This is a genomic window from Verrucomicrobiia bacterium (assembly GCA_035946615.1).
Lineage (GTDB): Bacteria > Verrucomicrobiota > Verrucomicrobiia > Limisphaerales > UBA8199 > DASYZB01.
This window is the reverse complement of record DASYZB010000042.1, coordinates 1-54,036: the sequence shown is the minus strand read 5'-3', so window position 1 is coordinate 54,036 and position 54,036 is coordinate 1. Positions and strand designations below refer to the sequence as shown.

48 protein-coding genes are annotated in these 54,036 nt (G+C 58.9%); 30 read left to right on the top strand and 18 right to left on the bottom strand.

Translation table 11 applies throughout. The features are described 5' to 3' along the window. Positions 1-14 precede the first annotated feature (14 nt). From VG146_06975 to VG146_06940, 8 genes are all read left to right on the top strand, one after another. The gene (locus VG146_06975) at positions 15-191 is read left to right on the top strand and encodes a hypothetical protein (GenBank protein ID HEV2392091.1); all 177 of its coding nucleotides are present in this window, start codon (positions 15-17) and stop codon (positions 189-191) included. A 206-nt stretch (positions 192-397) separates the two neighbouring features. Beyond that, entirely contained in the window at positions 398-2,041 is a 1,644-nt protein-coding gene (locus VG146_06970) for a methyl-accepting chemotaxis protein (protein HEV2392090.1), read from the top strand. 17 nt (positions 2,042-2,058) lie between these two features. Continuing rightward, the gene (locus VG146_06965; protein HEV2392089.1) at positions 2,059-2,526 is read left to right on the top strand and encodes a chemotaxis protein CheW; all 468 of its coding nucleotides are present in this window, start codon (positions 2,059-2,061) and stop codon (positions 2,524-2,526) included. Further along, positions 2,523-3,239 (top strand): chemotaxis protein CheW, encoded by a 717-nt coding sequence (locus VG146_06960; GenBank protein ID HEV2392088.1) that lies wholly within the window; start codon positions 2,523-2,525, stop codon positions 3,237-3,239. The genes VG146_06965 and VG146_06960 overlap by 4 nt, the downstream gene beginning before the upstream one ends. Further along, positions 3,236-5,275 carry a chemotaxis protein CheA gene (locus VG146_06955; GenBank protein ID HEV2392087.1) on the top strand — a complete coding sequence of 680 codons (2,040 nt, stop codon included), beginning with the start codon at positions 3,236-3,238 and terminating at the stop codon, positions 5,273-5,275. Before VG146_06960 ends, VG146_06955 begins: the two co-directional genes overlap by 4 nt. After that, the gene (locus VG146_06950; protein HEV2392086.1) at positions 5,272-6,324 is read left to right on the top strand and encodes a chemotaxis response regulator protein-glutamate methylesterase; all 1,053 of its coding nucleotides are present in this window, start codon (positions 5,272-5,274) and stop codon (positions 6,322-6,324) included. The genes VG146_06955 and VG146_06950 overlap by 4 nt, the downstream gene beginning before the upstream one ends. Continuing rightward, entirely contained in the window at positions 6,317-8,878 is a 2,562-nt protein-coding gene (locus tag VG146_06945) for a response regulator (GenBank protein HEV2392085.1), read from the top strand. The genes VG146_06950 and VG146_06945 overlap by 8 nt, the downstream gene beginning before the upstream one ends. Before the next feature lie 160 nt (positions 8,879-9,038). After that, positions 9,039-9,506, top strand: a complete 468-nt coding sequence (locus VG146_06940) for a ferritin-like domain-containing protein (GenBank protein HEV2392084.1) — start codon at positions 9,039-9,041, stop codon at positions 9,504-9,506. A 7-nt stretch (positions 9,507-9,513) separates the two neighbouring features. Here the strand turns inward: VG146_06940 and VG146_06935 are convergent, their stop codons facing one another. The 3 genes from VG146_06935 to VG146_06925 form a co-directional block, all read right to left on the bottom strand. Next, on the bottom strand, positions 9,514-10,305 hold the full coding sequence (locus tag VG146_06935; protein ID HEV2392083.1) for a TIGR00282 family metallophosphoesterase: 792 nt from the start codon (positions 10,303-10,305) through the stop codon (positions 9,514-9,516). A 186-nt stretch (positions 10,306-10,491) separates the two neighbouring features. Next, positions 10,492-11,415 (bottom strand): prepilin-type N-terminal cleavage/methylation domain-containing protein, encoded by a 924-nt coding sequence (locus VG146_06930; protein HEV2392082.1) that lies wholly within the window; start codon positions 11,413-11,415, stop codon positions 10,492-10,494. Between the two features lie 227 nt (positions 11,416-11,642). Continuing rightward, positions 11,643-12,821, bottom strand: a complete 1,179-nt coding sequence (locus VG146_06925) for an aminopeptidase (protein ID HEV2392081.1) — start codon at positions 12,819-12,821, stop codon at positions 11,643-11,645. A gap of 222 nt (positions 12,822-13,043) precedes the next feature. On the opposite strand from VG146_06925, the gene VG146_06920 reads away from it, so the two are divergent. Next, positions 13,044-13,763 (top strand): response regulator transcription factor, encoded by a 720-nt coding sequence (locus tag VG146_06920; protein HEV2392080.1) that lies wholly within the window; start codon positions 13,044-13,046, stop codon positions 13,761-13,763. 16 nt (positions 13,764-13,779) lie between these two features. Here VG146_06920 and VG146_06915 read toward each other — a convergent pair whose 3' ends face one another. From VG146_06915 to VG146_06890, 6 genes are all read right to left on the bottom strand, one after another. Continuing rightward, a complete protein-coding gene (locus VG146_06915; protein HEV2392079.1) occupies positions 13,780-14,193 on the bottom strand; it encodes a GNAT family N-acetyltransferase in 414 nt (137 codons plus the stop codon). A 199-nt stretch (positions 14,194-14,392) separates the two neighbouring features. After that, a complete protein-coding gene (locus VG146_06910) occupies positions 14,393-16,927 on the bottom strand; it encodes a sodium-translocating pyrophosphatase (protein ID HEV2392078.1) in 2,535 nt (844 codons plus the stop codon). 245 nt (positions 16,928-17,172) lie between these two features. Beyond that, a complete protein-coding gene (locus VG146_06905) occupies positions 17,173-17,565 on the bottom strand; it encodes a BON domain-containing protein (protein ID HEV2392077.1) in 393 nt (130 codons plus the stop codon). Between the two features lie 23 nt (positions 17,566-17,588). Continuing rightward, the gene (locus VG146_06900) at positions 17,589-19,022 is read right to left on the bottom strand and encodes a hypothetical protein (GenBank protein HEV2392076.1); all 1,434 of its coding nucleotides are present in this window, start codon (positions 19,020-19,022) and stop codon (positions 17,589-17,591) included. Between the two features lie 96 nt (positions 19,023-19,118). Beyond that, positions 19,119-19,853 (bottom strand): ABC-2 family transporter protein, encoded by a 735-nt coding sequence (locus VG146_06895; GenBank protein ID HEV2392075.1) that lies wholly within the window; start codon positions 19,851-19,853, stop codon positions 19,119-19,121. Positions 19,854-19,928: 75 nt separating this feature from the next. Further along, the gene (locus tag VG146_06890; protein HEV2392074.1) at positions 19,929-20,735 is read right to left on the bottom strand and encodes an ABC-2 family transporter protein; all 807 of its coding nucleotides are present in this window, start codon (positions 20,733-20,735) and stop codon (positions 19,929-19,931) included. Positions 20,736-20,895: 160 nt separating this feature from the next. Here VG146_06890 and glgP point away from each other — a divergent pair, with 160 nt between their 5' ends. From glgP to clpX, 3 genes are all read left to right on the top strand, one after another. Beyond that, entirely contained in the window at positions 20,896-23,133 is a 2,238-nt protein-coding gene (gene glgP, locus VG146_06885) for an alpha-glucan family phosphorylase (GenBank protein ID HEV2392073.1), read from the top strand. A 78-nt stretch (positions 23,134-23,211) separates the two neighbouring features. Next, positions 23,212-23,853, top strand: coding sequence for an ATP-dependent Clp protease proteolytic subunit (locus VG146_06880; protein HEV2392072.1), 642 nt, complete (start codon positions 23,212-23,214; stop codon positions 23,851-23,853). Positions 23,854-23,857: 4 nt separating this feature from the next. After that, the gene (gene clpX, locus VG146_06875; protein HEV2392071.1) at positions 23,858-25,147 is read left to right on the top strand and encodes an ATP-dependent Clp protease ATP-binding subunit ClpX; all 1,290 of its coding nucleotides are present in this window, start codon (positions 23,858-23,860) and stop codon (positions 25,145-25,147) included. A 141-nt stretch (positions 25,148-25,288) separates the two neighbouring features. Here clpX and VG146_06870 read toward each other — a convergent pair whose 3' ends face one another. Further along, on the bottom strand, positions 25,289-27,592 hold the full coding sequence (locus tag VG146_06870) for a right-handed parallel beta-helix repeat-containing protein (GenBank protein HEV2392070.1): 2,304 nt from the start codon (positions 27,590-27,592) through the stop codon (positions 25,289-25,291). 263 nt (positions 27,593-27,855) lie between these two features. Here VG146_06870 and VG146_06865 point away from each other — a divergent pair, with 263 nt between their 5' ends. Genes VG146_06865 through VG146_06855 form a run of 3 tightly spaced genes read left to right on the top strand, consistent with a single transcriptional unit; the run spans position 27,856 to position 30,257 of the window. Beyond that, the gene (locus tag VG146_06865; protein HEV2392069.1) at positions 27,856-28,008 is read left to right on the top strand and encodes a DUF5989 family protein; all 153 of its coding nucleotides are present in this window, start codon (positions 27,856-27,858) and stop codon (positions 28,006-28,008) included. Positions 28,009-28,011: 3 nt separating this feature from the next. Continuing rightward, the gene (locus VG146_06860; GenBank protein HEV2392068.1) at positions 28,012-29,859 is read left to right on the top strand and encodes a carbamoyltransferase; all 1,848 of its coding nucleotides are present in this window, start codon (positions 28,012-28,014) and stop codon (positions 29,857-29,859) included. Beyond that, positions 29,856-30,257 (top strand): hypothetical protein, encoded by a 402-nt coding sequence (locus VG146_06855; protein ID HEV2392067.1) that lies wholly within the window; start codon positions 29,856-29,858, stop codon positions 30,255-30,257. Before VG146_06860 ends, VG146_06855 begins: the two co-directional genes overlap by 4 nt. 34 nt (positions 30,258-30,291) lie before the next feature. Here VG146_06855 and VG146_06850 read toward each other — a convergent pair whose 3' ends face one another. After that, the gene (locus VG146_06850) at positions 30,292-31,683 is read right to left on the bottom strand and encodes a twin-arginine translocation signal domain-containing protein (protein HEV2392066.1); all 1,392 of its coding nucleotides are present in this window, start codon (positions 31,681-31,683) and stop codon (positions 30,292-30,294) included. A 130-nt stretch (positions 31,684-31,813) separates the two neighbouring features. Between VG146_06850 and VG146_06845 the strand changes: the two genes are divergently transcribed. Together VG146_06845 and VG146_06840 are read left to right on the top strand one after the other, a co-directional pair. After that, positions 31,814-32,023: a hypothetical protein gene (locus VG146_06845; GenBank protein HEV2392065.1), complete on the top strand. Its 210-nt coding sequence runs from the start codon at positions 31,814-31,816 to the stop codon at positions 32,021-32,023. Between the two features lie 95 nt (positions 32,024-32,118). Next, positions 32,119-32,358 carry a hypothetical protein gene (locus tag VG146_06840; GenBank protein ID HEV2392064.1) on the top strand — a complete coding sequence of 80 codons (240 nt, stop codon included), beginning with the start codon at positions 32,119-32,121 and terminating at the stop codon, positions 32,356-32,358. A 12-nt stretch (positions 32,359-32,370) separates the two neighbouring features. Here VG146_06840 and VG146_06835 read toward each other — a convergent pair whose 3' ends face one another. Further along, positions 32,371-33,051 carry a protocatechuate 3,4-dioxygenase gene (locus tag VG146_06835; GenBank protein HEV2392063.1) on the bottom strand — a complete coding sequence of 227 codons (681 nt, stop codon included), beginning with the start codon at positions 33,049-33,051 and terminating at the stop codon, positions 32,371-32,373. Between the two features lie 166 nt (positions 33,052-33,217). Here VG146_06835 and VG146_06830 point away from each other — a divergent pair, with 166 nt between their 5' ends. Next, positions 33,218-34,642, top strand: a complete 1,425-nt coding sequence (locus VG146_06830; GenBank protein HEV2392062.1) for a Gfo/Idh/MocA family oxidoreductase — start codon at positions 33,218-33,220, stop codon at positions 34,640-34,642. Here VG146_06830 and VG146_06825 read toward each other — a convergent pair whose 3' ends face one another. Together VG146_06825 and VG146_06820 are read right to left on the bottom strand one after the other, a co-directional pair. Next, positions 34,643-35,002: a response regulator gene (locus tag VG146_06825; GenBank protein HEV2392061.1), complete on the bottom strand. Its 360-nt coding sequence runs from the start codon at positions 35,000-35,002 to the stop codon at positions 34,643-34,645. Between the two features lie 81 nt (positions 35,003-35,083). Beyond that, a complete protein-coding gene (locus tag VG146_06820; GenBank protein ID HEV2392060.1) occupies positions 35,084-35,875 on the bottom strand; it encodes a hypothetical protein in 792 nt (263 codons plus the stop codon). A 327-nt stretch (positions 35,876-36,202) separates the two neighbouring features. Between VG146_06820 and VG146_06815 the strand changes: the two genes are divergently transcribed. Further along, positions 36,203-37,024: an MBL fold metallo-hydrolase gene (locus tag VG146_06815; protein HEV2392059.1), complete on the top strand. Its 822-nt coding sequence runs from the start codon at positions 36,203-36,205 to the stop codon at positions 37,022-37,024. Between the two features lie 97 nt (positions 37,025-37,121). Here VG146_06815 and VG146_06810 read toward each other — a convergent pair whose 3' ends face one another. Next, on the bottom strand, positions 37,122-38,555 hold the full coding sequence (locus VG146_06810; GenBank protein HEV2392058.1) for a sigma-54 dependent transcriptional regulator: 1,434 nt from the start codon (positions 38,553-38,555) through the stop codon (positions 37,122-37,124). Next, complete coding sequence (locus VG146_06805) at positions 38,530-39,963, bottom strand: ATP-binding protein (GenBank protein HEV2392057.1); 1,434 nt, start codon at positions 39,961-39,963, stop codon at positions 38,530-38,532. Before VG146_06805 ends, VG146_06810 begins: the two co-directional genes overlap by 26 nt. 372 nt (positions 39,964-40,335) lie before the next feature. On the opposite strand from VG146_06805, the gene VG146_06800 reads away from it, so the two are divergent. The 5 genes from VG146_06800 (at position 40,336) to VG146_06780 (ending at position 44,569) form a co-directional block, all read left to right on the top strand. Further along, on the top strand, positions 40,336-40,851 hold the full coding sequence (locus VG146_06800; GenBank protein HEV2392056.1) for a response regulator: 516 nt from the start codon (positions 40,336-40,338) through the stop codon (positions 40,849-40,851). Between the two features lie 7 nt (positions 40,852-40,858). Beyond that, positions 40,859-41,356, top strand: coding sequence for a hypothetical protein (locus VG146_06795; protein ID HEV2392055.1), 498 nt, complete (start codon positions 40,859-40,861; stop codon positions 41,354-41,356). A gap of 2 nt (positions 41,357-41,358) precedes the next feature. Next, entirely contained in the window at positions 41,359-41,667 is a 309-nt protein-coding gene (locus VG146_06790; GenBank protein HEV2392054.1) for an isoamylase early set domain-containing protein, read from the top strand. A 145-nt stretch (positions 41,668-41,812) separates the two neighbouring features. After that, entirely contained in the window at positions 41,813-44,176 is a 2,364-nt protein-coding gene (locus tag VG146_06785; protein ID HEV2392053.1) for an autotransporter, read from the top strand. Between the two features lie 150 nt (positions 44,177-44,326). Next, positions 44,327-44,569, top strand: coding sequence for a hypothetical protein (locus VG146_06780; protein ID HEV2392052.1), 243 nt, complete (start codon positions 44,327-44,329; stop codon positions 44,567-44,569). On the opposite strand, the gene VG146_06775 is transcribed toward VG146_06780, so the two are convergent. Together VG146_06775 and otsB are read right to left on the bottom strand one after the other, a co-directional pair. After that, complete coding sequence (locus VG146_06775; protein ID HEV2392051.1) at positions 44,559-45,449, bottom strand: sulfotransferase domain-containing protein; 891 nt, start codon at positions 45,447-45,449, stop codon at positions 44,559-44,561. The two genes, VG146_06780 and VG146_06775, sit on opposite strands and share 11 nt — an antisense overlap. Before the next feature lie 312 nt (positions 45,450-45,761). After that, positions 45,762-46,244, bottom strand: coding sequence for a trehalose-phosphatase (gene otsB / locus VG146_06770; GenBank protein ID HEV2392050.1), 483 nt, complete (start codon positions 46,242-46,244; stop codon positions 45,762-45,764). 667 nt (positions 46,245-46,911) lie between these two features. Here otsB and VG146_06765 point away from each other — a divergent pair. The 6 genes from VG146_06765 to VG146_06740 form a co-directional block, all read left to right on the top strand. Next, positions 46,912-48,093 (top strand): amino acid adenylation domain-containing protein, encoded by a 1,182-nt coding sequence (locus VG146_06765; GenBank protein ID HEV2392049.1) that lies wholly within the window; start codon positions 46,912-46,914, stop codon positions 48,091-48,093. Further along, positions 48,065-49,807 carry a condensation domain-containing protein gene (locus tag VG146_06760; GenBank protein ID HEV2392048.1) on the top strand — a complete coding sequence of 581 codons (1,743 nt, stop codon included), beginning with the start codon at positions 48,065-48,067 and terminating at the stop codon, positions 49,805-49,807. Before VG146_06765 ends, VG146_06760 begins: the two co-directional genes overlap by 29 nt. Next, positions 49,710-50,177, top strand: coding sequence for a condensation domain-containing protein (locus tag VG146_06755; GenBank protein HEV2392047.1), 468 nt, complete (start codon positions 49,710-49,712; stop codon positions 50,175-50,177). The genes VG146_06760 and VG146_06755 overlap by 98 nt, the downstream gene beginning before the upstream one ends. Before the next feature lie 270 nt (positions 50,178-50,447). Beyond that, positions 50,448-52,652: a hypothetical protein gene (locus VG146_06750; GenBank protein HEV2392046.1), complete on the top strand. Its 2,205-nt coding sequence runs from the start codon at positions 50,448-50,450 to the stop codon at positions 52,650-52,652. Between the two features lie 239 nt (positions 52,653-52,891). Next, a complete protein-coding gene (locus tag VG146_06745; GenBank protein HEV2392045.1) occupies positions 52,892-53,803 on the top strand; it encodes a DUF6159 family protein in 912 nt (303 codons plus the stop codon). Continuing rightward, the coding region (locus tag VG146_06740) for a transposase (GenBank protein HEV2392044.1) at positions 53,782-54,036 on the top strand (255 nt) is incomplete at its 3' end. The genes VG146_06745 and VG146_06740, both read left to right, overlap by 22 nt.

Genomic DNA, 54,036 nt, shown 5'->3' with positions numbered 1-54,036 from the left:
CATGAGACTCAAAAATGGGAAAAAGCCCTGCGGAAGCCGACATTCCCCACCGAAACTTTATCCCCAAGCAACTCGAACCCGTCCCGCCACCCACCCCCGAACCATTGCCCATGCAGGAGATGCTCAAAATGCAACTCGACTCTCTCCGCCGCCGTTCTGCCCCTCCCGAGCCAGTCAATCCAACCCCCTAAAACCCTGCCAAAACCTGCTTGTTTTTACCCCTGCAAAGCGGTAATGATCCTGTTATCGCAAAAGGAAAGACGCATGGATACGGCATTCTTCTCACGCCCAAAGCTCGCGGGCAGCCTGGCGCCTCCGGGCTTCGGGGGGGATTGCGCCCAACTCACGCGCTCAAATCGGTGCCGTCCAGCGGCTTGGCGGCGCGGCCCCTGCTAGCATGAAAATCTGCAAACGCCTCCAAACGGCCCTGTTCGTGCTGGTTGGCTTGCTCCTGGCGGCATTCGCCGTAGCTGCCTGGATGCAAAATGCCGCTTCCAGCGCCATCCAACGCAACGAGCACCTCGCCGCCATCCAGAAAGGCATCTACTACGACGTGCTTCGTATGAATGATGCCCTCCGCACCCTGGCTTCAGACCCAAAGAGCCTTTCCGAGGAAAGGGCCATCGAGGGCGCCGAAAAGAGCCTCCAGGAACAAATCGTCGAGGTCGAAAGCCAGTATAGCGATTTTCCCGAGTTGCTTGCCTCCGTCAGGAGCCTGGGCGATTTCATCCGGGGCACCACCCCCGGCGCCTTCGGCGCTTTCCAGGCCCGCGTCCTTGAAATGGCCGAAGGGGACCCGGCTAATGCCATGACCTATTACAGCGCCAATTATTCCGCAATCAGCCGCCAGCGCGACCAGGTCTTTCACGATTTTGCCACCCAGATCGACCGCGTCAATATGACTGAATCGGCGCGCGCGCAGACCATTACCCTCGTGGGTCTAGGTTCCTTGGGCCTCATCCTGCTGATCTGCGCGGCTATCGGTCTGTTCCAATCCTCCGCCATGGCCGCTCCTCTCGAGTCCGTCATCGGCACACTCGACCGCATGCGCCAGGGCGATTTCTCCGAACGGCTCCCTCTCGAGCAGAATGATGAGTTCGGTGTGGTGAGCCAGGGCCTGAACCGCCTCGCCGATGACCTCTGTGAACTCGTCGGCCAGGTCCAGCGCTCCGGCATCCAGGTCAACACCACCGCCACCCAAATCGCCGCCACCGCGCGCGAGCAGCAAAGCACCGCCCACGAAATCGCCGCCACCACCGCTCAAATCGGCGTTACCTCCAAGGAAATCTCCGCCACATCCAAGGACCTCGTCAAAACCATGAACGAGGTCAACGTCGTGGCCGAGGAAGCCGCACACCTGGCCGGCAGCGGACGCGAGGCCATCGCCCGCATGGAGACTACCATGCGCCAGATCATGGACGCCTCCGGCTCCATTACCGCCAAGCTTGCCGTGTTGAGCGAAAAAACCACCAACATCAACTCCGTTGTCACCACCATCACCAAAGTCGCCGACCAAACCAACCTGCTCTCCCTCAATGCCGCTATCGAGGCCGAAAAGGCCGGCGAATACGGCCTGGGCTTCGCCGTCGTCGCATTGGAAATCCGCCGCTTGGCCGACCAAACCGCTGTGGCCACTTACGACATCGAGAAAATGGTTAAGGAAATGCACTCGGCTGTCGCTGCCGGCGTCACCAGCATGGACAAGTTTTCCGAGGAAGTCCGGCGCGGCGTCGAGGAGGTCCGCCAGGTCGGCGCGCGCCTCACCCAAATCATCCACCAGGTCCAAAACCTCACCCCGCGTTTCCAGACGGTCAACCTGGGGATGCATGCCCAGGCCACCGGCGCCCAGCAGATTAGCGAGACCCTCAGCCAACTGACCGAAGCCGCCCGGCAAACTGCCGATTCGCTGCGGCAGTCCAACGTGGCTATCGAACAGCTCAACGGCGCCGCGCGCGGCCTCCAAACCAGCGTTGCCCGCTTTAAGCTCGGCCTTCATCCCGGGCGCCTCCACCACAACGGTAATGGCGATGCTGAGGATTGACCCGGCCAATTTCATCCATGCTCTTTCTCCTGTTCCAAGTCGGCAAAGAACGCTACGCCATCGAAGCGGGCGGCGTGGTGGAAGTGGCTCCGCTCCTGCCAATGAAGCGCCTCCCCAAGGCCCCTAAAGGCGTCGCCGGTGTCTTCAATTACCGTGGCCGCCCCGTCCCCGCTGTCGATCTCTCCGAACTCACCCAGGGCCGGCCTGCAGAGGTGCGGCTCAGCACCCGTATCATTATCGTCAACTATCCCCATGGCCATGGCGGCAACCGCCTCCTCGGCCTAGTCGCCGAGCATGCTACCGAGATGCTCCGCGCCAGTCGGCGTGATTTCATCGATCCGGGCGTCCGAATCGGCGACGCACCCTACCTCGGCCCGGTCCTGATGGATGCCCGCGGCTCCATCCAATTGCTCATCGAACGCAATCTCCTGGCGCAACCGGTCCAGGACCTGCTCTTTTCTGAAGCCGCAGTCCCATGTGTATGACCGACGATTCCTCACTCATCAGTCAGCCAGCCGAGCCGCTGTCGCAATCGCCCGACCTCACCCCCGTGTCGGCGTGCTGGCGCGAAACTGGCGTTTATGGGAACAACACATGTCCAAAGCTCCATGAGTTCGTCCATTGCCGCAATTGCACCGTCTATTGGAGCGCCGGTGTCCGGCTGCTGGAGACCCCGATGCCGCCCGATTATCGCGCCCAATGGGCCGAACATTTCGCCACCAAACGAAAAGTGCCCGAGCCCGTCAGCCTCTCCGTTATCCCCTTTCGCGTCCAATCCCAATGGCTGGCACTCCCCACCTATATCTTTCAGGAAGTCTCCGAGCGCCGCCCCATTCACTCCCTGCCCCACCGGCGACAAGGCCCCCTCATCGGTGTGGCCAATGTTCGCGGTGAACTCCTGGTTTGTGTCTCCCTCGGGCACCTCCTGGGCTTGCCGGGGCTTCCCCCGCGCGAGACCCTCCGCCAACGCCACCAACGCCTTCTGGTCCTCAACTCCGAGGATGGCCGGCTCGCCTTGCCTGTGGACGAAGTAAGCGGTCCCGAGCGCCTGGATTCTCAGGAACTCAGGCCACCTCCCAATGGCCCAAGCCGCTCCTTCCACGCCTTTGCCCAACATATCTTCTACTGCAACGAGCACCCGGTCGGCCTTCTCGACGCCGAACGCTTGCTGAAAACCCTCGGCAGGAGCTTTGCTTGAAACCCAATCGCCAAACCGACCTGATCGGCCTTTCGATGCTCGATTTGTTCCGGGCTGAGGCCGAAAACCAAACCGCCGTTCTCGTCAGCGGTCTGCTCGAACTCGAACGCACCCCCGATCAAACCCATTCCTTTGAAGCCCTTATGCGCGCCGCCCACTCCCTTAAGGGCGCCGCGCGCATCGTCGGTCTCCAGGCAGCCGAAACCGTTGCTCACGCCCTCGAAGACAACTTCGTCGCCGCCCAGGCCCACGAAATCCTACTGACCGGCCCGACCATGGACCTGCTCTTGCGCGGCGTAGACCTTCTGGCAAATCTGGCCAAACGCGCCGAAGCTGACATCCCGCGCTGGGACATAGACCATTCTGCTGACATTCATGCCTTCTTGGAGGCATCTTCAGCCTTGCGCCCCAAACCGGCTAACTCCGGCGCATTCGAGGACCAATCCAAACATTCACCCACCACTCCCCAACCCCGGTCTTATCCGCCTGCCAATGCCGCTGTGCCGCAGCCGCTCACCACCGAGCCGCCCCTGCATCCCCCAGCCGACCTCGTTGCTGACCCCGCGCCCGCTTCCCTGGCGCGCATCGGGGCCAGCTACCCGCTCCCGCAGCGCCCTCAATCACCCGCGCCGCGCAAGGCCGAACTGCCCGAACGCGTTGTGCGCCTGACCGCCGAGAACCTGAACCGCCTTCTGGCCCTCGCCGGCGAATCCCTTGTCGAATCACGCTGGCTGCGATCCTTCGCCGATTCCTTGCAGCATCTTAAGAGAGACCAGCGCGGCATCACCCAAACCCTCGAACGCCTCCGGCACTCTCTCGAACATCACACCCTTTCGGAGCACTCTCGAGGCTGCTTTAATGAACTCTTTCGCGAAGTCGCAGACTCCGAGCGCTTCCTGGTTGAACGCATTAAGGAACTCGACGTGTTCGATCGGCGCTCGGCCCATTTGTCCCAGCGCCTTTATCTCGAGGTCCTGCGCACCCGCATGCGTCCCTTCAGCGATGGCACTCGCCGCTTCCCACGCATGGTCCGTGACCTTGCTCGCGCTTTGGGCAAACAGATCAAATTCGAAATGCTCGGCGAGCATACCCCTGTGGACCGCGACATCCTCGAACGGCTTGAAACCCCCATCGCTCACCTCTTGCGCAATGCCGTCGATCACGGCTGCGAACCGCCCTCCGTACGAAAACAGTCCGGCAAACCACCCGAATGCTCTCTCCGCCTCGAAGCCCGCCACAGCGCCGGCGTCCTGCTCGTTACCGTCTCGGATGACGGCTCCGGCGTGAACCTCGAACTCATCCGCCGCGCTATCGTCGCCAGGCGCTTCACCTCCGATAGCGCCGCAGCCAAACTCTCCGAGGCGGACTTGCTTGAATTTCTTTTCATGCCGGGCTTCAGCCTCAAGGAAACCGTTACCGAAATCTCCGGGCGCGGCTTCGGTCTGGATGTGGTGCAGAACATGGTCAAAAGTCTGCGCGGTGCGATTCGCCTAAGCAACTATGCCGGCCAGGGCTTTCGGGTTCAATTGCAGTTGCCCCTCACCCTGTCCGTCCTGCGAGCCCTCCTGGTCGATGTCGGCGGCGAACCTTACGCCATCCCCTTGGGCCAAATCACCCGCACCCTAAAGCTCCCTCGAACCAAGGTTGCCTCAGTCGAAGGTCGTGAACAGTTCCAGTTCGACGGCCAGCAGGTCGGCCTGCTCGCCGCTCATCAACTCCTGGACTGCCCCGCCCCGCTCCCTTCGGGCGCTAACCTGCCGGTCGTCATCCTCAGCGGGCGCAGCGCTCGTCACGGCCTGGTCGTTGATGGGTTCCTCGGCGAGCGCGAATTAGTCGTCCAACCACTCGACCCTCGCCTGGGCCGGGTAAGGGACATCGCAGCCGCCGCCCTGATGGAGGATGGTTCACCTGTACTGATCATCGATACCGAGGAAATGCTGCGCAGCATGGAACGGCTCATCGGCCAACCCGCGCTCAACTCGCTCCAATCCACCCCCTTGGCCACTGCCGGCGCCCCGGCTCGGCTCGCCCCATGAGAATCGCCATTGTCAACGACCTCCCCCTTGCCATCGAAGCCGTTACGCGGGTCGTGCTCAACTCCGCTCACCAGGTCGCTTGGATAGCTCACGATGGCATCGAAGCCGTCCGCCTTTGCACCCAGGACAAACCGGACCTCATCCTGATGGATTTGCTCATGCCCGCTATGGATGGCGTCGAAGCCACACGCCGCATTATGGCTGGAACCCCGTGCCCCATCCTCGTCGTCACGGTCGATGTTGCTCGCCATTCCTCCAAGGTCTTCGAGGCCATGGGCGCCGGCGCCCTCGATGCCATTAACACGCCCGCCCTCGCGCCTCCCGCAGCCTTCAGCGCCGCCAATGCATTGCTGTCCAAGATCGAGGCCATTGGCAAACGCATCTCCCCTGCTGCCCTCGCTGCCTTTGATGCTCCCCGCCAACGCCGCGCCCAGACATCCCGCCCTACCTTTCCTCAAGGGCACCAACCCGATTCCCTCGTGGTTATCGGCGCTTCGGCGGGCGGCCCCATCGCTCTGGCCAGGCTGCTGGCTGAAATCCCCAATGATTTTTCGGCCCCCATCATTATCGTCCAGCATCTCGACGAGCAATTCGCGCCGGACCTGGCCAAGTGGCTCTCCTCCCATACACCCCTCGACGTGCGCCTTGCGCAGCAAGGCGATGCACCGCAGCCAGCGAGCGTCCTGCTCGCAGGCCGCGAGGATCACCTCGTCCTGGATTGCTCGGGGTTGCTCGCTTACCAACGCTATCCCGCAAACCATCCATACCGGCCTTCCATAGACATCCTCTTCAAGAGCGTCGCCCAGCATTGGAAAACCAACATAGTTGGCGTCCTGCTCACGGGCATGGGCCGCGATGGGGCTGAGGGCCTGCGGCTCTTGCGCACCCGGGGCCACTACACCATCGCACAGGACCAGGCCACCAGCGCCGTGTATGGCATGCCTCGCGCCGCTGCCGAACTCAACGCCGCCATCGAAATCCTCCCCCTCAGCGCTATCGGCCCCTGCCTGGGCCGATTGGTTTTGACCAAAGGCAAAGGGCATGCCTGATTCGCAGAACAAACCGGATCTAAACCCTGCCCGCCCGGGGCAGCCTCAGGAATATAATATCCTGGTTCTGTTGGTGGATGATCAGGCCATGGTCTGCGAAGCCGTTCGCCGCGCCCTGGACAATCAGCCGGACATCACTTTTCATTATTGCGCCGATGCCCGCGAAGCCCTCCCTCTGGCCAACCAGATTCAACCCACCGTCATCCTTCAAGACCTCGTCATGCCCAGTATTGATGGCCTCTCCCTTCTCCATCAGTTCCGCTCCAACCCCGCCACCAAGGACATCCCCATTATTGTCCTGTCCACCAATGAAAACCCTCAGGTCAAAGGCCAGGCCTTCGCCCTCGGCGCTAATGATTACATGGTCAAATTGCCCGATAAGATCGAATTGGTCGCCCGCATCCGCTACCATTCCAAAGCCTTCCTGAACATCGCCCAACGTGATGCCGCCTACCGCGCCTTGCGCGAAAGCCAGCAGCAACTCATTGAAAGCAATTCCGCCCTCATCTCGCTCAACCAAAAACTCGAAGAGGCCACCCTCGCCAAATCTCAGTTCCTGGCCAACATGAGCCACGAAATACGCACCCCAATGAATGGGGTGCTGGGAATGACCGCCTTGCTCATGGATACCGAGCTGACCGATGAACAGCGCGATTACGTCGAGGCCACCCGCAGCAGCGCCGACGCCCTCCTGACCATTATCAATGACGTCCTCGATTTCTCCAAAATCGAATCCGGCAAACTCGAGCTGGAGAATCATCCCTTCGAATTGCACACCTGCATCGAAGAAGCCCTCGACCTCCTGACTCCGAAGGCGGCCGAAAAACGACTCGATTTGGCTTATATTGTCGATGACACCATCCCCAAAATCCTCGTTAGCGATGTGACGCGACTGCGCCAAATCCTGGTGAACCTCATCAGCAATGCCGTCAAATTCACGCACCAGGGTGAAGTGGTCATCGAAGTGGCCCCTGTCAGCCGCGCCCTTCGCGCGCTGGCGCCCGGCCAAAAGCCCGATACCGATTTCATCCGGCATCCCGAACAATGGCAGCTCCAGTTTTGCGTGCGCGACACCGGCATCGGCATCGCGCGCGAAAAGCAATCCCGCCTTTTCAAATCCTTTCAGCAAGTCGATGCCTCCACCACCCGTTATTACGGCGGCACCGGCTTGGGCCTGGCCATCTCCAAGCGCCTGGCCGAATTGCTCGGTGGCCGAATCTGGGTCGAGAGCGATGCCGGCAAGGGGGCTGCTTTCCATTTCACGGTGGTGGCCAAAGCCGCCCCGCCCGTCGCGCCCCCGGCCTGGCAAGCGCCCCAGCCGGCTTTGGCAGCCCGGCGCCTCCTGGTCGTCGAGGATAACCCCACCAACCAGCGAATCATTGCCCACCGCGCCGGCCAATGGGGCATGACCGTTCAGTCCGCTTCCAATAGCCTCGATGCCCTGCGCCTCATCCATAATGAAAAACCCTGGGACGCCGCCATTCTCGATTTGCAACTCCCCGACCTGGACGGCTTGGCCTTGGCTGAACAAATCCGCAGAGAGCCCAGCGGACGGCGCCTTCCTTTGCTCCTGCTCTCTTCAGTCCGCTTGCGCAGCGACGACGAGCGCCCGCTCGAAACTGGTATCTCCGTTTACGTCCATAAACCCATTCGCACCGCTCAATTGCTCGATGCCCTCTGCCGCGCCCTCAGCGTTGACCTCCAGCGCGAGAAAAAGGCCCCCGCCGCCCCGTTGCTCGATGTCTTCTTGGCGCGTCGCCTGCCCCTTCGCCTCCTGCTGGCCGATGACAATCCAATCAATCAGAAAGTCGGGCTAAGCGTCCTGCAAAAACTCGGCTACCGCGCCGACCTCGCCAACAACGGCATCGAAGTGCTTCGCGCCCTCGAACAGAAAGTTTATGATGTCCTTTTCCTCGATGTGCAAATGCCCGAGATGGATGGCTTGGAAGCCGCCCGCGAAATCTGCCGGCGCTGGCCCGTAGAAAAACGCCCTGCCATTATCGCCATGACCGGCAACGCCCTCATGGGCGATCGAGAAAAATGTCTCGCTGCTGGGATGGACGATTACATCTCCAAACCAGTTCGCATCTCTGAATTGCAAGCCGCCATTGAACACTGGGGCCCGCCCAAGAGCCGCAGAAGCGATACCACTTTCCTTTCACGGGCCAAAGTCATTCCAGTGGACGAGCTCCTCGACCAGGACCATATCACTGAGTTGCAGGCCATGCCTTCGGACAACGGCGCAACTCTCTTCCAGGAAATGGTGGACCTGTTCCTCGAAGGCGCCCCATCCCGCGTCTCGCAAATCAGTCAGTCCCTCGATGACCCTTCCACCTTGGCCTCCCATGCCCATGCCCTCAAGAGCATGAGCCTCAACCTCGGCGCTAAACGCCTCACCGAGTTGTCCCAAAAACTCGAAGACCTCGCCCGCGCCGGCACCCTCGATGGGGCCAGCTCTCTGCTCCAAGACCTCCGCATCGCCTTTTCCCAAACTAAAACCTACCTCCTGCCCATGAGCCACAACCCTATTAAAAGCGAAACCAGATCGGCATGAACTACACCTTTAATCTGCCGATGCTTCTCACTCTTCCGCTTTCGTTTCTTATGGGGTAAACCACCCCTTCAATCGCGGTTGACCTTGGCCAAAATTTTGCGAGGTTAACATCGTCGCGGGGCTCGAACCGGTCCCCGTTCGGCAGAAGGACGCATCGATTATGAACACCACAGTGTTGACCGAGCACGAAAAGATTAGCCGCGAGGAAATGGTCCAACTTCTCAACCAGGACCTGGCCCGCGAGTACCAGGCCATTATTGCTTACACCGTTTATAGCCAGACCCTCAAAGGCGCTCCCTTCACTGACATCGCGCAGGAGCTCGAAATCCACGCCGCCGAAGAGCTGGCCCATGCCTTGAAAATCGCGCGCCAGATCGATTATTTCGGCGGCATGCCCGAAGTGACGCCCAAGCCCGTCAAGACCTCCGCCGACGCCCGCCAAATGCTCCAGTTCGATCTCGAGAACGAAAAAGTCACACTCCAAAACTACCGCGAGCGCATTCGCCAGGCCGATGCGATGGGGGAATTCGCCCTCAGCGAAGTCCTGCGCGGCATCATTGTCCAGGAACAGGAACACCTGCTCGACCTGTCTGACGCCCTCGGCATCGAAGCGCCAGAGGTGGATTGACCGCCCCTCATTCGCCAGGCGGGCACAACTCAGACACCCGTTGGATGCTCAGCGCACGCCCGGTTTGGTTGTCAATCTCCAGCAACGCCCCTTGAAGCAGCGTGCGGCCTTTAGCCACGTCGAATTTCTGGGGCATGTTCGTTAGAAACCGGCGGATGATGGGCTCGGTCTGCCGCCCAATCACGCTCTCATGCGGCCCGGTAAATCCGGCATCGCACAGAAAGGCCGTGCCTCCGGGCAGGACCTGCTCGTCGGCGGTTTGAACGTGGGTGTGTGTCCCGATTACGGCGCTCACCCTCCCGTCGAGCATTCGCGCCAGCGCCACCTTTTCTGAAGTCGCCTCCGCATGAAAATCGATGAAGATAATCCTGGCAATCTGTTGCAGGCGCTCAACCTCAGCCTGCGCACAATGAAACGGATTCTCCAGGGGCGGCATAAAGGTGCGCCCTTGGAGGTTAACCACCGCGACAGTCGGCAGGCCGTCCGCCTGAAACAAAGCCGTCCCCTGCCCTGGTGTCCCAGCCGGGTAATTCAAGGGCCGCACAAAGCGCTGCTCGCCTTCCAGCAATTGCATGACCTCCTTTTGATCCCATAAATGATCGCCGCTCGTAATAATATCGACTCCGCCGGCGAAGAGTTCATCGGCGGTCTTGCGCGTTATGCCTGAGCCGCCGGCCGAATTCTCTCCATTGGCCACTACAAGGTCTAGCCGGTGTTCCCCACGCAGCCTGGGCACTAGCTCTCTCACTGCCCGCCGCCCCGGCTGGCCCACAACGTCCCCGACAAAAAGCAACCGCATAAAAACCAGTATGCCGTCTGAGCCGCAAAACGCAATCGACACGAAAACCCAGCTTTGTGGGGTTTATGGAGTGCGGCGGCAAGCGAAGCGCGACGCCGCTTTGGATTGTTCGCAAGGCTGCCGCGTTATCCAAAAGCCCCGTCGCCGCTGCGCTCTGCCGGCGCGCTCCACAGGAGTTTGGAACTCCTAATCCCCCAGCGTCATTGTCCACATCCCCCTGGGGGCATTCGTCGTACCTGTCCCTATGGTTTGGGTCACCTTGAGAATCTCGACATGGTTATCGTGGAAGAGGTAATTGAACCGGTCAGCATGCAATCCATAAGAAACCGAGCCGTAATTGAACTGGGAAGAACCAATTTGGAAACAGTCCGGCGTCAGCCCCGGAAAGTTTGCGCTCGAATAGACCGGTCCTGCACAAAAGGAGGGCCAATCGTTTCCGGCCATGTTCTCGCCATTGGGCACCTCCGCTAAAAGTATAGTGCCGGAATTGTCCTGCACAGAGGTAACCTTATAACCCGGGGGATCCCAAGGCGGCACCGACCCGTCATTATGCTTAATGTAGAGACCCACGCCAAATTTTGCCGGCGGCATCGGCGCTTTGGCATCCAGGTCCCAAATCCCCGCAAAATTCATCGAGTACGAGCGCCGCGAGACAAAAGGTCCCCAGTAAATCGACGCTTGAATACGGTCGGCCGGGCATTTCAAGATGCGCGGCACCTGGTTGGAAGCGGTAATCCCCAGCTCTAAATCATAGTCCGAATCATGACCGCCAATGTAGCGGTGGATGTAATCGTCCCATGAGAGCTGGTACTGGTAATCCCCTGTCCGGTACACTGCCGGCACCGCAGACTCGTTATGGTCCGTGTTAAAGAGGTTTATCCCGATGCCAAGCTGCCGCAATTGGCCGGCGCACTGGATGCGTTGAGCTCTGGCTTTGGCCTTCGAAAGGGCCGGCAGCAGCATCGCAGCAAGGATGGCAATAATGGCGATGACCACCAGCAACTCGATCAGCGTAAAGCCGCCGGGCGCCGCATCTCCCTGAGGCGGCCGATTCGAACAGGAGCTGCCGGCCAATCGAACATCCAAACCGGTGCGATCACCCGAACACATGACGTTTCAGTAATCATACTAATCGCCATGAGTGAGGCGGCATGTCATCAAAATAGGGGACAACCGCTCCCCTCGGAGTGCGCCAGTCCCTGAGTGTAGGAGACGACGTAATGGGTCTCCGATCAGCAACTTCCGGGTGAACCAAAGGCAGCGATCTGACAATCTTAATCAGAGACTTCTTACATCGTCTCCTACAAAGGTTTGGAACTGACCTGGAACTGACCTCGTCATTGCCCTGCTAAAGGAGCTTTGGCCTCGGCGAACGCGTTGGCTGTTCTTGCCAGCGCTCGAAGGCTTTGGTCGCGCTCCTTTTTGGGGCTCTTGGCCAGATGCTCGACGGCCTTGTAGAATGTCTGCATGTCCCCGCCCTTTTCTCTCAGGAGTTGCTCGAAGGCAGGCACCAAGTCGTAATAAGCCGCAACCGAATTGAGATGCGAGTTGTTAATGGGATGCGCAAACCAGCCGTCGTATTCGTTGTTGCCGCCCCATTGCGCCTTGAGGCGGGCATACCGCTGTTTCATCTCATCGAGCACTTGTTGTTTTTGCCGCCGCAACTCGGCCGCTGGCACACTGCGCCTCTTGTTTGTCGAGATCACCTTTTCCCCCTCCAGTCGCTCATCCCCATAGACCTCCTCAAGCCTCGAGCGCGTGCTCAGAGCGAGGCGCACAAAATCCTGATTGCGCTTGAGGTGTCCCAAGTACTCATCGAGGGCCTTGGAATCCCCCTTTTGCTTGAGCCAGCGCCGGGCCCCTTCCTCCCCGACGCTGGTGGCAAATGCCTCGTTGAAATCGGTGTCGCCTCGCGCGAAAACCCGCTGGTGCGCCAGTTCATGGAAAATAATCTCGGCAAAATCAGCGTCCGGCTCAAAAATAAAAGTGTTGAGCACAGGGTCCTTGAACCAGCCGAGTGTCGAGTACGCTTCGACCCCTCCAACGGACACATCGTAGCCCTCCTGCCGCAAAGAACGCGCATAATTTGTCGCCGCCGCCACGGAAAAGTAACCGCGATACTCGAGGCTGCCCAGCAGCGGGTACCACCAGGTTTTGGGTTGCATCGAGAATTCCGGCGCAGCCTCGACATTCCAAACCACAAAACGGCGATGCAAATCGGCGTACTTGGCGTAATGGTTATCGACGGGCAGCTTCAACTCCGTGCGGGCAAACTCACGCAACTGACTGAGCAATTCGAACCGGGCCTTGAGCCGCTCGGGGGTTTGGGCCGATGCCTCGAGTTGGGTGATCGGCTGCTCGCTGGCAAAGATTTGATATTGGCCCCTAATGGCTTGGCCATAAAAACCCAATGTGTGGCAGCCGGACACCGCCATGAGCGCCATCAATAGACCTGCCCCAACCAGCCACTTCCGCACCCGGTGGGGTTTCTTCGCACTGCTCAAACTCTCATTCATCCTAATTGCGCCTGCTGCCATGAAGCATTCCAGGGCTCGGGCAACCGCAGCCCAATCCGGCCCTCCGTGGCAAGCGAACCTTCATTAGAACAAAAAAGCCTGTTTTTGCTCAATCCCTATCAAAATCGCTTGCCCACAATAGTTATTCACCGGCTGTGAATAACTCTTGCTCGACTTCCGCCTCGGCAACTCAAACAGTGCAGCCAAGCTGGGTCGGTTGTCATGCGAAAAGCTAAAAACATTAAAGTCCTGATTGCCGAGGACCACGATGTGGTGCGCCAGGGGTTAAGAATCCTGATTAGCGCTGACCCGGCTATCGAGGTCGCCGGTGAGGTCAATAACGGCCACGCCGCGGTTCGTCTGGCAAGGAAACTCCAGCCCGATATCGTCCTCATGGACCTGGCCATGCCCAAGGGCAACGGGCTCGACGCTGCGCGGGACATTTGCCGCCTGGCGCCTCAGAGCAAGGTCCTGGTCTTATCCGCTTACCAGGATGAAGACACCGTCCAGCAGGTCATTGAGGCGGGCGTAGCAGGCTATATGACCAAACATTCGGCGGCCGACGAATTGCTGGCAGCCATTCACCAGGTCGAGCAGGGCAAGTTTTATTGCAGCCCGCAGATTGAGGGCAAGCTCAGAGCCCGGCAGCGCCACTCGTTCCAAACTGGCCGCTTTTCCGCTGGTCCTGGCCACCTGACTCGGCGTGAGCAGGAGGTGTTGTCTTTAATCGCCCAGGGGCAACCCAATAAGGAAATCGCCTGTACCCTTGGGTTGAGCATCAAAACGATTGAAAAGCATCGCCAGGCGGTCATGGACAAACTGAACATCCACGATGTTGCCGGGTTGACCCGCTACGCAATGGGCAAGGGTTTGACGGTCCCCGGCGCCCAGCAATTGATGCCAGTGGCCACCACTTCGTCCCCAGTCCAGGCCCCGAAGTAGGGGATGCCCCATTCTCCTATTTCAGGTCGTTCCTGGCTTCCAAGACCCAGGCGGAGCCGTGACCATTGAAGCCAATTCTTGGATAGTATCCCTCCGCTTTCGGCGCTGCCAACAGAATTATCTTCGCTTTGTCGCTCAAGCGAGATTTTGTCAAAGCGATGAGCTGCCGCCCGATCCCGCGCCTTTGATAAGCCTCGTCCACCGCCAAATCGGAAAGATAACAGCAGTATTCGAAATCGGTTAGCGAGCGGGCGACGCCCACAAGTTTCTCGCCCTCCCAGGCGGAGCACAGCAGGTTGGCGTGGCGCAGCATCGCGGCAATGGCATTGGCATCCCCGACCGGGCGACGCTCGGCCAACCGCGAGCGGGTCAGCAAATCCACAAATTCAGGCTCGGTTATTTTACGTGAGGCGCTGTAATGGATCGTCATAACGCACTGAGAAAGGCTTGTCATTACCCACATCTTCGCACCAAAGGATTCAACAAACCTTGATTCTAAACGTTCAATTTGGTGCCGATCGGTTGCTGCGTGGCCGCCCCAGAGCCGACGACGCCAAAGGCGTCACTCATACCAGCCCACGGCAGCGCTGTCGTATCGCTCCCCGTTCCGACTGCATCGTTAGGGCTGTTCAGCGCTTGCTATTCACCAGTTGCGCACCTTTGGGGACCGTCGCGCGAGCTGGGGTCGTTGGTTCGGATTGCTCAGCCTCTTCAGGAATCCGCATGCCGAAGAAGGAGCGGTAAATGAAAAACAACGCGACCACAAACAGCACCACTCCAATGCCCAGCTTGAGTCTTGGATTCGATTTTTGCAGCGAAACGGCAATCTCTGTCGCCAGCAGACCAAACAAAGTGGTGAATTTGATGATGGGATTCATTGCCACCGAACTGGTGTCTTTAAATGGATCGCCCACCGTGTCCCCCACCACAGTGGCCGCATGCAGTTCGGTCCCTTTCTGGCGCAAGTCCACTTCCACAATTTTCTTGGCGTTATCCCAGGCGCCTCCGGCATTGGCCATAAAGATGGCCTGAAACAACCCGAAAAAGGCGATGCTAATCAGATATGCGATGAAGAAATAGGAGTTGAAGAACGCCAGGGCCAATGACATGCAGAAGATTGCCACAAAGATGTTTATCATCCCCTTCTGCGCATAAATGGTGCAGATTTTCACCACCTCTTTGCTGTCCTCAATCGAAGCCACTTTGGCGCTGAGGTCCATGTTCTCCTTGATATAAACCACCGCCCGATACGCCCCAGTCACGACGGCTTGCGTTGAAGCGCCTGTGAACCAGTAAATCACTGCCCCGCCCATAAGGAACCCGAGCACAATTTCGGGCTGGACCAGGCTCAGCAGGTTGACGATCTGGCCTTGGGCAATCGTGTTGTTGAGCATCAGGATAATACCGAAAATCATCGTCGTCGCCCCAACTACGGCCGTCCCGATCAGCACCGGTTTGGCTGTCGCCTTGAATGTATTGCCTGCGCCGTCGTTTTTCTCGAGATTATGCTTTGCCTTTTCAAATTCAGGTTTGAACCCGAATTTGCTCTCGATTTCGGCCGCTATATTCGGCACCGATTCGATCTGGCTCAATTCATAGACCGATTGCGCGTTGTCCGAAACGGGGCCAAAACTATCGACAGCGATGGTAACCGGGCCCATGCCCAGGAACCCGAACGCCACCAGGCCGAAGGCGAAGATCGGCGCCGCAAACGGAATGGCGGCCGGAATAATGCTCTGGAGCGCCGCGTGATGTGAGAGCATCGCCGCCACCAGCATCAGCACCAGCATCAGCAATCCCTCCCAGAATGCCGAGAAATTGCCACAGACAAACCCCGACAGAATATTGAGCGAGGCACCGCCTTGCCGGGAAGCCGTGACGATCTCCCGGACGTGCCGCGCGCTGGTGCTGGTAAAAAACTTCGTAAATTCAGGAATCAACGCGCCGGCCGCCGTCCCGCACGAAATAATAATCGAAAGCACCCACCAAAGGTTTGGTTGCGCTATGCCCAAGGGGTCTTTGATATCCCCCAGCATGAGTTTGCTGACGATAAACGTGAAGATGATCGAGATAAAAGAGGTAATCCAAACCAGCCAGGTTAACGGCAGTTCCGGGTGAAAATCATCTACGTGCCCGTATTTTGCGGCAAAAACCTTGCTATTGAAGAAGTAGGCCACCATCGAGGTCACGATCATGATGATTCGCATCACGAATATCCAGGTGATGAGTTGGGCGCACAAAGCGCCGGTCGGTCCGGTCGCCCCGAGCGATAGCGCCAGGAACGAAATCAGCGCCACCCCGGTCACACCGTAGGTCTCGAAACCGTCGGCTGTCGGGCCGACGGAATCACCCGCGTTGTCCCCGGTGCAGTCAGCGACCACACCCGGGTTTTTCGGGTCGTCTTCCGGCAACTTAAAAACGATCTTCATCAGGTCAGACCCGATGTCAGCGATCTTGGTAAAAATGCCGCCGCAAATGCGCAGAACCGAAGCGCCCAGCGATTCACCGATGGCAAACCCGATGAAACAGGGGCCTTTCAGGTCGATTGGGAGAAAGATCAGGATGCAAATCATGAAGAACAACTCGACCGTCACCAGCAACAGACCCACACTCATCCCGGAGCGCATGGGGATGGCCAATGGCGGCCACGGCAGACCTCGCAGCGCAGCGAAAGCGGAGCGGGAATTGGCTTGGGTGTTGATTCTCATCCCGAACCAAGCCACGCCATAGGACCCCATAATTCCCAGCACAGACGCGCAAAGGATAATGAAGACCTTGCCAAAATCCATCCCTACCAGCCACTTAAAGTAGTAGAGAATGCAAGCCCCAATCAATAGCCACAAATAAAACAGAAACTTGCCTTGCTGCGTCAGGTAGCTCTTGCAGGTTTCCCAAATTATATTCGACACGTTGCGCATCGAATCATGCACCGGGAGGTCTCTGGTTTGGATATATTGCACCAGCCCGAAGACGCCTCCGATGGCACACACCAGGATGCCAATCAGCATCAGTTGGGTGCCCGTCAGGCCGCCTAGTGCCGGAAACCGATTTGCACCGCCTAAATCGGGCAAATTCAGTTCCGCTTCGCTGCCAAACGCGGTGGAGACAATGCCAAGCAGGGCGAATACTAACCCTCCTCTAATCCAATTTTTATTATTCATCATAACTTTCAGGGGCGAAACTATCGCAGAAGTGACCGGGAGATAGCCAACTCTTTTTTAGTAAAAAAACCCCCATCGCTTGTACCATTTTTGTCCTGCTTAAGCCAAAGAGTGTGCATCCCGCTCGCTCCCTTTTGGCCATAAGACTAATCGCAGGAATTATTTTGATCAACGGCTAAAAAGCCGGGGGGTTGAAATCGAATTGGCTCGGGGCGGAGCCCCCCACAATTCGTTCCTCACTTGGTTGTCTATTGTCGCACAACCAATTGGTCCACAACCCGATCCACCCCCGGCAATTTGTCGATTCGTTGCAGAATGGCTTGCCGCTCCAGCTCGCTCGGCACCGTGCCGCGCAATGTAACCACGCCCTTTTTGACTTTCACCTTGACGCTGGTGTCCGCGAGAGCCGGGTCCTGCTGAATGCTGTGCCGGATGGCGGTGGCGGTGGCAATGTCGGTTGCAGCTACCGCTGGCGGCGCCGCGCCCGTTGGAGCGCCCGGGGAGACGGCCATTGGCAAATCCGGTCCCGGCGGCCCGTTGGCAACCGGGCTATCGACTTCGGGCGTTACAGAATGGCAGGCGCACAGCAGACCTGCAGCCAGCAGGCCCGAGAGCCGCGCCGCGCTTTTGTTACAGTTCATGGTGTTTTGTTTCACTAGATCGCCTATGCCCTTGCTCCTGCTGTCGCGAAATGCGCCTTGCGTGGATCGGTTGCGGCAATAACGACACTGACGGATTTTTGGTTGAACCCCTTGTAACCGCCATGGCGTTGAAGATTTTCCAGGTGGCTGCCCAAAGCCCCCTCGTGCATGACTCGATCGAAATGCTCGCGCGAGATCAATCCCCCAGAGAGCAACCGCGCGGCCCGCGCGCGCCGAACGGGCCATCGTTCGCCTTGGGTGAAGGCCTGGCGCAAAAAGGAAAAATCCGAAAACGGTTTCATCAGATTGACGCCCTCATCCTGCAACTGAGCTCGAAGCCTATCAAACTCGAATCGTGCTTCGAGATGATGCATCCCCGCTTCCAGGAGACTTTCTCCATGTAATCCGACCCAAAGGCCCACGGTGCCAAGGCTCGCGGCTGCGGGAAGGCGCGTGGTCGAAAAATCAATTTCCCTCTCCTCCGGCAGCAGGTCCACGTCCGCGAACACCACAATGGATGTTACCTGGTTTTCGAGGATTTGTGCACCCCATCCTGCCTCAGCCCCAGCGTAGTAGCGCTCGCGTTTGATCAGACCGAGTCTCGAAAGGAACTCAATCAAATCCAGGAAGTACTCCCTCGAGCAACGGAAGGTATGGTGATCATGATTGCCCCAGCCCAACCCAAGCTGGTCTTGCTTGTGCTTTTGGATGCGCGCAGCCCGGTTGCGGCTCTCCCAGTAAGCCCGTTCGTTCTCAAAAAAGAGCCGGCAGGCCACGTCTCGAGGGATAAGGGTCAGCACCTGGTTCAGGACCTTGCCGGCGCGCTCGAATCCCTCCGCCTCGTTTTCAAACCGCCGTTGGCGCGTCTGCCACAACTCGCGGGCCTTGATAATCGCGCGCAATTCGTCCCGCCCAAGCGGCGCGGGAATGAACCCGCGGTAACCCCTCCGTTCAATTGCCTCCAGTTGCGCGCCCCGTTCCTCGGCCACGACCACCCGGCGGTAGCGCGAAAAGGGTTCGCCTTCCACCGCCGAGGCAAGGTTTTGGCGCGCGACGAAATCTGCCACAAATTCTGGTCGAATGGCGATGACCGCCGCGCTTTCTGCCCGGCCAGGCCGCAGCAAAACCCGCGGCAGCGTGGCCCGGGGATGCTCATATACCGGCTCCGAATTGTGGCCGGTTAGGACTTTATCTTCCGCAAAACCTGCGGCCTGTAACTTTTCTGCATCCTCCGCGGGAAGAATAAAATGATCGATCCATTCGAAAAAATCCGTCCCCGTAAGGTCGAGCATGCTCTGGCTGAGGTGCCGTGCAAACCCGTTGCGGTCGAGGAAATTCTCGAGGCGCATCCGCAACAATTGTTCCGCGTCATCAGCCAGCGGCCAATCGAAATCCTGGCGCGCGCCGGCCTCGTTGACAGCCCCTTTCAACCGCTCGCTTTTAGCATTACCTCTCATACGCGCTTCCAAGGCACAGTAGCCCACCCAGGCTAACCCGCAACTTCGGCAGGCCAGCCTCTTGGAACTCGGCCCTCCGAGTCACCAGATGCGGTCTTACGAACTTGCGCTGGTGTAGCGCCGCACCGACGCCCGCCAGCCCCATTCCGATACCGCAAAGCACGCCAGGCTCATGCCCAGTAACAGCAGCAATGGGAACGGACTGGACAATTTGTTGACTAGCACCCGGACCGGGACGTTGGAGACCAGCAGCATTGGGATTGCAAAGGTGAAGATCGCCTTAAACAAACCATGAAAGGCCTCGTCCGGCATGCGCGCTATCTGGAACAGATTATAGTAGCCCCAGACAATGCCCTGGGCGCGCACGGTCCAGAAACTGATGCTGGCCAGCAGAAACATCAGCGAGTAATGGATCAGGATGCCCGCCACGCAGAGGGTCAGGAATCCCAGCACCTGAAGAGGGGCTGGCGCCAGGTGCATCTGGTGCGCTGCAAAAACCATCACCCCCAACGCCGAGGCAGCGTTGACGAAGGCCCCCAAATCCACCTGGCGCAGCGAAATCACAAACCGCGTGTTCACCGGCAGCAGCAGCAGAAAATCGAGTTTGCCGGTACGGATCAACTCGGAAAGATTCGTGCAATTAATCAGGAAAAAGGCCTGGAATATCTGTTGGATAAAATGGCTCGCGCCAATCAGCATCACTACTTGCCACTCGGTCCATGTGCCGATGCGGTTGGTGTGCAGATACACCACCCCGATGAAACACAGTTGCAATCCGAACCAAAGCAGTTCGACAATAATCCACAGCAGGAAGTTAGCTTTAAAAGTCATCTCCCGCGTCACGGAATTCCTCCACAACGCCGCATAAATCCCCAAGTAACGCTTAAGACTCATGTGCAAAGCCAGTCACCCTCCCACCGCCGAGTACTTGCGGATGCCGCGCTGCCACATCAGCCGCGCCGAGCCATACGCGACCACCACCCAAAAGACCTGCGCCACCAGGCCCCGCAGCAACTCCGGCCCGGCCGCTTTGCCCATGTAAATGCTCACCGGGAAATAAAGCTGGTATGGAAAGGGAGTGAATGAGAGCGCCTGGGCGACACCGTGCGGAAGGATATCGAGCGGAAAGAGGTGGCCGCTGGCGATATACTCGAAGGCGAACAGGATGAATATGAAGGTCGATACCTCGAGCACCCAGAACGCCAGCATTGCCATCGTATAAGACATAAAAAACTGCAATAGGGCTGTCAGGGCGGTGGAAAATACGAACAGAGCAAACGCGAGCGCGTTGGGCGGCAGGATCAAATACTGTCGCAGGCAGACCATGAAGAGAGTCAACGGCGCCACGGCGACCGCCAGGTAGGTCAACCGGCCCGAAAAAAACAGGCAGAGCCGGTAAGCCAGGTAATCGATTGGCTTGAGCAGGAACTGGCTGATATTGCCGTCCTTGATATCGGCGGCGATTTGCCAGTCGTCCTCATTGACGGCGGTCAGGGCGTCCACCACCGTCGAGAACAGGTAATAAGAGATCATCTGGGCCAGGGTGTAGCTGCCGACCATCGCCCCGGGGGCTTTGCCGGCATAAATCGTGCGCCAAAGGTACAGAATGGCAATCAACGGGATCAGCCCGAAGAGGGTTCGCGCCAAAGAATTGAACCGGTACGTCAGGTTATTCTGAATCCCGACGTTCAGGACATGCCAGTACTTCCTCATGGTTCACCCTTGAACTGTGCACGCAAACTTCAAAAGCGAAAATTAAAAAGCGCGCCTTGAATTTCCTTTGAATTTCTATTTGCGAGGAAAGGATCGCCTGACTACGGTAAGCAGGCCATTGGCTCAAACCATTTCTCGGGGGAAGAGTATTTGCAATTTTATGATGAGAAAACCGCTGACGAACCAGGAACTCAACGGGCTGATTGAGGGGTTAAACAAGCTCGCGCGAAACTTATGGTGGACCTGGGACCAGGAGGCACAAGACATTTTCCAGGAGCTTTCTCCGCGCGGCTGGCAGAATCTTTATCACAACGCCGTCGCCATCCTGCGCGAAGTCTCCGAAAGCGAACTGCGCGCCCGATTGCAGGATGTCGATTTTGCCCAGCGCGTGCGCCAGGTGCTCGAATCCTTTGAAGTCTATTTGCAAGAAAAGAAGACCTGGGCCGCCCAGAACGCGCCCGCGCTTCGCTCCAATCCAGTAGCTTATTTTTCAGCCGAGTTCGGCTTTCACGAAACGCTGCCTATCGCGGCCGGAGGGTTGGGCATGCTTGCCGGCGATCACACAAAATCCGCCAGTGACCTGGGGTTGGGCTTTATCGGGATCAGCCTTTTTTATCGCGAAGGTTATTTCCAGCAGGCCATCGATTCGAATAATTGGCAGACGGAGTATTATACGCTGCTCAACCCGAAGAATCTACCGATGGAACCGGTGCTGACCCCGGCGGGCGAGCCGTTGGTGTGCAAGGTGGAAGTCGGGATGAACCAGGTTGCCTTCCAGGCCTGGCGCGTCAACGTGGGGCGGGTGACGGTTTACCTGCTGGATACTAACCGGCCCGAGAACGAACAGCGTTTCCGTGATTTAACCCAGAGAGTCTATGGCGGAGACAGCACAACCCGCATTATGCAGGAGATGCTCCTGGGCATCGGCGGCGTGCGCTTGCTGCGGGCCCTGGGTGCGCAGCCTGCGGTCTTTCACATGAATGAAGGCCATGCCGCCTTCCTCACATTCGAGTTAGTTCGTGAGAAAATGGCTTCCGGCAAAACTTTCCCCGAGGCCCTAACCCGGACCCGCTCCGAGTGCATCTTCACCACCCACACACCGGTCGAGGCCGGTCACGACCGCTTCAGCCCCGACTTGATGGATTATGCGATGCAGCGGTTCCGCGCCGCCCTGCCCGTCCCCTTCAGCGAGCTGATGAAGCTGGGCCGCGTGGACCCCAAAAACAATCAGGAACCCTTTTGCATGACGGTGCTGGCGCTGAAACTATCTCGGGCTGCCAATGCAGTCAGCGAACTGCACGGGCGAGTAAGCCGGCACATGTGGCATTCCCTTTATCCGGATAAACCGGTCGAGCAGGTGCCCATCGGCCATATCACTAATGGCGTCCATTTGCTGGGCTGGATGAAGGGAACTGTCCGGCGGGCCTTTCGCCGCAAGCTCACCGGCAAATCGGTTAATCCTGCCCCCGCTCAATGGCTGGCTACCCCTTCCGACTGGGAACGGCGCGTTGAGAATCCCCAAATTTGGGCTCTCATGGCCGACTCCGATTTTGTCTCCGATGAAGAAATCTGGGCCATGCGCTATAAGCTGCGCCGCGAACTCATCGAGTTCGCTCGCCGCCGCCTGCTCATTCAGCGCCAGCGCCTGACTCAAGGGGACTTTATCGCGTTCGACCAATTGCTCAATCCCGACGCGCTGACCATCGGCTTTGCCCGCCGCTTCGCCACCTATAAGCGCGCTCCGCTCATTTTCCAGCAGTTCGAGAACATCGTGAAGCTCACGCGCGACAAATCCCGGCCTATTCAGTTTATTTTCGCCGGCAAAGCCCACCCGCGCGACGATGACGGCAAGCGCTACATTCAACACATTATCCACCTGAGCAAATACAGCGACCTGCAGGGCAACCTCATCTTTATCGAGAATTACGATATGCATGTCGCCCGCCAAATGGTGTCGGGCTGCGACGTCTGGCTCAACAATCCGCGCCGCCCTCTCGAGGCCTCCGGCACCAGCGGTATGAAGGCCGGCTGCCATGGCTGCCTCAACCTGAGCATCATGGATGGCTGGTGGCGCGAAGGCTATGACGGCACAAACGGCTTTGCCATCGGTGAGGATTCTCATGCCGATTCCGTTGAGGAACAGGACCGCAGCGACAGCGCGAACCTTTACAAAGTGCTCACCCAGCAGGTTCTGCCGCTTTTTTATGACCGGGACGGCTTGGGCATCCCGCGCAAGTGGATTCAACGCATCCGCCGCGCGATGGTCACCTTGGTGCCTCAATTCACCACGGATCGCATGGTGCGCGAGTACACCCAAAAATACTATCTTCCCAAACCGCTTGAGGCGGTTGCGGAGAAGCCCGCGCCAACCCCCGCCAGGGTCAAAGCCTCAGTCTGAATCTTTGGACGCCGGGCCAACGCTCTTGACCTGCCTTACCGGCTCCGGTAGGTTGCGACCTTAGAGAATAGGTTTTTTATGGAAAATTTTTTAGTGCCGATGGTGGTCGAACAAACCGGGCGTGGTGAGCGCGGATACGACATTTATTCACGGTTGCTGGTGGACCGGATTGTGTTTCTTGGAACCCCTGTGGACGACATGGTGGCCAACTTGATTATCGCGCAACTGCTCTTTCTGCAGATGGCCGACCCCAAAAAGGACATCCACCTCTACATTAATTCCCCGGGTGGCAGTGTCACCGCCGGCCTTGCGATTTATGATACGATGCAGTTCCTGACGTGCGACGTGAATACTTATTGCATCGGCCAGGCCGCCAGCATGGGGGCCGTGCTGCTGTGCGGCGGGACCAAGGGCAAACGCTATGCCTTGCCCAATTCCAATATCATGATTCACCAAATCCTGGGCGGCGCCGAGGGGCCGGCCAGCGACGTCGAGATTCGCGTGCGCTACATGCTGCGTCTCAAACAGCGGCTCAACAGCATCATCGCCAAGCATAGCAACCGCTCGATCGAGCAGGTCGAAAAGGACACCGACCGCGATAATTTCATGACCTCAGAGGAGGCCAAAGCTTACGGGCTGGTGGATGAAGTCGTACAGTCTCGCAAGGAAATCCCCGGTCTAGTGGAACGCGCCACCAGCCTGGCTGATAAGAAGGAATAGCTCGATGGCCCGCCCCACCAATATAACCCTGTGCAGTTTTTGCGGTAAATCCCACGCCGAGGTCAAGAAGCTCATCGCCGGGCCCGGGGTCTTCATCTGCGATAATTGCGTCATTTTGTGCAAACAGGTCCTGGACAAGGAATTTGCCACCCAGGCCCGCAAGCAAAAGCCCAAGATCAGCGTTCCGAAACCGGCTGAAATCAAGCACCAGCTCGATCTCCATTGCGTGGGCCAGGACCACGCCAAAAAGACGCTCGCCGTGGCGGTCCATAACCATTACAAGCGCATCCTGCAGGACCCTCCTGTCCCTGCCGACGAAGAAGCGCCCTCGGCGGCGGACCGCCATGCCGGGGTCGAAATCGAGAAGAGTAATATCCTCATGATCGGTCCAACCGGCTCGGGCAAGACTTTGCTCGCCCGCACCCTGGCCCAGATTCTCGATGTGCCCTTTGCCATCGCCGATGCCACTACCCTGACCGAAGCCGGTTACGTGGGTGAAGATGTCGAGAATATTGTCCTGCGGCTGCTGCAGAATGCCGATTACGACGTGAAACGCGCCCAGCGCGGCATCGTGTATATCGATGAGATCGACAAGATCGCGCGCAAAACCGAGAACGTGTCGATCACCCGGGATGTCTCGGGTGAAGGCGTGCAGCAAGCGCTGTTAAAAATTCTCGAAGGCACCGTTTGCAATGTCCCGCCCCAAGGCGGGCGTAAACACCCGCAGCAGGAATATATCCGGGTCGATACAACGGACATCCTGTTCATTTGTGGCGGGGCGTTTGTCGGGCTGGAGCGCCTGATCCAGCGGCGGCTCGGGAAGCATGTCATGGGGTTTCGGGGCGCCGAAGAGGGGCTGAGAGCGGCCACCATCGACCGCCATCAAATCCTTCAATACGTCGAACCGGAGGACTTGCTCAGCTTCGGCTTTATCCCGGAGTTCATTGGCCGCCTGCCGATGGTCACCATCCTCGCTGAACTGACCGAGCCGCAGTTAGTCTCCATCTTGACCGAAACCCGCAACGCCCTCACCAAGCAATACGCCAAGCTCATGGCGATGGAAGGCGTGGACCTCCAATTCTCCGAGGACGCCCTGAAGGAATTGGCCGCGCAGGCGCTCAAAAAGGGGACCGGCGCCCGGGCATTGCGCAGTCTTCTGGAAAAACTCATGCTCGATGTGATGTACGAAGTGCCCAGCAGCGAAGACATCCTCCACGTCAACATCACTCAACAGGTCGTCACCGGTCAGTCCAAACCCCTCATCCGCCGCAAACCGGGCCGCGCGGCTGCCTGAGGCGAAAGACAGGTAGCGGCGACTGCCAGTCGGCTGGTACAGCAACAAAATGCGCGGCTTCCGCCTGACCTTTTTTCTCTGGCTGTTCCGAAAATAGGCTCCTGGTGGTGCGCCGCGGTCGCGGGGAAGCATCCCCGGCGGCTACTGCCCGCCGCCAGTTCGAGCCAGCGAAAACTCCAGGACGGCATAACCGTCTATCTGGAAGTGCTCGACAGTGATTTCCACGGTCTTGTCCGAGGGCAGCACCAGTTTGGCGGTATCGCGCGTGGGTCCGTGCCAGGCCCAGTTTTCGAGCATAGGCTTGCCATCCACGCTCACCCGCACCCCGTCATCGCTCAGGGTGTTCAGCTCCCAAGTGCCCTGGGCCAAAGGCAGGCGTGTGCGGGCGATCATGCCGAAATGATCGTGCCCCAGGTGGGCGGCGGTGACCTGGTCCGAGAGGTGGAGTTCGCTGGGGCCGCGCATGCCATAGCGCAACGAAAGCTCGTCGAGTTGCGCGGTGACAGCGGTGGGACCCTCGGAGAGCTTACGGTAGCGCTCCAGGTTCTTGCGCGGGTCAAGGCCGGCGGGCCATTTGAAGAAGGTAGCCTGCCAGATAGTGGCCAAGAGCGTCCCCTTCAGTTCCGCCAGCGGCTTTCCCGCAGCCCGCACGCGGAGCACGTACGGGTGCACACCCGGGGCCACCGAGTTGAGGGTAATCCGCGATTCCTCCCCCTGCCCGGGCACAGCGGTCAGGACGCCGCGCACTTGATCCCCGGAGGTCTCAATTTCTACGTCACCGGTGGGTTCTTTTAGCACCTCAAAGCGCGCCGTTCCCCCGGCGGAGCCGACCCGCCGCACCAGCGGCGCTAAGTGATCCCAGGGCCCCCACTCGGTCATAATGATGTTCTGCCGGCCGCGCAGGTCCGACCGCGCGCCCACCGGATGCTTGCGCCCGAAAACTTCGTGCGCCGGCACCCGTAAGGGAGCGATTTTCCGCCGGGGCTCGCGGCGGACCTGGTAAGCTGGGTCGGCCAGCAACTCCTGGCTCACGCGCCAGAATCGGTTTGGTCCCAGCACCACCTGGCCCGGCCCGCGAAACTGGAAAGCCGGGCTGTCGCCGTCGAAAGTGTTGCCCGCAATGACGGAGCCCGTCGAGGCGTAGCCGTTGACTTGGGCCCAGTTTCTCTTCTCAAACTCCGGGTTGGCGCCGCCCCAGAGGTGAACGCCACACTTATTCGTCACGAACAGGTTGTGGAGGATAAGATTGTCGCCGCCGTGATCAATGTTCACCCCGCCCCGTTCCAGCCCATAGCCCATTTCGCCGTTGTCTTCGAAGTCGTTGCCGGCAATCAAGGTCTCGCGTGAATACCCTGCCCAGACCCCGCAGATGGCATTGCCGACGATTCGGTTGCTCAGATACTGGTTACCGAAGGAGAACGTATTCTCGATCCCGTGCGCGGCGGCATACGAAAAATCGTTGCCGACGAGCAGGTTATCGTTGTTGCCGCGCCGCCGATACCATCCCGCCGGGTGTGCGCCCATCTCGCCTATGGCCTCCCGGCCCGCAAAGCCGAAAAAGCCATCGCCCCCGTGCGTGACGGAATTCTCCGCGAAGGTGTTGGCGTTATTCTGCTCGAACACGAAAATCCCCGCCGAGTCCTGACCGCGGTTGTAGGCCCCGTGGCTGTAGCCACGCACACAAAAATCCAGGGCATTGCGGCTGATGACATTGCTCACGCACCGCCACAGGGCGAGTCCCCAGCCGGAGTCGAAGGAAAAGTCATTGTCATAGATGCGCGAGGCGGCAACGCGGTCCAGGCACAACCCATTCTGCCCGTGCCACACTCGCGAGTCCCTTACCGTCACGCGGGCCGAGTCCTCGATATAGATCGCCGCGCCGTAATTCTTGAGCCATTCGTGCTGGTCGTTATTCTGGCCATAAAGCCAATCGCCCTCGTCCTCGGCCACCGGCGTAGATTTGAGATACGCCCGCCGGTTGTCCGAAGCATCAATTGCCTCCAGCGTGAGGTCGTCGGCTTTGGTCGCCCACAAGCCGCACCAGAAGCCGCTGATCCGGGCGCCGCGGATGGTTACCCCCGGATGCCCTTGGAGGCGAATCCCGTAGCCTTTATACCCGTCAGGCCGCCTATCCGCCCGCGACCCGCGGAGGCTCGATCCGGCGGTGAAATCGATCTCAATATTCGCCGCGCCGATGACGAGAGCCCCCTCACCGCCCGCGTCCGGGATGACTGTGCCCGGCGGGATCATCACCCGGCAGGACTGGGTGAGCACCGTACCCGGCGCCGTTACCGTCACTACGGGCCAGTCCGCTCTCTCGACCTTCGAGCCCACCGCTTGCGGGGCCCGCCCATGGCCCGAACCGCTTTCCTGGTCGGGCGCCGCGCAGGTGGACAATCCGGCCATAGTACAGACACCGGCCAAGCTGAAGAGCAACGCGGGCATTGCCGGCCGTCGAATTGAAGCGAGAGGCCACGTCATGCGCCCAGCAGCCAAGCACGGGCAGGGCAACAAATCAAATCCGATCGCCACCGCAACCACCACCTGCGCGGCCCGAGAGAAATAGTTGCCATACTTGGCTTATTTGTTCCGCCGCGCGCTCCCCACATTTCCCCTGCATCGTTAACCAAGCCAATGAAAGCGCCCGTTGCGCCAGGTCAATTACCGGCTTGTCTGTAAGGGACGCAGTTTTTAGACTGGGGGCGTTAATGTGGCGTTTGCTGAAAGAGTTCCTTGTCTTTGCGCGGCAGGAGAAGAAATGGTGGCTGGTCCCGCTGGTGCTGGTATTGCTCGCGCTGGGCGCCATCCTGGTCCTTGCATCCAGCTCAGGTATCGCCTGGGCCCTCTACCCGTTCTTTTAAACCATGCCCGCCCCGCGGCATATTTTGGGCCTTTCCGCCTTCTACCACGATGCCGCCGCTGTGCTTCTGCGCGAGGGGCAAATCGTCGCCGCCGCCCAGGAAGAACGCTTCTCACGCATTAAGAACGATCCAGCATTCCCTTCGCGGGCCATCGCAAGCTGTCTGGGCCAGTGTGGAATCGGGCCGGGCGAGCTCGATGTGGTGGCGTTCTATGACAAACCGATCCTCAAGTTCGCGCGCCTGCTCGAGACGTACCTCGCGGTGGCGCCGGCCGGATGGCGCACATTCCCCGTCGTGCTGCCCCCGTGGCTAAGCGAAAAGTTGAATCTCAGACAAACCATCCGCGAAGAATTGCCAGGGCTGCGCTCGGATTGCCCAATCCTCTTTACCGAACATCACCAGGCCCACGCGGCGAGCGCGTTTTATCCCTCGCCCTTCAGTGAGGCGGCCATAGTGACCATTGATGGGGTCGGGGAGTGGGCGACCACAACCATTGGCCGAGGATGCGGGCATGAGGTGCATTTATTGAAGGAATTGCGCTTTCCTCACTCGTTCGGTCTCCTATATTCCGCCTTTACGGATTACTGCGGATTCCGAATCAACTCGGGCGAATACAAGTTGATGGGCCTGGCGCCTTACGGCGAGCCCAAATACGCCGAGGTCATCTACCGAGAGCTGATCGACCTTAAAGATGACGGGTCATTTTGGCTGAACTTGGATTACTTTGATTTTCTGGGGGGCACGCGAATGGCGAACGGGCGGTTCCACAAACTGTTTGACGGCCCACCGCGCAAGCCGGAAGGCGCTATCGAAACGCGCCACATGGACGTGGCACGGTCTATCCAGGCGGTGACGGAGGAGGTGATGCTGCGCCTGGCGCGCCATGCCCGCGAGGTAACCGGCCTCACCAACCTGTGCATGGCCGGGGGCGTAGCGCTGAATTGCGTGGCCAATGGGCGGATCGTGAAGGAGAAGATTTTCGAGAGGCTCTGGGTGCAACCCGCTGCTGGGGACGCCGGTGGCGCGCTGGGGGCGGCACTGGCCGCCTGGCACCTGGAGGGGACGCCACCGCCGGAGGTTGCCGCGGAGTCCAAATTGCCGGTAAAGGACCGGGATGCGATGCGCGGCGCGCTGCTGGGGCCGGAGTTTTCAGACGACCAAATCGAGGAGGCGCTGAGAATGGCCGGGGCGGTCTATGAACGCTTCGACCAGGAGGCGCTGCTCGAACGGACCGTGGCGCTACTCGATGCGGAGAAGGTCGTGGGCTGGTTCCAGGGTCGGATGGAATTTGGCCCACGGGCCCTGGGAAACCGGTCCATTCTGGGAGATGCGCGGTCGCACCGGATGCAATCAGTAATGAACCTGAAGGTGAAGTTCCGTGAATCGTTCCGTCCGTTTGCGCCGGTACTGCGGCGGGAACGACTGGCGGATTATTTCGAGCTGGATGTCGAGTCGCCTTACATGCTTTTGGTGGCGCCCATCCGGCGCGAGCTGCGTTCGGCGGTGCGGCCTGGGATTCGAGGGCTGGACTTGCTGAAGGAACGCCGCTCCACGTTGCCCGCCGTGACGCACGTGGATTACTCGGCGCGAATCCAAACTGTTGCTCGCAAAGACAACCCGCTTTTATATGAGTTGCTGCTAAAGTTCGAGCGGCTGACCGGGTGCGGTGTGCTGGTCAACACCTCGTTTAACGTGCGAGGCGAACCGATCGTCTGCACTCCCCAGGATGCCTATCGCTGCTTCGCCAGAACGGAAATGGATTACCTTGTTATGGGGAGCTTCCTCGTTCAAAAGCGCCAAAAAGAAGGCTTTGCACGACAAGAGGCCTTGAAGGGAGTCGCAGCGGCGTGAAGGCCAGGCTCAAAGAAGACCCCAAGGAATGGCGCAAGGTGACGCTGCTGACGGCGTTGGGTGTGTGTGTGCTCAGCTCGTTGTTGCGGTGGCGGCACGCCCTGACGGCTCGATCCTGGGAGGTCGTTTTGGGAGCGATGCTCCTGACAGCCCTGTGCGCCGGGCTCCGGCCCAAATGGTTTCGTGGATTCTACCGGGTCTCGACCCAGGTTGGATTCGTCCTCAGCCAGGCCATTGCCCGGGTCTTATTGGCGGTTTTGTTTCTGGCGCTCATCACGCCCCTTGCGCTCCTAAGGCGAGGTTTTGGCAAAGACCCCTTGCGGCTGAAACGAGCAACCGGCGCCAAGAGTTACTGGAGCGCTGCCAAAGAATCCAGCCCGCTGGACCGGCAGTTTTGAGGATGCCTTCGCGCAACGACTCGCCTCCCGATTCTTAAACACACTGGGTCTGGCCAGGCATGGCGATTTGGAATTTGCCGTTGGCGTCAGGCATGACCGGCGCGTTGGAATCCCAGGTCAGGTTGTCCAGGCCCGGCGCCAGTTCGATATTCGAAGCCACCGCTTCGTCCCAGGTGATCATCTGGCCGGATTCGCAGGCCATGCGGCCCATGATGGCGGCAAAGCAGGATTTGGCGCAGCGCTCGGTCTCGTTGTAAGGCCTGTCGTTGCGGATGGCGTCGAAAAATAAATCGTGTTCGTACTGATAAGCGTCGAACGGCTGGCCCTTGTACTCCCAGAGCACAGCCTCGGAGGTTTGTTTGTGCCCCTTGAAAATCCGGGGCTTGGATTGGCCTTCACCCAGCAGCGCGCTGCCGGTCGCGCCGTGGGCCACGACACCCCAAAAATCGTAGCAGTTGCTCATGTGCCGTCCCTGACCGCCCAGGCGCGTGCCGTCCGGGAAATGATGTTCGGCCCAGTAATGGTCGAAGAGCTGGTCGTTTTCTGTGCGGACCTGGCGGCCACCCATGCCCTGGACCGAAACGGGCCAGTCATTTTTTATCCAACAGGCGACATCCATATTGTGAATGAGCCAGTCTTCATAGAAGCTTCCGTTGAGCCAGGTGTAATTGCTGTAGTTGGCAATTTGGTGGGCCAGTTCGGTTTGTCCGGGCTGTTTGGGGCTCAAACCGACCGGGCCGTGCATGCGGTAAGCCCAAAGGGTGATGATCTGGCCGATGGCGCCTTCGTGAATTCGTCCAATGGCCTCCTCCATCGGTTGCGAGTGGCGGCTCATGAGCCCCCCGGCAATCTTTAGATTCCTTTGCGCAGCCTGCTGTCCGGCTTTAAACACCCGGCGAATCCCCGGCGCATCGACTGCAAAGGATTTTTCCATGAACACATTCACCCCCTTGGCGACCGCGTACTCGAGATGAATGGGCCGGAAGGCGGGCGGGGTGGTCAGCAGGACCACGTCGCCTTTGTCCAGAGTGTCAATTGCCTTTTTGAAGGCGTCGAAGCCGAGGAACTGGCGCTCGGGAGGCACGTCCACCTGATTTGAGAGCCGTTGCTTCAATTGGTCGAAGCTGCCGGCCAGCCGGTGCTGGAAGACATCCGCCATCGCCCATAGTTTTGTCGGGCCTCGAGTCGAGAGGGCCTGCGCGGCGGCGCCCGTGCCCCGCCCGCCACAGCCCACAAGGGCAATTTTGATGGTGTTGCTTTCGGCGGCATAACCCGGACGACCAATAGCTCCGGTGAGCGCCGCGCTTGCCACCACGGCGCCGGAGGTTTTCAGAAAGTCGCGACGGCTGGTGACGTTCGAGGACATGCGATTCGAGGTGAATTCCAGGTTTACTCCGACCCCGATCTTCCGCAGGACATCATTCATGGGCTGAATGTGATGACTTTGGAAACTTGTGGCAAGCCCGACTTTTCATCACCCTCTGGCAAAAGACCGTATTGGTTGTAGCAGATTTGGAATTGACGGCCAGCCTCTCAGGGGCTACCGATAAAGCGTTATGAAGGCACTGATCCTTTTTGTGGCGTGGTGCATTCTCCTGGTGCTGTGCTGGCCGGTGGCGCTGCTGGCGCTGGTCCTGTTCCCGTTGGTTTGGCTCATCTCGCTGCCCCTTAGGCTCCTGGGCATTGCGCTGGAGGCGGTTTTTGCTCTGCTGCGCGCGGTTCTATTTCTGCCGGCGCGCCTGCTAGGTTTCAGCAGGAGCAGATGAGAAGCCTGCCGGGCCTGCAAACATTGTCAGCGACGCCGCTATCCACCACCTCCAATGAATCATTTTGGCAAGCCTCTTTCGAAACGAATCCCTATATGAATTTCAAGCTGATCCTCAAGACTCTTTTCCTGGCGGCTATCCTGTTACTCCTCGTCGTTATGGGCATGAACAACCGCCAATCTGTCGGGTTATCGCTCCCGCCTCTCCTGAAGGCTCAGAAATTGCCTGCTGCGCTTATGTATTTCGGTTTTTTCGCCGGCGGTTTGCTCAGCGGCACTGTGCTGACTGCGGGCAAAAAGGGTGGCGGCAGCGCGAAAACCAAACCGCAGAAATAATCGATTCCTTGCTCAGCCTTGCGGGGTCATGCCCAATACCATATCGAAGTGGGCCGCCAGTTCACCGATCCGGGAGTTTTTGACCGGAACAAAATTCACTGTAACCGACGCTCGGCTCGCCTCATCCCCAATTCGGCTCCAGATGCCATCCTGAGGATTGCCCGGGTCGCCTTTGATAAAGAGTTGGGTAGTCCATGGCTGGCGTCCTTTCATTTTTACCTTGAAATGAAGATGCGGAGCTTTGCGTCCGCCGTAAGCTATCGGCTTGATGGTGCGGAAGTAATATTCGCCGCTCGAGCTGGTGAGAAACCGCCCAAAACCCTGGAAATTCGAGTCATACGAGGAGCGGTTGGGCTGGTCGGCGAGGTAAATGCCGTGGCTGTCCACATTCCAGAGTTCAATGGTGGCGTTGCGAATCGGGTCGCCCCCGCCGTCCAGCAACCGGCCACTGACATGGGTGACTTGGCCCACGGCTGGAGTAATCGAGTCGTTCACAATGAGCAGGTCGTTATCTGTATCCAAGGGGAGCTTGGGCGGATAGAAGGGCCCCTCCTCGACCCAGGCGGTTTGGCGCAGCAGTTCCTCGGCGAATGCGCCCGGCACAGTGAACAAGGCGGTGGCAAAACTGAGATTGCGGAAAAACGCGCGTCGTGAGCCTAACGCGCCCAATGGCTGGCTGGAGTGAGTGTTCATATGATTGGGTAATCTTGCACATCAGGCCCGAGTCTGCCACAGACCTCCTTAAGAGAACATTAAGCGAGAAATCGAATAATCACCTCACCAGAATCGTCGGATTTGGGAATGAGCCTGTGCAACATGGCCAGCCGCTTGCGGCTCGCGCCAAGGCAATCCAACGTCCATGAAACCTCAAAAGCAATCCAATGACACCCAATTGTCCCGCCGCCAGTTCATGGGCGGGGCTGCCATTTCAACCGCTGCGTTTATGGTTCTGCCCGGCGCCGTGCTGGGCCTCCAGGGCGCCCAATCGGCCAATGAACGGCTGAACATCGCCGGGATCGGTTTTGGCGGCCAAGGCACACATGATCTGAGCCAGGTCGATACCGAGAATATCGTGGCCCTGTGCGATGTGGATAAGCGCTACGCCGCCCACACCTTTAAGAAGTATCCCAAGGCAAAGCAGTTCACCGATTACCGCCAGATGCTGGACGAAATGAAGGAGATTGACGCGGTAGTAGTTGCGACGCCGGACCATCATCACGCGTTCGCCTCGGTGGCGGCCATCAAGCATGGCAAGCACGTCTACTGCGAAAAGCCCCTCACCCACTCGGTTTGGGAGGCGCGCCAGGTTGCGCAGGCGGCACATGCGGCAAAAGTGGCAACGCAAATGGGCAACCAGGGCCAGGCGTCCAGGGAGACCCGTCACCTCTGCGAGTTGGTCTGGTCCGGTGTCATCGGCCCGGTCCACCACGCCCATATTTGGACGGATCGGCCTTCCAACGGTCTCTTCAACGAATACTGGCCACAAGGCGTCAACCGCCCCAAGGACACGCCGCCTGTCCCGGCAACGCTGGATTGGGACTTGTGGCTCGGGCCCGCGCCGTTGCGGCCATATCACCCTGTTTATCTGCCCTTCGTTTGGCGCGGCTGGTGGGATTTCGGCACCGGAGCGCTAGGGGACATCGGTTGCCACGCGATGGACCCGGTCTTTCGTGCTCTGAAATTAGGAGCCCCGACTAGCGTTCAGGCTGCTTCGACTCGCGTCAATGAAGAGACCTTTCCGCTGGGCTCGATGGTAACGTATGAATTCCCAGCGCGCTCAGCGGCTGTGCAGGAAAACAATTGGCATGTCAAGGGCCTCTCGGGTGCCGCCGCCGGGGGCATCGCGATGCCCGCCTGCAAACTGAGCTGGTATGACGGCGGGTTGCGCCCGCCCAGGCCCGATGGCCTCCCGGAGGGGACAAAGATGGGCGATAACGGACGGCTGCTCGTTGGGGAAAAAGGATTTATCCTGAACAATTCAGTATTTCCGGAGTCTTGCGCCCAGGAAGCGGCCCATGTGCCCGAGACGATCCCGCCATCTCCTGGGCACCATAAGGAATGGATCGAGGCCTGCAAAGGCGGCAAACCGGCCGGCTCGAATTTCGATTGGGCGGGTCCGCTGGCCGAGTCGGTGCTGCTGGGCAACGTGGCGCTACGGGTCCAGCTACGGGAAGAATTGACGTTGTACCGGCTGTTTTGGGATTCAGCCAATCTCAAGGTAGCCAATCTTGATGATGCCAACAAATTCGTCCGGCGCGAGTACCGCGAGGGCTGGAGCCTCTGATTATTTCAAATAAGACCCAGCGGCGACCAGCAGTTCTTCTATGGAACCCTTGGGCAGGTATTGGTCGGCGCCTTCGTTGAGCATCTTGCGGATGGCCTCGTCATCCTGGTCGGTCGCGGTATAGAGCAGAACGGGCACATCGGGGTGATTGCGTTTCATGAAACGCATCAGCACCAGCCCGTTCTCACCGGCGAGATTCAGGTCCAGGATGATCAACCCTAATTTGACACCCTCGGCGCGCGACATGCCTTCGGTGGCGTCGGCAGCGGTAATCACCTCGTAACCGGCCTCCTTAAAGGAGAGCGATACGATGTCGCGCCAATGCGGGTCATCATCAACGAAGAGCACCTTCTGCTCCATGGAAGAACTCGATAGCCTTGAAACGGCAGTTGGGCAAGTGTTTTTTCGCCCTGGAGAGCCCTTGCGATTCGATTCTGCACATCAGACCGCGGTTCCTTCGGCCATCAACTCTCCGCAGGAGCGCAGACGCCTCAACTCAGCGATAATCTGATGCCAATAGAGGCGGTCCGCTTCCTGCAACTCGCCCATACGGCTCTGCATCCATTGATTCACCTGCCGCTCCGTGGGAAGGTCCATCTCCCGGCCGGAGAGTAACAATTGAGAGAAGGTCTTTAGAGCCGGGTTTAAAGTTTCAAGGGGCAAACTCGCAGCTTGGGAGTGTTCGACGAAAAAGGCAGTCAATTCCGGCAGAGTAAAAATATTCTCAAGCCCCCAATGCAGATCGCTGGCCGTTTCCTCGGATTCGGGTTGCTCGAACCACGCCAAAACAAGTTTGCTGATAATAGGATAGTCTTCCAAACGCTGCGTTTTCTTTAATTCAACGAGCGGTTTGATGCCTACCGTTCGGATCGTTCCCCACTCTGTTTGTATCCACCGCGAGCTTTGAACTGCCCCGCCAAAAGACGCCAATCGCGGAGGATTTCCCATGACATCCAAAAAGACATCCGGTTGACCTTCCGCGGGCAGAACAAAATGAAAGCCATGCCCCCGCTTAAGGTTTTCAACTGTCAGTTGGGGCGTCAGCTTATAAAAACGCGACTTGCATGATCTCAGGACGTTTGTAAAGCCCTGACAGTTCCGGGTTGTCGGGTCAATCCAGAGATCAATATCTTCAGAAAATGTTGCAGCTCCGTACAGAACAGCCGCCTGTCCACTGATCAGCAGATATTCCACACCCTGATCGTTAAGGCTTTGGAAAAAGTTTGCGATCATGAACCCTGCCTGGATTGGGCAAACGCGAGCGCATCTGCCAACTCAGGCGCAATCGTTCCCTGGGTGTTAATTGCCGCCAAGCAACGGCTTTGTAAGGCGACTGCGACTCATTTGTCGTCAGCGATGCAGTTGTGCCCTTGAAGGTTTGCTTCCTCATTTCAGCGCATGCCCTAAATCATGTCTGGTCGCATAAGATCATTGTTTCCCTTACGAATGCAATCTGCAAAACGCCTGTTTGCTCGTTTTTGTTCCATTCCTCTCGATGCCCCTCGAATTCCGTCGTGTGTGGGACTTGCACTCGCCCCAGGGCGGGTTAAGGTCTGGCCTATGGACCTGGAAGATCACGCGGGCGACATCATTCGCAAGGCCCGGGCGATGTCAGGTGTCTCAACCCAAGAGGCCGCTAAAGCCGCTGAGCTGACAGAGGCTGACCTGGCCGGTTTTGAAGAAACCGGGCAGAGCGCGAAGAAGCTGAATTTGGCAGCCTTGGCGCAGCGGGCGGGGCTCGATCCGAAGAAATTCGAGGCGATTGCCGCGGGGTGGCGCCCGGCGCAACCGGAGCTCAGCGCCTGGCGTGAGCTGCGGCGGGTCACCACAAGCGAGGGCGGGATGGCGGTCAATTGCTATGTGGTTTGGGACGAGGTTTCACGCGAGGCGGCGCTTTTTGATACCGGCTGGGAGGCCCAGCAAATTATCGAACTCATCCAGGACAACCAACTCCAGCTTCGCCACCTGTTCATCACCCATTCGCATCGAGACCACATTGGGGCTCTGGATGCGGTGCGTGAGAAATTTCCCAAAATCAAGATTCACTCCAGCACAAAAGGCATCCCGGTCGATCAGCGGAATCGGGCCAACGATTTCATTCATCTAGGGAGCCTGCGCATCACCCATCGCGATACTCCGGGCCATGCCGAGGATGGCGTGACCTATATTATCGGGACCTGGCCTGAAGACGCGCCCCACGTGGCCATCGTCGGGGATGCCCTCTTTGCCGGCTCAATTGGCCGCGGCAACCAATCCTGGACCCTGGCAAAGGAAAAGGTCCAGAACCAAATCTTCTCATTACCTGCTGAGACGCTGGTATGCCCTGGACACGGCCCCTTCACCACCGTTGGGCAGGAGAAGGCGCATAACCCGTTCTTTTAGAAATCGAGTTTTCGTCTTTAGGCGTGAGGCTGTTGAGATAGGCCACCAGGTCAGCGATGGATGAGCGGGGGAGGTGATTCCGCTGGCGGGGAAAACGTTATTTATTTCCGTTATCGGGGTTCGAGAGAGAAGGGTGCAGGCCGATTTGGTGGAGTTTCTCGCGCACACGGAGGCGGGTGACACCGAGCCAGCGCGCGGCTTTGGCCTGATTGCCCTGGGCCAGGCGAATGGCTTGGGCGAAGAGTTCGGGTTCGAGGTCGGCTATCATTTTGGCGTAAGCATTGCGCTCTTCGCCGCGCTGGACGCGCGCCAGAAGGTCGGCGATGTAGGCAGAGTGGGTTTGGGCAGCCAGGGCCGGAGGTTTGTGGGTTTTGGCAAGGACCTGCTGGACGTGCTCGAGGGTGATGGCAAAAGGGCGCGCCAGAAGCAGGGCTTGGCGAATCACGTTCTCCAACTCGCGCACGTTGCCCGGCCACGTTTGCTCCTGCAAAAAAACCACAGCCTCGGGTTGAACGGAGGGCAACTCCACCCCGAATTCTTTGGCATAACGTTGGATGAAGAAACGCGTCAGGTCCGGGATGTCTTCGGAACGCTCCGCCAGGGACGGCAATTGGATCGTGACCACGCTGAGGCGGTAGAACAAGTCCTCGCGGAATTCGCGTTCTTGAATGGCGGTTTCGAGGTCTCGGTGAGTGGCAGCCAGCACGCGCACATCAACGGCGATGGTCTCATCCCCACCCAGACGCTGGATGGTCCGTTCCTGCAGCACGCGCAGGAGCTTGGATTGGGTATTGGCATTGAGGTCGCCGATTTCATCCAGGAAAATGGTCCCTCCATGGGCTTGCTCGAAACGCCCAATGCGCCGGGCCTGGGCGCCGGTGAACGAGCCGCGCTCGTGACCGAACAGCTCGCTTTCCAGCAGAGTCTCGGGAATGGCGGCGCAGTTGACGGCGATGAAGGGTTTGGCCGAGCGGTCGCTGTGCTGGTAGATGGCCCGCGCAATGAGTTCTTTGCCGGTCCCGGTGGCCCCCCGGATGAGAACGGTTGCCGGCGAGGTGGCCACGCGTCCAATTTCTTTGTAAATGTTTTGCATCACCCGGCTGCGACCGACCAGGGCGAACCCGGTCGAGTCGGCGCCGCCCATCTCGACCGGCTCGGACATCAGCCGCGAATGGGCGACCGCCGAGGCCACAAGGTCCAGTAATTCCTCGGGTTCGAACGGTTTGATGAGGTACTCGTAAGCGCCGACCTTGGTGGCCTCGATAGCGGTCTCGGTGGTGCCGTGGGCCGTCATCATGATGATCGGCAGCTTGGGTTTTGCCGCATGAAGCCGGCCCGCCAATTCCAGGCCGTTGAGGCCGGGCAGCTTCAGGTCGGTCAAGACGAGGTCAAAGGCGTTCGAGGTCGCCAGGGCTAGGCCCTCGTCGCCCCGGGGAGTGACATCGACCTTGTAGCCCTCGGCTTGCAACACTTTTTGCAACGCCGAGGCGGTCCGGGAATCATCTTCAACGAGCAGTATCTTTGCTTGCATGATCTTTGAGTCCAGGCAGGACAATTTCGAAAAGAGTGCCTCGGTTCAGTTCGGTCTGGTAACGGAGCAGCCCCCCATGTTTTTCAACGATGCGGGCGGCGATGGCCAGGCCCAGGCCGGTGCCGCCCTCTTTGGTGGTGAAGAAGGGATCAAAAAGCCGCTTTTGGACGGCTGGCGGAATGCCTCTGCCGGTATCTGCCACCGCCAGGATCGCCGTCGGACGCGAGCCATCGTCGCCATTGGCCTGGGTCAGGCGCAGCGTGATCGAGCCGTGCCGGCCAATGCTGTCAGCCGAGTTTTGGACCAGGTTAATCAGGACCTGCTTGAGTTGCTGGATGTCGGCCTGAATCCAGACTGGCTGCCGAATATCCCGCTTCAGCTCAATGGCCGCAGGTTCCAATTCCGGCTTCATGAGCGAATAGACTTCATCCAGTATTCGCTCCGCAGGAACGCGCACCAGCTCGGGCTCGGATGGCCTGGCAAACTGAAGGAAATCTTTGACAATCCGGTCAAGGCGATTGAGTTCCTCGCTGATGACCCGCGCGTCTTCATTTTGAGCGAACTCCTGCGGCAGAGATTTGCGCAGGCTGAAGAGGCGGAATTTGATGGCGGTGAGAGGATTGCGGATTTCATGGGCGACCCCCGCCCCCAGGGCCCCCAGTGAAGCGAGCTTTTCCTGCCGCTCGATGAGCGCCTTGCTTTGGGTCAGTTGAGCCCGCAACGGCGCGAGCATGCCGCGGTAAACCAGAACGGCCACCGTGCCCGCGAGCCCAACCAGCAGAACCAGCGACAGCAAAAAAAGCCGCTGAAGCGAAAGCATGGCGTGATCGGAATCGCGCACAAAGACATCGAACTGGCGGTGCTGGACCTGGACGACATCTTCGCAGGCCTGGAAGACCGGCTGGGAGTCCCTTCGAATGATGGCGTAGGTGTCTCCGAACCTCTCGCGCACCGGGGCGCCCGAGGTTCGCAGGAACGGGCTGACCTGTTCCAGGAAACCGGTGTAGGCGGTTTGCAATCGGGCGAAGGTTGGGTCCTCGCCAGGCCCCAGGAAGCTGCCCTGTCTGCTGTCGAGCCACAGCTTCAGTGCATGGGCGTCTTGCTGGAACGTTTTGAGGTCTTGGGGATTGTGAGTGAGTTGATAATCCAGCAGTGTCTCGGTCAGCTTGCGCAGGCTCAGTCGGAAATTCACGCCAAAGTAAAACTTCTCCGCTTTGATGGCGGCGAACCCTTCTTGCAGCCGGGCCTGTTCGCTCCAAATATTTGCGTCAATGCCCGCAATGAGAACGGCGCCCATCAAGACGGCCAGGGCGAATCCCGCGACGCGAACACCAAAGGAGGGGCTGCGCCAGGTCGCCCGGTGGGCGACGGAGGCGGAGCCCGAGATAGTTTTGGGAAAGCTCTTCACAGAAAGGTCAGGAGCGGCTCGCCAGGGGACCGACCATGGCTTGAATGCCGGTTAATAAGGATTGAGAAAAGAAAAAGGACATAACATCGCCGCTGCCAAAGGGCTTTAAGCATCAGACGCGTGATACAACAGCTTATTCTAGGATTGTTGGCACTTGTGCGCAACCGGTCAGTGCGCCGGCGCCCCCCGCTTGCTGCGATTTTGGTGGTCCTGGGGACTCCACAGGTGGCACTAAATGTGTCGCCCCGATTGGGTTGTTTTTCGGTGCCCGCGGCGAAAACGCCTTGAAACGGGGTCTTTCGAGCATTTGGGTCTCCTGGCACGGAACAGGCTTAGAAGGGGTCTTGATGCGCAATGGCACACCGAGCGGCAATGAAGAAACGAATGCTCATAATAGACGATGACGCCGAGGTGCGGGCATCGATGAAGAGCGTCTTGGAAGGAGTCGGGCACCAGGTGTGGGCGGCCGCCGATGCGCAGGCGGCCCGCAAAGAGCTAGGCCGCTCCCCGATGGACCTGGTCCTGCTGGATTTGAACTTGCCTCGCCAGGGTGGCTGGGAGCTTTTCGAAAGCATAAAAGGGCAGTATCCTTTGCTGCCGATCATTCTCATCACGGGGATGCCCGGCCAGTATCCAATTGCGCTGTTGGCAGGGGCGGCGGCCTTGATGGAGAAACCCATCGAGGTGACGGACCTGCTCAATGTCATTGACCAATTGCTGCTCGCGCCAAACCAGACACCCTTGCGCTCAACCTGTGCTTACCCGGGACAAACGCTCCACGTATCCGCAGCACAACAAGCGGGTGCGCGGCCCAAGACGGGCGCGTCTTCCCTGACGCCGGCCAGTTTTGGCGGCCCGCTGCTCGCCAAACCGTGGAAAAGGAGCTGAATGCGATATGAAACTGAAAATGGGACATGCCCTGCTAGGGGTCATTCCCTTGCTGGCGAGTTGCGCGGGGCAGCCCGTGCGGGTGGCCGCCGTCGGGCCGGCCCCGTACACCATAGCAGCCTCTTCAGACCGCGCCGGACAGCTCCAGGTCTTTAGCGAGACGGAAGAATATGAGTACGATGAGAGCGTCCCCTATTATCCGCACCGGGACTACATGATCTTAACCATGACTGGCAAACGGCTCAAACATGTTTGGAATCATCAAAATCACGAGGACGAACTGCCCGCAATCATCAGTCTGCCCGCTGGCAAGTATCTGGTGACAGCCAACGCCGAACAGTATGGACCGGTCCAGGTGCCGGTGGTGATTAAACCCGGCGAGATGACGCGTGTGGTTCTACAACCCGGCTGGAACCCAGGAACAGCGTTCGCCTCGACTGATTTGGTGCAAATGCCAAAGGGCTACTTTATCGGCTGGCGCGCGCAGTTGCCTGCAGGAGAATGACCATGGATGCTCTTTTTGAAACTGCCAGCCGCGCCTCTTCAGGCAAATCGATGACCAAGCCCGTCAACTTCTACTGCGCTGCGGCCAAAGCAAAGCGTGTGTATTTGCTGGGGGATTTCAATGACTGGAACCCCACCAGCCTTCCCATGCAGCGGCGAGTGGACGGCTGGTGGTTTCTCCAGGTGGGCTTGGCTCACGGCCATCACCAGTACCGCTTTTTAGTGGACGGCAAGGCGGTGCTCGATCCCCGGGCGGCGGGCACGGCGATTAATAGCCAGAAAGAAAAGGTCTCGATTGTGGCGGTCAGTTGACCCCGGGATTGGAACGGACGATAATGATGGAGGCCCTGTTTTTTTTATGAACGGAAACCAAAATCGGCTGGCCCGAGCAGCTTCCAGTGAATGGTGGCAATTCGCGTTGCCCGGCGCCGGTCCCAAACCGGTTGCCTGAAAGAATATGAACCGTATTAACCGCGCAGCATTCCTTGGAATCCTCGCGTTGTCGCTCGCAGGTTGTGCCGGCCACAAATCCGCCGAAAACCCTGCTTATTACTACGCCAACGCGGGAACTGAAGCGTCTTACCCGGGCGGCGGGGGCGCAACCAGCCAGTCGCAGTGGCCGCGCACGGTGGTCCAGGGGACGACCACAAATGTGGTCTATGAGCCCCAAGTGGATTCGTGGGATGGCCATCAACTCCTGGGGCGCGACGCAGTTGCCGTCAGCGCGGCCGGGCAGCGTCAGCCCGTTTTCGGCGTGGTGAACATCCAGGCAACCACGCTGGTGAACAAAACCAAACGAACCGTCACATTGGAAAGCGTGAAGGTTCTGGGCGGCAGCTTTCCTTCCGCGCCGCAGGAGAGCCAGCAATACGTGGGGCTGTTGCAGCAGAGTTTTCCAAAGGAACTTCAGGGCCTTTCCCTGGATCGGCTCGAGGCGAGTCTGGTGGTTGCGCCACAACAGCTCCAGGGTTCAAGCCAGCCTCTGAATAATGCACCGCCCAAGATCATCTTTTCCACAAGGCCTGCCATCCTGGTTTATATTGACGGCCCTCCGGTCTATCGGCCTGTCGAACATACCGGCTTGCAACGAGTCATCAACTCGCGGTTGCTCATCCTGAAGGATAATAATGGGCGCCTTTACGTGCATGTACTGAATGGGTATATGACGGCTCCGAAGCTCGAAGGACCCTGGGCTGTTGCGGATACTGCGCCCCCAGGGGCTGCCCAGGCGGAGCAGGAAGCGCAAATCGGCCCCATTCCGGCGGACCTGCTCGAAAGCGAGGGCGCCTCTCAAACTAACGCCGCCCCCGCTCTTTCTGCGGCCACGGCGCCTGCTGTTTATGTGGCAACGAGCCCAACGGAACTGGTTCTCTTTGAAGGTGCGCCCAATTTCGTTCCGATTCCCGGCACGCACCTGCTCTATGTGGCGAACACAACGGGCAACGTGTTCAAATTGCTCACCGATCAAAAGAATTACCTTTTGATTTCTGGCCGCTGGTTTCGCGCCCCGTCTTTGGACGGCCCCTGGCAATACGTGCCGGCCAATCAATTGGCGGCGGACTTTGCCAATATCCCCGATGACAGCCCAAAGGAGAACGTGAAGGCCAGCGTGCCGGGGACCCAACAGGCCGCCGAAGCGCTTCTTGCCAACAGCATTCCCGAGAGCAGCAGCGTTGCGCGCACGACCCAAATGCAGGACCCGCACATCGACGGGGCGCCGCGTCTGGGGGCGATAGCCGGGACGCCCTTGCATTATGTGGTGAACAGCGGCACGCCCATTATCGAAGTGGACGACCATTCCTGGTATGCCTGCCAGAGTGGGGTCTGGTTTGCTGCCGCCTCAGTCAATGGGCCGTGGACGGTCGCCAGTTCGGTCCCGGCCGTTATCTACTCTATTCCGCCCAGCTCGCCTCTGCATTACCTGACATATGTCCAAGTGTACGGGTCGAGCCCGGACTTGGTTTACGAGGGCTATACACCAGGATACTTGGGCACAGAAGTCGAGGACGGAGTGGTTGTGTATGGCACGGGCTACTATTATCCGCCGTGGATAGGAGATTATTGGTATGGCTGGCCGGTTACCTGGGGCTTTGGCTGGGGCCCCTGCTGGACGCCGTGGGATGATTGGTGTTTTGGGTTTGGCTTTGGCTGGGGGATTGGGTTTGGCCCCGTCGGTTTCTGGGGGTGTTATCCACTAGGCCCGTGGTGGGGGGGTTACCGACATTTTGGTGATCGGGGCGGTCTGGTTGCCGGCAGACGGGGCGACCGATTCACCACGGCAGGCAATCTGTATGCGCGAAGTGCTTCTCGAGGGGGCTTTGGCGCGCGGCCTGGGCTCGATCCTGCCGCCCGGTTCAGCAGTTATGGACGCGCTTACAACTCACGCACCGGCGCGCCGGCAGCCGGGCAGCGTGCAGGCGCTCCTGGATTCTCTGGCAGCTTCGACAGAAACCGGGCCGGCAACTTTGGCCATGAGGCGTTCGCTGCGCGCGGCCAATACCCCAACGGCAGCGGCCAGGTTGGTAGCTGGCGTGGGACGGCCGCGGTCGCGCCACGATACGCGTCGCGGTCGTCCTTTGGGGGCTTTAGCGGACCGCACAAGGCCGGTTCGTTCGCCGCGCCGCATAGTTATGGAGGCGGTGCGTCTGGGGGTTATTTCCGTGGCGGAGGTTATGCGGGTTACGGGGGTTACTCGCGCGGTTATGGCGGGGGCTATTCGCGTGGCGGTGGCGGTTGGGGTGGGCACGGCGGTGGTGGGGGCGGCGGCGGCCACGGTGGTGGTGGCGGCGGGGGCGGCGGACACGGCGGAGGCGGCAGGTGAGTGGCTGGAGTATGAGATTGCACCGGTCCGGGCGAAGCGTCGTGGACTTCAGGATTAATGGAGAAGGCCGGGCAGAGGGGTCCCTCTGGCTCCTCCCAGGTATTGGGATGTTCGCCATGACAACGCCGCACGCATTCGCAAGCGGCGCTCGTGACGCGGCGCAATTACACGTTGCGCCAGCAGAAAGAGGCAATCATGAAATCGCAAAAAGCAGTAGTGGTCATTGGCGCCATCACGCTCACGTTGGCGGCAGGCTGCAGCAGCTTGCACAAGAGTGTTTCCGGAAGCGCCTGGAGCGAAACGGGGGCACGGGAAGAACTCCAACAGGAGCGCAACTCTGCGCCCGGTGGTGATTGGAACATCATCCAGCCCGAAGAACCGCTCAAATGGTAAAGCTTGGGGCGCAAGCGCTTTCTCTTGTGGAGTGTTCGAGTTGCTGTGACCAGCCGGGTTGCTGTTCGTAACCAGCCAGCAGTAACACATCATTATACAATTGCTCAAAACGCTCGGCAACGCGCGGCGTAAAATGGTTCCGCCAATCGCCGGCTGTTCCCTTGCGATAATGAGAGGCCACATTCTCCTGGCCGGGCTGGCGGCCACCGCTGAGTTGGAAAAAGGAATGGTGTTCGGCAACTTTGTCCAACTGGCCCTGAGGAACCTTCAAACCCCAGCCCTGGTCGAACATGCAACCCAGCATGCGCGGGGCATCAGAAAAGAAATCTTCCAGCTTAAAACAGGGGACTTCCGAATTGAGCCAGGTCCGTTGAATCCGAGCAGCCCGCACCAGCCAGCCCTCCGCCAAATAGAGCAGCGCCCCTTCCGGGCCGAGTCGATTGAGAATGTTGCGGAAGACATCCATGCCATCGACTTTGAGTTCATGCGTGAAGCCAAGACTGAAATAGGCTGATACGAGTGTATCGCGCAGGTCCCGGATGATAACGAAAGCCCTGCTCGTTTCGGGAACTTCCAAGGTGTCGAACTCGGGCTTGCCCATGTAGCAGCAAGAATAGACACGCCCGGACTGGATGGGGCGATCCCATATATGGCGCTCGTGGTACTCCGGTTTGACCACGACTGGGCCAAACAGCTCCTTGAAAATGCCAAGCATCCATTGGGAGGCCGCTTTGTGATGAGTGATGTGGAAGAATGTTGATTTGGGAGGCACTGCGAACTCCGGGGCGGCGACTGCCGTACTCTGCTCTGGTTCGTCAGATTTTTGTGGTTGGACCTCAATGGCGCGCTCGCCTTTGAAGAAGAGTTCTTTCAATTTCATAGCGTGTAATGAGCTTCTCAGCTCTTTTGACCCACCGAATGCGGCCTTCGGCCACCCAGCCTTCCGCAAAGCCAGAAACATGCCAGAGGGTGGCCGCGCAGAAGGAAAAGCTGCCGAAATCAGGCCCTCTCGAACAATCCAACTTAAAAGGGGCGCACCCAACAGGGACGCGCCCAACCGCTTCGTTGGTTTTTGTTTCAATTACCCCAGACGGGGCTCACGTGGACCGGGTTACAGGAAAAATAGGAGAGTAGAATCCAAGTGAAATGAAACAAATCGAATCAACGATGGTCTGGTTTGTTTCAATTTGTTCTAGCAGGATTGCGCGGGGATTGCTGCGTCCAATCCATCGATCAAGTTTCCAGCGCCAGTGGCGTTGTCTTTGTTTCGAGGGGCGCTCATCAGGCCACGAAGCATCCGCCGCACCGCCGCGGGACTTCCCAGGTGATAGCGAGCCGCGGTTTGGGCCACGCCCACCCGTATTGTACAAGCTGTGGCCGGCAAGGCGCGAAAGAGCTCCTCGTCCGTCCAGTCATCCCCAATAGCCAGAATAAAGCCCGGAGCGAGCGCGCCGAGCCATTCATTGGCAGCGATGCCTTTGGTGATACCTGTATTGCGAACCTCCAGGACTTTATCGCCTTCGAGAACCTGGACATCGATGTTTCTGGTGTAGTCAGCGAGATGATCCGGCAATTCCTTGGAGCGCAGCGAGGCCTCCTCGGGATCGGCCCTGCGATAATGCCATGCCAACGAGAACTCCTTCTCCTCGAGCAACGCCCCTGGCAAGCGGTCCACGTAAAACTGATAACTGGGGGGTTGAAGTAGAGCCAGATATCCTGAGCCAGGTCGTAGTGCGCCATTCGTTTGCAACCCTCAGCGGAGGCCGTCCTCCGGGCCAGGAAGATGTTCACTCACATTATCGCAAAGGTATCCCCGGCGAGTGGCAGAAGTATTTCACTCCTGAACTGGCCGGAAGGTTTGAGTCGCTCTTTGGCGAGGTGTTGCTGATGGGGGGTTATGAAAGCGCCCCTGGCTGGTCGAGAAGATGCTTTGAAAATCCATAGGCTCGTTCTCAATTCCAAAGCTACGTTTTGGGCCGCCTGAGAAACTTTTTGGCACCTGTCGAACCAGCATTGGTCTGATTTGTTCCATCCCATTTGGTTGGGCAGTGCGGTTGGGCACAAAAGAGGCCAAAAAAAACGCAAAGATACCGCGGCTGCGGGGGATTGGCACATGGCCAGCTTAGGTTAGTGCGGCGCGAGGCATTGGGCGAACGGGTGAGATGCCAGCATCAAAGAGGACCGGCTGCGCAACAACCGCGCGGCCACTCAGACTGAAAGAGAAAGAAACGGGTGATCGAGGAAACCGATGTTGAAGGGAGTGCGATCAGGAACTGCGGGAGTTCGCCGCGTCATGGGCCAACTGGCGCGAAAACATCTCCTTGAAACCGATTGGAGCGGGCATGATAGACAATGACAGGCAGCAAAAAGGTTTAGCCGACACTTACATCCATTATTTTGAGGCGCAGGCGGCACGCACACCGGAAGCGACGGCGGCTGTTTTTGGGGGCGAAGAGTTGAGCTTTGGGGAACTCCAAAGACGCTCCAATCAGTTGGCGCGTTATCTTCAAATGCTGGGGGTTGTGCCGGAAGTGCTGGTAGCAATCTGCCTTGAACGTTCTCTGGATTTGTTGGTGGCCCTGCTGGCGGTGTGGAAATCGGGAGGGGCCTACCTTCCGCTCGATGCGGCATATCCAAACGAACGCCTGGCCTACCTGCTGGAGGATTCGCAAGCCGGCTTGCTGATTACTCAACCGCAATTCAGCTCCAGGTTCCGCGGCGCCCAGACCCCTTTGCTCCACCTGGACGAAGCGCTTTGCCAGGCGGGCGCCGCATCCTCGGAGAAAGTCCATTGCCCGGCTCAAGCCGGGAACCTGGCTTACGTGATTTACACCTCCGGCTCGACGGGCAAACCCAAGGGGGTCGAGATCACGCATCGTTCGCTGCTCAATCATAACCTGGCGATCTTGCGGGCCTATGAATTGGTGGGTTCCGATCGCGTCTTGCAGTTTGCTTCCTTGAGCTTTGACGTGTCGATCGAGGAGATTTTTCCTTCGTGGCTTTCCGGGGCGGCAGTGGTTCTGCGCGATAATGATTTGGTTTGGTCAATTCCTGCCTTCCTGAATTGCGTTGAGCGGCAAAGAATCTCGGTTTTGAACCTGCCTACTGCGTATTGGCATAAATGGGTTGGAGACCTGCATGAGATGCGATGGCCGGCCTCAGTCAGATTGGTAATCATTGGGGGCGAGAGCGCATCGGTTGAGTCTTATCGGGTATGGCGGAAGGCAGTGGGTCCGGGCGTCGCCCTGATCAATGCCTACGAGCCAACCGAGGCAACCATAACCTCCACCACATACAAAGCGGGTCCGCAGGATGAAGCATTGGCCATCGGCGCGCCTCTGCCGAGCGTGCGCGCGCTCGTGTTGGGCGAAGATGGCAAGCCCGTCGCTGCTGATGGAATAGGACAATTATACCTTGGCGGGCAGGGAGTAGCGCGTGGCTATCGCAACCGTCCGGGACTTACTGCCGAGCGTTTCATTAGCAGTCCGTTGCCGGATGCCCCCCCCCTCCGAGCGCTTCTATAAAACAGGGGACCTGGTCCGGCTGCGTTCAGACGGGAATCTCGATTTTATAGGACGCGTGGACCGCCAGATCAAGATTCGAGGGTTTCGAATTGAGCTGGAAGAAATCGAGAAGGCCTTGCAAAGTTGTGCCGGCTTGAAGGATGCCGTGGTTCAAATGCGCGAGGACCCTCCCGGCCAAAAACGTTTGGTGGCCTATTATCTGCCAGGCAAACAGCCGGAACCAACGGTGAGCGATTTATTGAGCCAGTTGAGGGAGCAATTGCCTGCCTATATGATACCGGCGCAATTTGTTTCCTTGAAAAGCCTGCCCTTGACCCCCGCTGGCAAGGTGGATTATCGCGCTCTGCCCAAACCGGCCAACGTCCGGCCCCGCATGGGCCAAAGGCCGGTCGAGGCTCAAACCGAGACAGAGCAACAAGTTGGCCTGATCTGGCAGGAGGTCCTCCAGATCGAGGGGCTCGGTGTCAGAGACAACTTTTTTGACTTGGGCGGCGACTCGTTACTGGCCATGCAGGTCATTTCGCGGGTGCGGGATGCTTTTGGGATCGAATTGCCCCTGTCCCGTCTTTTCGACGCCCCTACCGTTGAGGGATTGGCCCGTCGATTGGATTCAGCAACCCCAGATGTGCCCAATGGAAAGGAATTGTTCTCGACGGGACTGCCTGACGCCGGGGGGGCGCCCGCTTCCTTTTCCCAGGAGCGGCTCTGGCTATTGCATCAGATGAATCCAAAGACGGATGCTTACAATATGGCTTGGGCGCTTCGGTTAAAGGGCAATTTGGATGTTGCTGCTCTGGAGTGCGCGCTGGGAGAGGTCCTGAGGCGTCATGATGTCTTGCGAACCAGTTTCCGGTATGCCGATGGGTGCTTAATGCAAGCCATCGATGGAGAAGCCCGGTTGGAAATGGCGGCCACCACCCTCGAACACGTGCCGGCCAAACAACGAGAATCCAAATTGCAGCAACTCCTCGCCCTGGAAGTCCGGCGTCCTTTTGATCTAGCCAAGGCCCCTCTGATGCGCGCCAGCCTGTTTAAACTGAGCGCAACCGAAAGCGCGTTGTTGCTGGTAATGCACCATGCCGTCTCCGACGGTTGGTCTCTGGCCATTCTCTTTAAGGATGTCCAGCGCTTTTACGAAGCCTTCGTTTCCGGCTCCTCTCCAACCCAACCGGCCCCGGCCTTGCGATACGCCGATTATGCGCGATGGCAGCGGCTCTATATGAGTGGCCCGCTTCTGGAGCGGGAAGTGAGTTATTGGAAGCAACTCCTTTCAGGAGCCCCTCAGCAAGTGGCTTTTCCACAAGACCCCCTGCCGTCGCCCGAAAAGCCCGCGGCCTTGCGGCAGTCGCTCGTTTTTTCAAGCAAGACCGCGCAGGCAGCGACCCGTTTGGCCCGGAGCCGCCGAGCCACGCCGTTCATGGTGCTGCTGACGGCCCTTGCGATTACTTTGAAAAAATGGACGGGGGCAACCGACCTGGTTATCGGCACTGTAACGGCCGGGCGTTCTCGGCGCGAGTTTGAGGAGTTGGTCGGCTGCTTCATTAATTTTCTGCCACTGCGGCTGGACCTGCGGGGAAAGGAGACCGGCGAACAGGTATTACTCGAGGCCCCCCCGGGTGGTGCTCGATGCCCAATCCCACCAGGACTGCCCTTTCGAGCAGATTGTCATTGCGACACAGCCAACTCGAGGTGCCCGGCGCAATCCACTATATAACGTGGCCCTGCTGTGGCACAACGTCCCCGGCACACTCGAATCCCACAGCAACGCCCTCCAAATCACCCCCAGCCCCATTCATCCTCTGTCGGCCTTGCTGGACCTTCGCTTCGAGGCCGAGCCTCGCAATAGCCAATGGTTGTTGTCCTGCGAGTACGATTCAGGGGTTTTCTCCCAAGGGAGGATAGCCTTTCTGCTGCGTTCCTTTTCAGGGGTGTTGGAAAATCTCATCCGCCGGCCCGCACTCGCCCTGGAGGATTTTGCTCTGGGAGAAACCTCCGTCAGGCGCTGGCTGAGAGCACTGGGACTCTCAGGGCCCAAGAGCCTCAGCAGGCCTTCAGAGGTGGTGGGCGGCCAAGGCGCCACCTGAGACCTTTTTTGAAATCCCATGGCGTCCTGTTTTCGAGTTAAACGCCGGATGGCGAGGCGCTGCTAAGGAAGCACAGGATTCAAACAGGTCTTTACCCCGAAGCCACACCGTTGGGCGCATGGTTTCGAGGGCCTGTACCAGAGACTCCTTGCGTTCGTCTCCTGCAAGGATTTGGAACCGGCTTTCTGATTGAACTTGGACCGTTGGGGCTAGGGCTCTTTCAAGGCTTGACTTTGTTCCTTCCTCATTCTAATAACCTCAACAAAGGAAATGAGCATAAATTCTAAACTCTCCAAAATCCAAGGCCGGGAAGCAGTTCCTGCAATCTCCTTCTGGAAATCGAGCCGGCTCGTCCTGTTTCTGGTGCTGCTCTCGATGGCTAGCGCGCGGGCCGACATCGTCGCGCAATGGACTTTCAACAGCCCCGCCCCGGATGGGGATGCCAAGACCGGCAGCAGAATCCCCTCGACTGGCAATGGCCTGAGCTCTTATGTCGGCGGCGCCGGGCCGGCATCAAGCGGAGAATTCGTTGCCGGCAATACCCGCCTGGACCCGGCGGGGGCGGCAGACAATTCGGCGTGGAACACCTCAAAATATCCGCCCGCCGCCAGCGCCAATAAGTCGGCGGGTGTGGAATTTGACGTGCCGACGACAGATTACGAGAACATTGTTCTGAGTTGGTCACAGCAAAACAGCGGCAGCGCCAGCCGTTACGCCCGCCTGCAATACACCCTGGATGGCAGCGCCTTTAATGATGCGGACGTGATCGCGCTCTACGCCGCGAGCGTCTTTACGAATCAATCGGTTGATTTAAGCGCCATTGCCGGGGCTGCCGATAATCCCCGATTCGGTTTCCGGCTCGTAACGGAATTTGAGAGCACGGCAACTGGCTCAGGAACCAACGCGTATGTTCCCACTTCCGGTTCGAGCTATACAACCAGCGGCACAATTCGCTTCGACATGGTCACCATCTCGGGCGCGCTGCGCGCGGGCGCCAACACGCCGCCGCATCTATCGACCCTCACCAACTTGACTCTGCGGGTTTACCAATCATCCGAGCCACTGCGCGTCCTGGTTTGGGACCTGGAGGATGCGCCGGAAAAGCTCACCCTGGATAAGGCCTCCTCGGACCCGGCAGTGCTCCCCTCCGCTAACATTATTCTCGCCGGCGCTGGCGGGCAGCGGACGGTCACGATTCTCGCGGCGGGCCAGCCAGGCCTCTCGGTCATTACGTTGTCCGTCATCGATTCCGGTGGCAAATCCAACAGCACAACCTTCACGGTCCAAGTCCTGCCGGAGAATACGCCGCCGTTCATTTCGAGCGTTGGGCCCACCAATACGCTGCTGAACACGCCGGCTGGGCCAATCGCCTTTAACGTGGGCGACCTCGAAACTCCCGCCGATAGTTTGGCCGTCTCGGCTCGTTCGGCCAACCCGTTGTTGGTGCCCAACACGCCGGCCAATATCAACTTGGGAGGCAGTGGCAGCGATCGCACGGTGATACTCACGCCGGCGTCTGGACAAAGCGGAGTGGCGCCCATCACCCTGACCGTCAGCGATGGCGCCAACACAACCAGCAGCGCCTTCTCGCTCCTGGTGCGGCCCAGCCCGGCTGTTCTCCTCGAAGAGCCTTTCGATTACCCCAATGGCTCGCTGCTCTCCAATTCGGCCGGGTTATGGGACAACCGCTCCGGCACTTATGGCCAATGCCAGGTCACCAACGGGCAACTCCAGATCACCGGCGCGCAAACCGAGGACGTCATCGCGCGGTTGGCCGGCGCCCCTTACGCCAAAGGCTACGGCACTATCCTTTACGCAAGCTTCAAGGTGAAGTTCCTTGCCTTGCCCAAGCCCGCCCCAGGTTACTTCGCGCATTTTGCCGACGGCAGCATGCTCCGCGGACGGATTTTTGCCTCGACAACCAACTCGTGGCCGGGCGGGTTCCGATTGCTCGTGGCCAATGGACTGGACCACGCCACCAACCAGTTCTTTGCCGTGCTGAGTCCTGATTGGACCTATACCGTCGTGACCCGCTACGCAATTGATACCGCAATCACCACCTTATGGGTCGATCCCAAGGCTGAATCCGACACGGCCGTGAGTGGCGCAGACCCGCAGACGGCAACTCCAATCGCCTCCTTTGGGTTCCGCCAGGACAGCGACCTCGGCGCGACAATCCTCATAGACGACTTGCGGGTTGGCGCCTCATTTGAAGCGGTGACGGCCGCGGCGCCCATCGCCGAGCCGCTGGCGTTGAGTATAGAGCGGGGCGGCGCCGGTGTCATTCTGCGTTGGGCGAACCCGGCGGCAACCCTCGAATGCGCGCCGGCGGCGCTCGGGCCTTATAGCGGTGTTCCCGGCGCAACCAGTCCATTCACGAACATGGCACAGGGGACAGGCTTTTTCCGTTTAGCCCTCCCCGTCTCATTGGCGGCCGAAGACTTCCACGGATCCAATCTGCAAAACGATGACTGAAGGCCACGGCCCCGGCCGTATGACGGGATTCTTTAGGGCTGTGCGGCTCTCATTCACACGCCGCTTGGGCGCGTTGGCGTGAACCTTGTTTCACCTCCGACTGGGCAAGGAGTTGACAGAGGTTTTGGCGCTCATTTCGCGGCCCGCCTGCCTCTCTTTTTGTAATGGCATTTGCCAGTCATCTATGGTGGAATCCAGCTCGTGACCCAACAATCGTCATTCAAGAAAGGAACGATTCCATGAGCAAATTCCAACGAAGCTGGTTGTTGTTGAAAAGTTCGCTGTCGATCATCGCCCGAAACAAGCAGTTGCTGGTCTTCCCAATTGTCATCTTTCTTTGCACCCTCGTCATTATTCTGTTCTTTCTCGCCCCGCCGCTGCTGCGGCCCACAGGCTATTCCTATCTCTCCGCGCAGCATTGGCAGGCCATCAGCCAGTCCCTCTTCACCCATTCAGGGGGCCGGCAGGGAGTGGGCTTCACCGGGGCCGCCCTGGCTTACGGTGTTTTCCTCTATTTCGTGTCCATGTTTGTCGCCACTTTCTTTAATGTCGCCTTCTACCACGAAATCCTCGCCGCCCTGGGCGGCCAACCCGTCTCCATTGCCCGCGGTCTCAGGTTTGCCGCCTCGCGCTGGCAGGCTATCGTGACCTGGACACTTTTTGCCGGCCTGGTTGGCCTTATCATTAAAATGATTGAGCAACGCCTCGACCTGGTGGGTCGCATTATGGCCAAAATCATTGGCCTCGCCTGGAGCGTCGCGGCCGTTTTCGTTATCCCCATTATCGTGCGCGGCGAGCAGGGGGCCAACCCCGTCGCCATGCTGCGCAAATCCGCTGGCTGCTTGAAGAAGACCTGGGGCGAGGCCCTCATCGGTTACGTCGGTTTGGCCTTTGCCAACACCTTAATTCTGCTCGGCTCAATTGTCGTGCTCGGCGGCGCGCTCGCCCTCTCGGTTGCCTTGCACAACTTCTGGTTACTGGCTCTTGTGGGCCTGCTCTGGTTCCTCTCGCTCATCGCCTGGAGCTATTTGGTCGGTGTCGCCAGCCAGGTCTATAAAGGCGCCCTCTACCTCTATGCCGCTGACGCCGTTGTTCCCGAGCCTTACAACCAGGAGATGCTCGACATGGCATGGAAGTTCAAAAAAAGCTGACCCTTCTCCCACGGTCGATCTGGCTTCTCCTTCCTCATAGCCTCTCCGCCGGGCTTTGCACCTCCTCCATCCCGCATCCCTTGGCGCCCCGGGCGGAGTTCGTCATGGTCTTTACCACCGTGAGTCAAGCGGTGCTGGACACTCGCGAGGTTCTGGAACTCTACCGCGTTCGCTGGCAGATCGAATTACGTTTCAAACATCTCAAAAGCCTGTTGGGCTTGGGCTGCCTGCCC

Bases quoted from the DNA above. Each gene is read 5' to 3' on its own strand.
- VG146_06850 (HEV2392066.1), bottom strand. From the start codon at position 31,683: ATGAATGATGTCCTGCGGAAGATCGGGGTCGGAGTAAACCTGGAATTC.
- VG146_06790 (HEV2392054.1), top strand. From the start codon at position 41,359: ATGGATGCTCTTTTTGAAACTGCCAGCCGCGCCTCTTCAGGCAAATCG.
- VG146_06950 (HEV2392086.1), top strand. From the start codon at position 5,272: ATGAGAATCGCCATTGTCAACGACCTCCCCCTTGCCATCGAAGCCGTT.
- VG146_06945 (HEV2392085.1), top strand. From the start codon at position 6,317: ATGCCTGATTCGCAGAACAAACCGGATCTAAACCCTGCCCGCCCGGGG.
- VG146_06810 (HEV2392058.1), bottom strand. From the start codon at position 38,555: ATGCAAGCAAAGATACTGCTCGTTGAAGATGATTCCCGGACCGCCTCG.
- VG146_06760 (HEV2392048.1), top strand. From the start codon at position 48,065: ATGCCCCCCCCCTCCGAGCGCTTCTATAAAACAGGGGACCTGGTCCGG.
- VG146_06830 (HEV2392062.1), top strand. From the start codon at position 33,218: ATGAAACCTCAAAAGCAATCCAATGACACCCAATTGTCCCGCCGCCAG.
- VG146_06750 (HEV2392046.1), top strand. From the start codon at position 50,448: ATGAGCATAAATTCTAAACTCTCCAAAATCCAAGGCCGGGAAGCAGTT.
- VG146_06820 (HEV2392060.1), bottom strand. From the start codon at position 35,875: ATGATCGCAAACTTTTTCCAAAGCCTTAACGATCAGGGTGTGGAATAT.
- glgP (HEV2392073.1), top strand. From the start codon at position 20,896: ATGATGAGAAAACCGCTGACGAACCAGGAACTCAACGGGCTGATTGAG.
- VG146_06765 (HEV2392049.1), top strand. From the start codon at position 46,912: ATGATAGACAATGACAGGCAGCAAAAAGGTTTAGCCGACACTTACATC.
- VG146_06745 (HEV2392045.1), top strand. From the start codon at position 52,892: ATGAGCAAATTCCAACGAAGCTGGTTGTTGTTGAAAAGTTCGCTGTCG.
- VG146_06970 (HEV2392090.1), top strand. From the start codon at position 398: ATGAAAATCTGCAAACGCCTCCAAACGGCCCTGTTCGTGCTGGTTGGC.
- VG146_06795 (HEV2392055.1), top strand. From the start codon at position 40,859: ATGAAACTGAAAATGGGACATGCCCTGCTAGGGGTCATTCCCTTGCTG.
- VG146_06905 (HEV2392077.1), bottom strand. From the start codon at position 17,565: ATGAACTGTAACAAAAGCGCGGCGCGGCTCTCGGGCCTGCTGGCTGCA.
- VG146_06925 (HEV2392081.1), bottom strand. From the start codon at position 12,821: ATGAATGAGAGTTTGAGCAGTGCGAAGAAACCCCACCGGGTGCGGAAG.
- VG146_06835 (HEV2392063.1), bottom strand. From the start codon at position 33,051: ATGAACACTCACTCCAGCCAGCCATTGGGCGCGTTAGGCTCACGACGC.
- VG146_06880 (HEV2392072.1), top strand. From the start codon at position 23,212: ATGGAAAATTTTTTAGTGCCGATGGTGGTCGAACAAACCGGGCGTGGT.
- VG146_06895 (HEV2392075.1), bottom strand. From the start codon at position 19,853: ATGACTTTTAAAGCTAACTTCCTGCTGTGGATTATTGTCGAACTGCTT.
- VG146_06845 (HEV2392065.1), top strand. From the start codon at position 31,814: ATGAAGGCACTGATCCTTTTTGTGGCGTGGTGCATTCTCCTGGTGCTG.
- VG146_06940 (HEV2392084.1), top strand. From the start codon at position 9,039: ATGAACACCACAGTGTTGACCGAGCACGAAAAGATTAGCCGCGAGGAA.
- VG146_06930 (HEV2392082.1), bottom strand. From the start codon at position 11,415: ATGTGTTCGGGTGATCGCACCGGTTTGGATGTTCGATTGGCCGGCAGC.
- VG146_06840 (HEV2392064.1), top strand. From the start codon at position 32,119: ATGAATTTCAAGCTGATCCTCAAGACTCTTTTCCTGGCGGCTATCCTG.
- VG146_06860 (HEV2392068.1), top strand. From the start codon at position 28,012: ATGCCCGCCCCGCGGCATATTTTGGGCCTTTCCGCCTTCTACCACGAT.
- VG146_06890 (HEV2392074.1), bottom strand. From the start codon at position 20,735: ATGAGGAAGTACTGGCATGTCCTGAACGTCGGGATTCAGAATAACCTG.
- VG146_06935 (HEV2392083.1), bottom strand. From the start codon at position 10,305: ATGCGGTTGCTTTTTGTCGGGGACGTTGTGGGCCAGCCGGGGCGGCGG.
- clpX (HEV2392071.1), top strand. From the start codon at position 23,858: ATGGCCCGCCCCACCAATATAACCCTGTGCAGTTTTTGCGGTAAATCC.
- VG146_06775 (HEV2392051.1), bottom strand. From the start codon at position 45,449: ATGAAATTGAAAGAACTCTTCTTCAAAGGCGAGCGCGCCATTGAGGTC.
- VG146_06800 (HEV2392056.1), top strand. From the start codon at position 40,336: ATGAAGAAACGAATGCTCATAATAGACGATGACGCCGAGGTGCGGGCA.
- VG146_06815 (HEV2392059.1), top strand. From the start codon at position 36,203: ATGGACCTGGAAGATCACGCGGGCGACATCATTCGCAAGGCCCGGGCG.
- VG146_06975 (HEV2392091.1), top strand. From the start codon at position 15: ATGGGAAAAAGCCCTGCGGAAGCCGACATTCCCCACCGAAACTTTATC.
- VG146_06825 (HEV2392061.1), bottom strand. From the start codon at position 35,002: ATGGAGCAGAAGGTGCTCTTCGTTGATGATGACCCGCATTGGCGCGAC.
- VG146_06785 (HEV2392053.1), top strand. From the start codon at position 41,813: ATGAACCGTATTAACCGCGCAGCATTCCTTGGAATCCTCGCGTTGTCG.
- VG146_06915 (HEV2392079.1), bottom strand. From the start codon at position 14,193: ATGACGATCCATTACAGCGCCTCACGTAAAATAACCGAGCCTGAATTT.
- VG146_06965 (HEV2392089.1), top strand. From the start codon at position 2,059: ATGCTCTTTCTCCTGTTCCAAGTCGGCAAAGAACGCTACGCCATCGAA.
- VG146_06920 (HEV2392080.1), top strand. From the start codon at position 13,044: ATGCGAAAAGCTAAAAACATTAAAGTCCTGATTGCCGAGGACCACGAT.
- VG146_06960 (HEV2392088.1), top strand. From the start codon at position 2,523: ATGACCGACGATTCCTCACTCATCAGTCAGCCAGCCGAGCCGCTGTCG.
- VG146_06870 (HEV2392070.1), bottom strand. From the start codon at position 27,592: ATGCCCGCGTTGCTCTTCAGCTTGGCCGGTGTCTGTACTATGGCCGGA.
- VG146_06910 (HEV2392078.1), bottom strand. From the start codon at position 16,927: ATGATGAATAATAAAAATTGGATTAGAGGAGGGTTAGTATTCGCCCTG.
- VG146_06900 (HEV2392076.1), bottom strand. From the start codon at position 19,022: ATGAGAGGTAATGCTAAAAGCGAGCGGTTGAAAGGGGCTGTCAACGAG.
- VG146_06865 (HEV2392069.1), top strand. From the start codon at position 27,856: ATGTGGCGTTTGCTGAAAGAGTTCCTTGTCTTTGCGCGGCAGGAGAAG.